The 57,671-nt window shown below is 69.3% G+C and carries 45 protein-coding genes and 1 pseudogene (2 of these 46 running past the window's edge); 19 read left to right on the top strand and 27 right to left on the bottom strand.

Annotated features, from left to right (window positions below; all coding sequences use genetic code 11):
- Window positions 1-32, bottom strand: partial view of a MarR family winged helix-turn-helix transcriptional regulator gene (locus QF030_RS39690; protein ID WP_307167415.1) — the 5' end (the start) only. Its footprint begins 436 nt before the window's first position; 32 of the gene's 468 nt are visible here — the first part of the coding sequence; the start codon lies at window positions 30-32; its stop codon lies beyond the left edge, outside the window.
- Between the two features lie 113 nt (window positions 33-145).
- Here QF030_RS39690 and QF030_RS39685 point away from each other — a divergent pair, with 113 nt between their 5' ends.
- The 3 genes from QF030_RS39685 to QF030_RS39675 all read left to right on the top strand — a co-directional run bounded on the left by QF030_RS39685 (window position 146) and on the right by QF030_RS39675 (window position 3,560).
- On the top strand, window positions 146-799 hold the full coding sequence (locus QF030_RS39685) for a hydrolase (RefSeq protein ID WP_307167414.1): 654 nt from the start codon (window positions 146-148) through the stop codon (window positions 797-799).
- 200 nt (window positions 800-999) lie between these two features.
- The gene (locus tag QF030_RS39680; protein ID WP_307167413.1) at window positions 1,000-2,514 is read left to right on the top strand and encodes a cytochrome ubiquinol oxidase subunit I; all 1,515 of its coding nucleotides are present in this window, start codon (window positions 1,000-1,002) and stop codon (window positions 2,512-2,514) included.
- Window positions 2,511-3,560 carry a cytochrome d ubiquinol oxidase subunit II gene (locus tag QF030_RS39675; RefSeq protein WP_307167412.1) on the top strand — a complete coding sequence of 350 codons (1,050 nt, stop codon included), beginning with the start codon at window positions 2,511-2,513 and terminating at the stop codon, window positions 3,558-3,560. The genes QF030_RS39680 and QF030_RS39675 overlap by 4 nt, the downstream gene beginning before the upstream one ends.
- 311 nt (window positions 3,561-3,871) lie before the next feature.
- Here QF030_RS39675 and QF030_RS39670 read toward each other — a convergent pair whose 3' ends face one another.
- Window positions 3,872-4,864 (bottom strand): helix-turn-helix domain-containing protein, encoded by a 993-nt coding sequence (locus tag QF030_RS39670; protein WP_307167411.1) that lies wholly within the window; start codon window positions 4,862-4,864, stop codon window positions 3,872-3,874.
- Between the two features lie 137 nt (window positions 4,865-5,001).
- Window positions 5,002-8,736, bottom strand: coding sequence for a S8 family serine peptidase (locus QF030_RS39665; protein ID WP_307167410.1), 3,735 nt, complete (start codon window positions 8,734-8,736; stop codon window positions 5,002-5,004).
- A gap of 254 nt (window positions 8,737-8,990) precedes the next feature.
- Here QF030_RS39665 and QF030_RS40810 point away from each other — a divergent pair, with 254 nt between their 5' ends.
- Complete coding sequence (locus QF030_RS40810; RefSeq protein WP_444875797.1) at window positions 8,991-9,203, top strand: DUF7144 family membrane protein; 213 nt, start codon at window positions 8,991-8,993, stop codon at window positions 9,201-9,203.
- A 131-nt stretch (window positions 9,204-9,334) separates the two neighbouring features.
- On the opposite strand, the gene QF030_RS39660 is transcribed toward QF030_RS40810, so the two are convergent.
- Window positions 9,335-9,712, bottom strand: a complete 378-nt coding sequence (locus QF030_RS39660) for a MerR family transcriptional regulator (RefSeq protein ID WP_307167409.1) — start codon at window positions 9,710-9,712, stop codon at window positions 9,335-9,337.
- A 74-nt stretch (window positions 9,713-9,786) separates the two neighbouring features.
- On the opposite strand from QF030_RS39660, the gene QF030_RS39655 reads away from it, so the two are divergent.
- Window positions 9,787-10,515 carry an SDR family oxidoreductase gene (locus QF030_RS39655; protein ID WP_307167408.1) on the top strand — a complete coding sequence of 243 codons (729 nt, stop codon included), beginning with the start codon at window positions 9,787-9,789 and terminating at the stop codon, window positions 10,513-10,515.
- Window positions 10,516-10,832: 317 nt separating this feature from the next.
- On the opposite strand, the gene QF030_RS39650 is transcribed toward QF030_RS39655, so the two are convergent.
- Together QF030_RS39650 and QF030_RS39645 are read right to left on the bottom strand one after the other, a co-directional pair.
- Window positions 10,833-12,467, bottom strand: a complete 1,635-nt coding sequence (locus QF030_RS39650) for a serine hydrolase (RefSeq protein WP_373428875.1) — start codon at window positions 12,465-12,467, stop codon at window positions 10,833-10,835.
- Between the two features lie 134 nt (window positions 12,468-12,601).
- Window positions 12,602-12,676: pseudogene (locus QF030_RS39645) on the bottom strand (transposase family protein); the annotation flags it as partial.
- Window positions 12,677-12,959: 283 nt separating this feature from the next.
- On the opposite strand from QF030_RS39645, the gene QF030_RS39640 reads away from it, so the two are divergent.
- Window positions 12,960-13,166, top strand: a complete 207-nt coding sequence (locus tag QF030_RS39640) for a hypothetical protein (protein ID WP_307167406.1) — start codon at window positions 12,960-12,962, stop codon at window positions 13,164-13,166.
- Between the two features lie 64 nt (window positions 13,167-13,230).
- Here the strand turns inward: QF030_RS39640 and QF030_RS39635 are convergent, their stop codons facing one another.
- The gene (locus QF030_RS39635) at window positions 13,231-13,392 is read right to left on the bottom strand and encodes an NAD(P)-binding protein (protein ID WP_307167405.1); all 162 of its coding nucleotides are present in this window, start codon (window positions 13,390-13,392) and stop codon (window positions 13,231-13,233) included.
- Window positions 13,393-13,583: 191 nt separating this feature from the next.
- Between QF030_RS39635 and QF030_RS39630 the strand changes: the two genes are divergently transcribed.
- The 4 genes from QF030_RS39630 to QF030_RS39615 are packed head-to-tail and all read left to right on the top strand — an operon-like array spanning window position 13,584 to window position 16,703.
- Window positions 13,584-14,156: a hypothetical protein gene (locus tag QF030_RS39630; RefSeq protein WP_307167404.1), complete on the top strand. Its 573-nt coding sequence runs from the start codon at window positions 13,584-13,586 to the stop codon at window positions 14,154-14,156.
- Entirely contained in the window at window positions 14,153-14,833 is a 681-nt protein-coding gene (locus QF030_RS39625; RefSeq protein WP_307167403.1) for a DUF5819 family protein, read from the top strand. The genes QF030_RS39630 and QF030_RS39625 overlap by 4 nt, the downstream gene beginning before the upstream one ends.
- On the top strand, window positions 14,830-15,852 hold the full coding sequence (locus tag QF030_RS39620) for an HTTM domain-containing protein (RefSeq protein WP_307167402.1): 1,023 nt from the start codon (window positions 14,830-14,832) through the stop codon (window positions 15,850-15,852). The genes QF030_RS39625 and QF030_RS39620 overlap by 4 nt, the downstream gene beginning before the upstream one ends.
- A gap of 5 nt (window positions 15,853-15,857) precedes the next feature.
- Entirely contained in the window at window positions 15,858-16,703 is an 846-nt protein-coding gene (locus tag QF030_RS39615) for a serine hydrolase domain-containing protein (RefSeq protein ID WP_307167401.1), read from the top strand.
- A gap of 397 nt (window positions 16,704-17,100) precedes the next feature.
- Here the strand turns inward: QF030_RS39615 and QF030_RS39610 are convergent, their stop codons facing one another.
- Window positions 17,101-17,670: a TetR/AcrR family transcriptional regulator gene (locus QF030_RS39610; RefSeq protein WP_307167400.1), complete on the bottom strand. Its 570-nt coding sequence runs from the start codon at window positions 17,668-17,670 to the stop codon at window positions 17,101-17,103.
- 327 nt (window positions 17,671-17,997) lie between these two features.
- Window positions 17,998-19,497, bottom strand: coding sequence for an MFS transporter (locus tag QF030_RS39605; RefSeq protein WP_307167399.1), 1,500 nt, complete (start codon window positions 19,495-19,497; stop codon window positions 17,998-18,000).
- A 576-nt stretch (window positions 19,498-20,073) separates the two neighbouring features.
- Here QF030_RS39605 and QF030_RS39600 point away from each other — a divergent pair.
- A complete protein-coding gene (locus QF030_RS39600) occupies window positions 20,074-20,952 on the top strand; it encodes an alpha/beta fold hydrolase (RefSeq protein ID WP_307167847.1) in 879 nt (292 codons plus the stop codon).
- 474 nt (window positions 20,953-21,426) lie between these two features.
- Here the strand turns inward: QF030_RS39600 and QF030_RS39595 are convergent, their stop codons facing one another.
- The 11 genes from QF030_RS39595 to QF030_RS39545 all read right to left on the bottom strand — a co-directional run bounded on the left by QF030_RS39595 (window position 21,427) and on the right by QF030_RS39545 (window position 32,417).
- Window positions 21,427-21,594: a hypothetical protein gene (locus QF030_RS39595; RefSeq protein ID WP_307167398.1), complete on the bottom strand. Its 168-nt coding sequence runs from the start codon at window positions 21,592-21,594 to the stop codon at window positions 21,427-21,429.
- Window positions 21,595-22,020: 426 nt separating this feature from the next.
- Window positions 22,021-22,956 (bottom strand): TIGR03564 family F420-dependent LLM class oxidoreductase, encoded by a 936-nt coding sequence (locus QF030_RS39590; protein WP_307167397.1) that lies wholly within the window; start codon window positions 22,954-22,956, stop codon window positions 22,021-22,023.
- Window positions 22,957-23,210: 254 nt separating this feature from the next.
- A complete protein-coding gene (locus QF030_RS39585) occupies window positions 23,211-24,026 on the bottom strand; it encodes a TauD/TfdA dioxygenase family protein (protein WP_307167396.1) in 816 nt (271 codons plus the stop codon).
- Window positions 24,027-24,373: 347 nt separating this feature from the next.
- Complete coding sequence (locus QF030_RS39580; protein WP_307167395.1) at window positions 24,374-25,243, bottom strand: TauD/TfdA dioxygenase family protein; 870 nt, start codon at window positions 25,241-25,243, stop codon at window positions 24,374-24,376.
- Between the two features lie 106 nt (window positions 25,244-25,349).
- Window positions 25,350-26,171 (bottom strand): ABC transporter ATP-binding protein, encoded by an 822-nt coding sequence (locus QF030_RS39575; protein WP_307167394.1) that lies wholly within the window; start codon window positions 26,169-26,171, stop codon window positions 25,350-25,352.
- Window positions 26,158-27,210: a taurine ABC transporter substrate-binding protein gene (locus tag QF030_RS39570; RefSeq protein ID WP_307167393.1), complete on the bottom strand. Its 1,053-nt coding sequence runs from the start codon at window positions 27,208-27,210 to the stop codon at window positions 26,158-26,160. Before QF030_RS39570 ends, QF030_RS39575 begins: the two co-directional genes overlap by 14 nt.
- Window positions 27,211-27,264: 54 nt before the next feature.
- Window positions 27,265-28,137 carry an ABC transporter permease gene (locus tag QF030_RS39565; protein ID WP_307167392.1) on the bottom strand — a complete coding sequence of 291 codons (873 nt, stop codon included), beginning with the start codon at window positions 28,135-28,137 and terminating at the stop codon, window positions 27,265-27,267.
- Window positions 28,138-28,483: 346 nt separating this feature from the next.
- Window positions 28,484-28,606 (bottom strand): hypothetical protein, encoded by a 123-nt coding sequence (locus QF030_RS39560; protein ID WP_307167391.1) that lies wholly within the window; start codon window positions 28,604-28,606, stop codon window positions 28,484-28,486.
- 170 nt (window positions 28,607-28,776) lie between these two features.
- A complete protein-coding gene (locus QF030_RS39555; protein ID WP_307167390.1) occupies window positions 28,777-29,649 on the bottom strand; it encodes an SDR family oxidoreductase in 873 nt (290 codons plus the stop codon).
- 280 nt (window positions 29,650-29,929) lie between these two features.
- Window positions 29,930-31,438, bottom strand: a complete 1,509-nt coding sequence (locus QF030_RS39550; protein ID WP_307167389.1) for a DUF4246 domain-containing protein — start codon at window positions 31,436-31,438, stop codon at window positions 29,930-29,932.
- Window positions 31,439-31,769: 331 nt separating this feature from the next.
- Complete coding sequence (locus QF030_RS39545; RefSeq protein WP_307167388.1) at window positions 31,770-32,417, bottom strand: dihydrofolate reductase family protein; 648 nt, start codon at window positions 32,415-32,417, stop codon at window positions 31,770-31,772.
- A gap of 531 nt (window positions 32,418-32,948) precedes the next feature.
- Between QF030_RS39545 and QF030_RS39540 the strand changes: the two genes are divergently transcribed.
- The gene (locus QF030_RS39540) at window positions 32,949-34,634 is read left to right on the top strand and encodes a ribonuclease J (RefSeq protein ID WP_307167387.1); all 1,686 of its coding nucleotides are present in this window, start codon (window positions 32,949-32,951) and stop codon (window positions 34,632-34,634) included.
- Window positions 34,635-34,770: 136 nt separating this feature from the next.
- On the top strand, window positions 34,771-35,499 hold the full coding sequence (locus QF030_RS39535; protein ID WP_307167386.1) for a spermidine synthase: 729 nt from the start codon (window positions 34,771-34,773) through the stop codon (window positions 35,497-35,499).
- A 294-nt stretch (window positions 35,500-35,793) separates the two neighbouring features.
- Here the strand turns inward: QF030_RS39535 and QF030_RS39530 are convergent, their stop codons facing one another.
- Complete coding sequence (locus tag QF030_RS39530) at window positions 35,794-36,129, bottom strand: hypothetical protein (RefSeq protein ID WP_307167385.1); 336 nt, start codon at window positions 36,127-36,129, stop codon at window positions 35,794-35,796.
- Window positions 36,130-36,226: 97 nt separating this feature from the next.
- Window positions 36,227-36,394, bottom strand: coding sequence for a hypothetical protein (locus tag QF030_RS39525; protein ID WP_307167384.1), 168 nt, complete (start codon window positions 36,392-36,394; stop codon window positions 36,227-36,229).
- A 611-nt stretch (window positions 36,395-37,005) separates the two neighbouring features.
- On the opposite strand from QF030_RS39525, the gene QF030_RS39520 reads away from it, so the two are divergent.
- The 6 genes from QF030_RS39520 (at window position 37,006) to QF030_RS39495 (ending at window position 42,071) form a co-directional block, all read left to right on the top strand.
- Window positions 37,006-37,164, top strand: a complete 159-nt coding sequence (locus QF030_RS39520) for a hypothetical protein (protein ID WP_307167383.1) — start codon at window positions 37,006-37,008, stop codon at window positions 37,162-37,164.
- Window positions 37,161-37,847 carry a hemerythrin domain-containing protein gene (locus QF030_RS39515; RefSeq protein WP_307167382.1) on the top strand — a complete coding sequence of 229 codons (687 nt, stop codon included), beginning with the start codon at window positions 37,161-37,163 and terminating at the stop codon, window positions 37,845-37,847. Before QF030_RS39520 ends, QF030_RS39515 begins: the two co-directional genes overlap by 4 nt.
- Before the next feature lie 19 nt (window positions 37,848-37,866).
- Window positions 37,867-38,331, top strand: a complete 465-nt coding sequence (locus QF030_RS39510; protein ID WP_307167381.1) for an SPW repeat domain-containing protein — start codon at window positions 37,867-37,869, stop codon at window positions 38,329-38,331.
- Between the two features lie 381 nt (window positions 38,332-38,712).
- The gene (ctaD, locus tag QF030_RS39505; protein ID WP_444875796.1) at window positions 38,713-40,425 is read left to right on the top strand and encodes an aa3-type cytochrome oxidase subunit I; all 1,713 of its coding nucleotides are present in this window, start codon (window positions 38,713-38,715) and stop codon (window positions 40,423-40,425) included.
- Window positions 40,422-40,796: a hypothetical protein gene (locus tag QF030_RS39500; protein ID WP_307167379.1), complete on the top strand. Its 375-nt coding sequence runs from the start codon at window positions 40,422-40,424 to the stop codon at window positions 40,794-40,796. Before ctaD ends, QF030_RS39500 begins: the two co-directional genes overlap by 4 nt.
- Window positions 40,797-41,237: 441 nt before the next feature.
- Window positions 41,238-42,071: a PIG-L family deacetylase gene (locus tag QF030_RS39495; RefSeq protein ID WP_307167378.1), complete on the top strand. Its 834-nt coding sequence runs from the start codon at window positions 41,238-41,240 to the stop codon at window positions 42,069-42,071.
- A 230-nt stretch (window positions 42,072-42,301) separates the two neighbouring features.
- Here the strand turns inward: QF030_RS39495 and QF030_RS39490 are convergent, their stop codons facing one another.
- From QF030_RS39490 to QF030_RS39470, 5 genes are all read right to left on the bottom strand, one after another.
- A complete protein-coding gene (locus QF030_RS39490) occupies window positions 42,302-42,676 on the bottom strand; it encodes a hypothetical protein (RefSeq protein WP_307167377.1) in 375 nt (124 codons plus the stop codon).
- 597 nt (window positions 42,677-43,273) lie between these two features.
- Window positions 43,274-44,719, bottom strand: a complete 1,446-nt coding sequence (locus QF030_RS39485; protein WP_307167376.1) for a GMC oxidoreductase — start codon at window positions 44,717-44,719, stop codon at window positions 43,274-43,276.
- Window positions 44,720-44,986: 267 nt separating this feature from the next.
- Complete coding sequence (locus QF030_RS39480; protein WP_307167375.1) at window positions 44,987-47,239, bottom strand: MMPL family transporter; 2,253 nt, start codon at window positions 47,237-47,239, stop codon at window positions 44,987-44,989.
- A complete protein-coding gene (locus QF030_RS39475) occupies window positions 47,236-54,864 on the bottom strand; it encodes a beta-ketoacyl synthase N-terminal-like domain-containing protein (RefSeq protein ID WP_307167374.1) in 7,629 nt (2,542 codons plus the stop codon). The genes QF030_RS39480 and QF030_RS39475 overlap by 4 nt, the downstream gene beginning before the upstream one ends.
- An 87-nt stretch (window positions 54,865-54,951) precedes the next feature.
- A protein-coding gene (locus QF030_RS39470; protein ID WP_307167373.1) for an SDR family NAD(P)-dependent oxidoreductase crosses the window boundary here: on the bottom strand, window positions 54,952-57,671 show its 3' end. 3,193 nt of this gene lie beyond the right edge of the window; only the last 2,720 of its 5,913 coding nucleotides appear in the window; its start codon lies off the right edge, out of view — the gene reads right to left on this strand; the stop codon is at window positions 54,952-54,954.

The raw sequence follows: 57,671 nt of genomic DNA, 5'->3' as shown, positions 1-57,671 counted from the left end.
TCTGGGGTGAGCCAGTGCGGTTTTTCGTTCATGGTGCACCAGCCTAGCCGAGGCTTGATACGTCATGGGTAGTTGACACGTCATAGATAGTTGATGTGTCATGTTCTTCGGCGGGACTTCCCCGCAGACGACGAAGGAGATCCCCATGAGCACGTTCCCCAAGACCGGCCTCGCCGCGCTGCTGACCCCGCAGGAGAGCGTGCTGGTGCTGATCGACCACCAGCCGTTCCAGTTCGCCAACCTGCACAGTCACGAACCCACGATGATCGTCAACAACGTGGTCGGGCTGGCCAAGGCCGCCAGGGCGTTCGACGTCCCCACCATCCTGACGACGGTCATCGAAGAGCGCGGCGGCACCATCCTCCAGCCGCTCCAGGACGTCTTCCCGGACCAGAAGCCGATCAACAGGACCACCATCAACACCTGGGAGGACCCGCGGGTGGTGGACGCGGTGAAGGCCACCGGGCGCAAGAAGCTGATCATCGCCGGCCTGTACACGGAAATCTGCGTGGCCATGCCCGCACTGCAGGCGGCCGGCGAGGGCTTCGACGTCTACGTCGTCACCGACGCCTCCGGCGGCGTCTCCGCCGAAGCCCACGACATGGCCGTGCGCCGCATGGTCCAGGCGGGCATCACCCCGATCACCTGGATGGCCGTCCTCGCCGAGTGGCAGCGTGACTGGGCCCGCGAGGAGTCCGCCGCCGCGATGGGCGCGGCCGTGGCACCGCACGGCGGCGCCAGCTCGGTCGCCCTCGCCTGGGAACTCCAGCTCCTCGCCACCCCCGCCCCCAGCGCGTAAAGCCCACCAACAACGCGGGGCGGCACCACTTCCCGTGGTGCCGCCCCGCCCCGCCCCCGGGCCGATCAGGAAACGGTCGTGCATCCATCCGCATGCTGCACCTCGCTACCGGTACTGGTCCTGCCTCGGGCACCGTCCGCAGCGACGACGATGCCGAGGTCCTGCTGGACCTCAGGCCCGCGCGGTGAAGCGAGGCGCTGGTGGAGTACGCGGCGTTCCTGGCCACGTACAGCGCGCTCCCCGCGTGCCTGACCAAGCAAGGCGACCGTTTGCTTCTCGGCATTTACGGTCAAACTGGGTTGATATTCACCTCAGTGGGCACCTGCCCGGCGGACGGTGGCCTCGCGAGGGAAGGGTGTGAAGGCGTGCTCGAGCTTGTCGTGGCGGACGGGGCGGGAAACCTGCCGTACGCGCGCCACCAGATGGCCCTCACTTTGGGCTGGCACATCATTTTCGCCTGTTTCGGCATCGCGTTCCCCGCGATCGTGGTGTTCACCGAATGGCTGGGCCACAGGAAGGACGACGCGGCACTGACGGGGCTGGCGCACACCTGGGCCAAGGCGATGGGCGTGCTGTTCGCGGCGGGCGCGGTGTCGGGAACGCTGTTGTCGTTCGAGATGGGCATCCTGTGGCCGGGGCTGATGGACCGCTTCGGTGCGGTGTTCGGTTTCCCGTTTGTGCTGGAGGGCTTCGCCTTCTTCGTGGAGGCGATCTTCGTCGGGGTGTACTTGTTCGGGTGGAATCGCCTGTCGCCGCGGGCGCACATGCTCAGCTCACTGCCGATGGTCGTCGCGGGGATCGCGGGCGCGTTCTTCGTGGTCTCCGCGAACGCCTGGATGAACAACCCGACGGGGTTCCGACTGGACGCCGAGGGGGACGTGGTGGACGCCAAGCCGTGGGCAGCCATGTTCGGGCCCTCCACATGGCCGCAGTTCACCCACATGTGGCTGGCCGCCTTCATGGTCACCGGCTTCTTGATCGCCTCGGTGTACGGCGTCGGGATGCTGCGCGGCCGACGCGACCGCCATCACCGGATGGGGCTGCTCATCCCGCTCACCGTCGCCGCGATCATGACACCGGTTCAGATCGGTGTCGGTGACTGGATCGCCAATACCGTCGCCGACAACCAGCCGGCCAAGCTGGCCGCGATGGAAGGCCAGTACAAGACCACTGCGGGGGCCGACCTGTCGCTCGGCGGGCTCTACGTCGACGACGAACTGCGCTACTCCTTGGAGATCCCTCACGGACTGTCGCTGCTGATCCATCATGATCCCGACGGCGTGGTGCCCGGGCTGCAGGAGGTGCCGGCGGACCAGCGGCCCCCGGTCAACGTCGTCCACATCGCGTACAACGCCATGGTCGCCATCGGCACCGCACTGCTCGGACTGGCTGCCTGGTTCGGTCTGGTGTGGTGGCGGCGACGGCGGCTGCCGCGCACCGCCTGGTTCCTGCGTGCCGTGGCCGTGTCCGGGGCCGCGGCCGTGGCGGCGATGGAAGCCGGGTGGGTGACCACCGAAGTCGGCAGGCAGCCGTGGATCGTCTACGGGCTCATGCGTACGAAGGAGGCCGTCAGCCCGGCAGGCGGTCTTGCCTGGGGCCTGGCGGCTGTGATCGTCGTGTACAGCCTGCTGTCCTTCTTCACGGTGGTCGTCCTGCGCAGAATGGCACTCGGCCGTGACACCCTCGCCCCGCAGGAAGAAGAGGTGCCGCGATGACCCTCGCGTACGCGGTGCTGGGTGCGGCGTTCGCCGGCCTGATCGCCTACGCCCTGTTCGGCGGCGCCGACTTCGGCGGCGGCATCTGGGACCTGCTGGCTGGGGACACCGAGCGGGGACGTGCCGTGCGTGAGCGGGTCGAGCGCTCGATCGGCCCGGTGTGGGAAGCGAACCACGTGTGGCTGATCTTCGTGCTGGTGGTGCTGTGGACGGGATTCTCCGGCGGGTTCGCCGCCGCCGTCACGACCCTCTACATCCCGCTCACCCTCGCCGCGTTCGGGATCATCGCCCGCGGTGCGGCCTTCGCCTACCGCAAGAGCGTCGGAACCCTGCAGATGCGCCGCTTCTTCGGGGCGGCGTTCGCGCTGTCCTCCCTCCTCACCCCCTTCTTCTTCGGGGCGGTCGTCGGCGGCGTGGCCTCCGGCCGGGTGCCTCCGCGCATCGCCGGCGGTGACGTGGTGACCAGCTGGGCCAACCCCACCTCGCTCCTCGGCGGCACCCTCGCGGTTCTGGTCTGCGCCTACCTGGCGGCGGTGTTCCTGTGCGGCGACGCCCGCCGCGACGGCGAGGACGAGCTGGCCGAGGCGTTCCGCCGCCGCGCCCTGGCGACCGCCGTGGTCACCGGCGTGGTGGGTCTGGCCGGCATCGCGGTGCTGCGGGCGGACGCGCCCGTGCTGTTCGACGGACTGACCGGCCGCGGCCTGCCCGTGGTGCTGCTGTCGGTCGTCGCCGGGCTGACCGCGCTGGGGCTGCTGCTGGCCCGCCGCTACATCGCCGCGCGGCTCACCTCCGCCCTCGCCGTCACGGCGATCCTGGTGGGCTGGGCAGTGGGGCAGTACCCGTATCTTCTCCTGCCTTCGCTGACGGTCGAACAGGCTGCCACCGGCCGTTCCACCCTGCTGGCCCTGCTTGTCGCCCTGTGTGTGGGCACGGTGATCCTCGTCCCGTCCCTGCTTTTCCTGTACACGCTCTTCCAACGCCCTCCCTACCCGCCCGAACACTTCGGCCGTCCCACCGCTTCGGCGCGCCCGGCCGGACCGGAGTGACCCCACTACGGCTCCATCGGGTTACGCAGACGTCCAAGGTGTCCACCGACCCACTTTGCCGGCGTCCCCGAACGCCGCAGCCACGACCACGTCCGCGCCGGCACCACCACCCTGTTCGCCGCCTGGAGGTCGCCACCGGGAAGGTGATCGGTTCTCTGCACCGCAGGCACCGGGCCGTGATGTTCAAGAAGTCCCTGGCCGAGCCCGACAAGGAAGTCCCCCGGATCTCGACGTGCATCTCATCCTCGACGACCGCGTCACCCACAAGGCGTGCCAGGACGTGGCCGGCGCCGGCCACGTCCTGCCGGCCGTCACAGGGGCTCCGCCCACCCGTTTCGCACCGCGTAAGCGCCGAGCTGCATCCGGGTTCGGACTCCGGCCATGTCCATGAGTTGGCGCAGGCGGCGGTGCAGCGTGCGCGGTGACAGACCGAGTTGTGTCGCGGCCGTCAGGTCCGTCAGGCCTGCCAGGAGCAGCGCGAGGATCCTGCGGTCCAGTTCGGTCGGGCCTTGCGGATCGACCTCGACGGTGGCTTCTGACGCGTCTCTCGTGCCCGACAACTCAAGCGGATGGGCCGTACGCCACACCGTCTCGAACAGCGCGTCCAACGCGTCCAGCAGGCCACTGCGGTGCAGCAGCACGGCACCGGGCTCTCCCGCCGGTGTGACCGCGAGCGGGACCAGGCCGAGGTCGGCGTCGGCCAGCACGAGTTTCATCGGCAGGTCGTCGGCGACCCGCAGTTGCACGCCGTTGCGAAGGGAATCGATCGCGTCGGTGACGATGCCGGGTTCCGCCAGCACGGCCCGGTCCAGTACTGCTCGGAAGCAGACTCCCCGGTCGAGGGCCATGGGCTCGGCCGTGTTCTCGTCGGGAGGCAGGGCGACGAACGGCGCCGTGATGAACGACCGGACCTGCGTGCGGGCCGCGTGCTGCACCTGTAGGAAGCGGTGACGGATGGCGTCGACGCCTGTGACGACCTCGAACAGCTCGTTGATGCTGCTCCCGGTCATCGCCGCCCGGTGTTCCTCCGCGAAGGTCGCCAGTGCGTGCTCGGCCATGCGCAGTCCGTCCCGGCGCTGGCTGATGAGGGAGCCGAGCGCCACGGCCGGTGGCGCGGCCGTGAACAGCTCATCCGCTGACCTGATCACCAGTCCCAACTGGACCAGGCGGGACAAGGCCTTGTCCACGTCGGCTCGCGACACGACGAGAAGATCCGACAGCAGCATCGTGGTGGAGTTCGGCCGTCCGAGCAGCGCCCTGTAGACGTGCTCGTCATCGGGTTCGAGGCCCAGGACATCCAGCATCGGCGACCGGCTCCGTTCCGCTTCCCATAGCGGGGAGAGTATGCGCCATCGCGGCAGCTCATGAATAGTCCCTGCTGGGAGCAGGTGCGAGGGGAAGGGCCCCGGGAAATCCGCTCCCCGGGGCCCGATGGTGCCGTTCATCGCAGGCCGTACGCCCGGACGATCTCGTTCTTGACGCTGAAGCCGCTGTCCGTCTTGGCGTTCGCGCGAAGTGAGACGAAGCCGCCTGGCTTCTTGGCCGTCCTGAACAGACCCGTCCAGTAGCCGTCGGTGCCCTTGGTCAGAGTCACCTTCTGCCAGGTCGCTCCGTCATCGTACGAGACGTCCAGCCGCACGTCGGTAACGCTGCCGGGCACGGTGCCGAGATCCATCGACACCGGCTTGAGGGCGATCTGCTGGTGTGCGTTGGCCTTGACGTCACCGTGCAGGTCGGTCTCCAGCCTGTAGTCCAAGTTCAGCACCGAGAACGGCTCGAAGGATTCCGAGTCGACCGTGTCGGACATGAACGTCCACTCACTGTGGGTGCGCGTCGACAGCCGGAAGACGTCACCGGGTCGCTCCACGTCGAGGACGGCACGGTAGGGCAGGTTGCCCGCCGGTACCTCCACCCACTGCATGTCCCCGCCGACCGGGTTGTCGTGGATCAGCGTGTCGCCCTGGAAGACCTGCAGGTGGGACGGCGTCTCACCCCACGGCAGGAAGCCGCCGAGACGCATCTTGTCGCTCGCGGAGGCCCATGCCTGCACGTTCCAGGTCATGTAGTTCTGCCAGCGGGAGTTGTACACACCGAAGGACTCGCTCTGGGCGGGCCGGGTCGCCGGAGCGAACCAGTTCAGCCGGGTGGTGCTGCCCCGGGTGTACGTGTTGTCGCCCGACACCATCACCCACGGCAGGCCTCCGTCGGTCCCCTGCGCGTGGAACTCCCTCCAGACCTGGCCCGGGGTCACCCACTCGGTGCGGGTGCCCGGGTGCCACTCGAGCTCGGGGAAGTTGAACGACGGGCTGAGGGTGAAGTCGGAACGGTAGCCTTCCGCCAACTTGCGGTCCGTGGCCGAGTAGTAGCGGGCGTCGATCCGGGCGAGGTCGTCCTGGGTCGGCTTGTAGACCAGGGCCCGGTCGGGCACCTGGCCGGGGTAGTCCCGGGTCAGGTCGTAGACGAACGGCGTGCGCTCGGTCTGCTTGACGGTCAGCTTCAGCATGCCGGCCTTGGCCATCGAGATGAGGGCCTTGCCCGCGTCGCGGTGCACCGTGGCGACCGGGATGGTCGACTCGCCGACGTACTCCATCAGAGCGCCGACACCGTCGTTGACCACGATCAGTGCCGTGGCACCGGCCGCGGCAGCGGCCGCGGTGCGGTCCTGGGGCGAGACCTCGTCGCTGCGCTCGACGACAACGACCTTGCCTTTGGCCCGGACCTTCTCGTACTCGGCCGCCGCGCCGCTGCCGGCGTAGACGGCGTTCAGCCTGTCGGTCGCGGTGCCCAGGGCGCTGCCCGCCTGCACCAGCGTCTCGAAGCGGAGCCGCCCGTCCAGCGTGCTCAGGCCGAGTTGCGGCTCATCCTTGCGCCAGCGGGTGATCAGCATGAACTCGCCGTGCTTCATCGGCTCCGTCGGCGCGACGTAGACGTCGTCGTAGGTCGGCGGCAGCACGTACGCGCTGCGGTAGTCCATGGACGGGTCGAGGCCCTTGTAGTGGACGTTGAAGTCGACCTTGCGCTGGCGGTCCTGGGTGCGCTGCGGCGCCTCGGTCTCCAGCAGATGGGCCTTGCTCGCGTCCAGCACCACGTCCGCGGAGCCGCCCTCGAGCACGGTCTCCGGGGCGACCAGCACGGCCACACCCGACCGGTCCGCCTTCTCACCGGCCACGTCGAGGTACGCCGCGACGGTGTACAGGCCTGGGGCCATGCGCAGGGTGGTCGAGCCGTCGACGTAGACCGACCACGGCCAGGAGTCACCGGCCAGGTTGATCGCGACCAACCCGGCCGCGGGCTTGCCGTCGCGGCCGACCAGACTGATGTTCAGGTCGTAGCGCTCCTCCTCCTTGAGCAGCGCAACCGATGTGCGGGTCACCGGCTGTCCCGTGGCCGCGTCCGTCGCGATCACGTAGCCGACGTGCCGACCGACCGAGGCGGTCTGCGGGTCACCGGTCACCGGGACGGCGGCGGTGCCGCCCGCCGGGACGGTCACCGTGGCGGCGCCCAGCGTGAACGGGCCGTCGGCGTCGGTCAGCGCCAGGTCGAGCGTGACCTCGTCGGAGCCCGTGTTGGTGAAGTTCATGTCCTTTGTGACGGGGACGTCGCTCGGCTGGTGCGGCCATGTGTAGTTGCCGAAGAAGAGCGATCCGGGGCCGCGGACCGTGGCGCGCACGGCGGCGGCTACGTCGACGCGACCGGTGCCGACCTCGTACGGCGAGTACCCGTCGGCCAGACCCTTTGCGGTGCTCATCAAGTGTTCCTTGAGCTGCGCGCCGGTCCAGTCCGGGTGCTGCTGAGCCAGGATCGCCGCCGCGCCGACCACGTGCGGGGTGGCCATGGAGGTGCCGCTGATGGTGCGGTAGAGACCCTCACCACCGTCGGTCATCTCCTGCGAGCGGGCCGCGGTGATGGCCACGCCGGGCGCCGCGATGTCCGGCTTCATGCCGCCGGAGCCGGACAGCGGACCGGTACTGGAGAACGACGCGAGCCGGTCCTCCTTGTCCGTGGCGGCCACGGTCAGCGCCGAGGCGGCCGCACCCGGGGAGGAGATGCTCTCCGGGCCGGCGTTCCCGGCGGCTATGACGAACAGTGTGCCGTACTGCGCGGACAGCGCGTCGACCGTCTGCGACATCGGGTCGCTGCCGTCCGTCGGGTACGAGTCGCCGAGGCTCATGTTGACGACGTCCGCGCCGGATTCGGCGGCCCATTGCATGCCGGCCATGACCCAGGAGTCCTGGCCGTAGCCCTCCGCGCCGCCGAGCACCTTGCCGACGAACAGGTCGGCGCCCGGGGCGACGCCCTTGTTGTCGCCTCCGGAAGCCGAGCCGGAACCGACGATCGTTCCGGCGACATGCGAGCCGTGCCCGTTGACGTCGGTGATGGCCTCACCCGGCACGAAGCTGGCCGTGTCGTCGATCAGGCCGGCGAAGTCGGGGTGGTTGACGTCGATGCCGGTGTCGAGCACCGCGACCTTGACACCCTTGCCGTCGTAGCCGGCCGCCCAGGCCTGGGGCGCGCCGATCAGCGGCACGCTCTCCTTCAGGCTGGCCTTGACACGGCCGTCGAGCCACAGCTTCGCCACACCCTCGCCCAGCGCCGCGCTGTCCTGCGGCGCGACGCTGGTCCAGAACGTGCGGGCCTGCCGCTTCTCGGTGCTGAGCGCGGCGCCGCGGATGCTCTTGAGGTCACGGGTCAGCTTGCTGCCCCGGGGGGCCGTCGGCCGGGCGGCCGAGCGGGACTTCGGCTGGGTGTACGTCGCGATCAGCGGCACCGCGGCCGACTTCGCGTCGTCGTAGCCCATCTCGATCAGGCCACTGACGTTGAACAGCCGCCGGTCCAGCTTGTCCGTGGCCAGCAGCGGCGCCGCCTCGTCCGGGATGACGAACAGGTCGCCCTTGATCTGCTGAACTTTCACGCCGCCGACGGCGCTGTCCGGCCGGTCGACCTCGGCGGTCTGCTTGCCGTCGGCCATCGTGGTGACCGTGACGACATCGCCGGTGACCAGGGTGACCTTGTGGGTCGCCGAGGGACGCGCGGTGGCGGTGGGTCTACTTGGAGCGGCTTGTGCGGGCGCGTGCAGAACTGCGAGTCCCGACGCCAGTAGGGGCACCGCGGTGGCAGCCGAGATCAGCCGCCGGCGCCCGCGCCGGAAGGCGGAAGCATGAGAGGGGGAGTACATGCCATGGGTCTATCGATCGGTGAACGCCGTCGTGAAGGCCTCATGGCGGCAAGTCCTCGCCATGGCAGGTGTTTGCCAGCCGTGAACCCCGCGATTTCGGGCGTAAAGGCACCGTACCGAGATGCGAGTCCGCGGCCTGTCCGCTCACGGCCACATGATGCGGTCCACGAGCCCGGTGAACAGGACGCAGGGCAGGCCGCGTGCCGCAGCATTCTGATCGCGCTCGCGGGCGTCACCCCGTTGACCGGTGCCGCATGGGCCAGGGCGTCGGCGTGGAGTCGGCCGGACTCAGCATGACCGCCAACTTCTTGTGGCTCCCCCGCACGCCGTGGTGGGCGGTGTTGTTCATCGCCATCGCGCCCTCGTCACCCGGGGGCTGTGCGTCGTACCCCGGCCGATCGGAGACTGACGGTTGGGACCCGCCGCCGTGGCACACGAAACAGCGACCGGGGAGGCGCCGCAGCTGATGCTCGTCGTCGGCTCGCGGGATCCGGTAAGTCGACATCGGGGCGCCTCTTGAGCCGACCCGATCGTCCGGGCTGGGAGTACCGGGACCCGGAAGCCGTAGATCGCCGGTGCGACGTCCGACCGACCGCGCCTACGGGTGCGTGTCCGTGATCGCGATGACCTCGTCGAGGCGTTCCAGGGCAGCCTGCAAGTCGTCGATCTTGGCCTGGATGCGGTCCCGCTCGGCGCGCAGCATGGCTCGTTGCTCGGCGTCGGTGTGCCCGGCGTCCCAGCACGGAAGGAGTTCCGTGATCCTTCGGCTGGTCAGGCCGGCGGCGAACATCTGCTGGAAGAAACGGATCAGGTGGACGGCATCCTGCCGGTAGAGGCGCTGGCCGGATGGGCTGCGCTCCGCGATGAGCAGCCCCTGCTGCTCGTAGTAGCGCACGGCGCGTACCGAGACGCCGGCGCCCCGCGCCACCTCGCCGATGCGGATCAGCCGCTCCGTCGTGGCCTCTGTGACGGTCATGGTGATTCCTCTCCCCCGGCCCTGATGACCAGCACTTGCCTCTGACGTTAGCGTCAGGTTTTAGCGTACCGGGCATGGACATCAACAACTCAGTCGCCCTTGTCACCGGAGCCAACCGCGGCCTGGGCCGCGCCTTCGCCCAGCGCCTGCTCGAACGGGGCGCCCGCAAGGTCTACGCGACGGCTCGCCGGCCCGAGACCGTGGACCTGCCCGGGGTCGACGTGCTGCCCCTCGACATCGCCGATCCCGCATCCGTGAGGGCCGCAGCCGAGGCCGCCCCGGACGTCTCGCTGCTCATCAACAACGCGGGCATCCAGACGGGGACCGACCTGGTGAACGGTTCGCTGGACGCGGTACGGCAGGAGCTGGAGACCAACGTGTTCGGCCACTTGGGAATGATCCGGGAGTTCGCGCCGGCGCTCGCCAGGAACGGCGGGGGCGCGATCGTCAGCGTCCTGTCCGCCATGTCGTGGTTCGGGGGCAAGGGCGCCAATGCCTACCACCTCACCAAGGCCGCCGCCTGGGCCATGACCAACGGCGTCCGCCTGGAACTCGCCGATCAGGGCACTCTCGTGACAGCGGTGCACCTCGGCCTGGCCGACACCGACATGGCCGCGGGCTGGCCCGTGGCCAAGATCGCGCCGTCGGACCTGGCCGACGCCGCGCTCGACGGTGTCGAGGCGGGCTCCGCCGAGGTCCTCGCCGACCAGTGGAGTCGGGACGTCAAGTCCCGGCTGCCGCTGACACCGGAGGAATTCAACGACGCGATGGACCGCGCCCTGGCGGCGCTGACGGCGGCATGACAGGCCCCTCGGTCCGCACTGACTTCGGCCGGTTGCTTCCGAGCCCAGTCAATTGATACCCGCGAAGTTGTGGCTCTTCCTGTTGTGGCCTCGCGTCGGCGGCAGTGGCAGTCGCGGGCGCGGGCCTGGTGTCGACGACGCCGTACGGCCTTGGCGATGGTCTTCCAGCCGACGCCCGCAAGGAGGCACATGTGACGTCCGGCCTGAGAGGCTCTCGCGCCAGAGCGGCGTTCCAGGTCGGACGTGACAGCCCGCAGACGCGGCTGGGGCGGATGCCGACAACGCGACCTCCTGCGCACGTCCGTTCGACCCGCGGGCTAGTCCTTCCTCGTGAACGTGCCGAGACCGCTCGTGTCGAGGTCCTCGACCCGAACCTTGGCGGCGCGTCCGCTGGAGTCGGCGGTAAAGGTCACGCCGGACAGGCCGACGGCCATTTCGCCGGTGGTGCGGTAGCTGAAGGTGTCACCGTCGTAGTGGGCCAAGACGAACCGTTGCTTTTTGGGCCCGAGTTGCATGGTGAGTTCGTTCCCCTGGGCGCTGACGGTCATCGGGCCGTAGTACTCATTGGCGTACGTTCCGGTGTAGGCGCTGTTCGCCTTGGCCGGTGCGGGCGAGGCCGGGGGCTTGCTGTAGTCGACCTGTGAGCGTTCCCCCTGCAGAGCCTGCTGGAAGATCGGCCCGAGGAACTTCAGCCAGTCGACGGTCGGCCCGCCGGTCTGCGCGGTGTCGAGGAACGTGGTGGAGATCGCCTCGGGCACGCCGATGGGCTCGCCGTTGGTCAGGACGACGATGCCGAGCTTCTCCGAGGGCAACAAGGCGACGTTGGTGGCCGCTCCCAGCGCGAAGCCGCCGGAGTGGCCGAGCTTCAGCCTGCCCTGGTCGTCGTAGCTCACGTTCCAGCCGAGCCCGTAGAACCCGGTCCTGCCCGCGGGCGAGTGCGGCGGCTCGGAGACCATGTGCGGCACGTGAGTCTGCTCCAGAGCGTCGGCGTCGACGACCTGGCGCCCCTCGAACTTTCCGTTCCCCAGTTGCAGACGCAGCCACTTCGTCATGTCCCGGACCGTCGAGCTGGCCCCGCCCGCCGGGCTCTGGGCGTCCGGGTCGCGCACATACGCGGCGCGCCAGGTACCCCCGGTCTTCACGTGCAGGGCGGCCTTGTTGCCCGCCTTCTCGTAGTCGGCGAACGAAGAGCTGCTGGAGTCCATCCCCAGCGGCCGGTACACCTTGTCGGCGGACAGCTTCTCCCAGTTGGTCCCCGCCGCTCGCGCGGTGGCGACCGCGGCTTCGGTCAGCCCGAAGTTGGTGTACGCGTAGTGGGCACGGAAAGGGGCCAGCGGTTCGTAGCGCAGGTGGTCCAGGATGTACGAGCGGTCGTAGCCGAGGTTCTCCAGGAGGTCACCGGCGTGGTCGGGCAGTCCGCTGCGGTGCGAGAAGAGGTCGGCCAGCGTGACATGGCGGCTGACCCACGGGTCCTTCAGCGCGAAGCCGGGGGTGTACTTGACGACCGGGTCGTCCCAGCCGACGGTCTTCTCGCCCGCGGCTGCGGCGACCACGGTGGAGGCCAGGGGCTTCGAGACCGAGGCGAGCTGGAAGACCGTGTCCGCTCCGACCCGGTCCTTCGTGCCCACCTTCCGCAGTCCGAACCCCTTCAGGTACATCACCTTGTCGTCGTACACCACACCCACGGCCACTCCGGGCACACCGGTGCGCTGCATGGCGTCCCGTACGACGTCGTCGAGCCGGCTCACCGCGGTCTCGACCTTGGTCCGGGTGAGCTGTGCCGGTGGCTGGGCGGGTGGGACGGTGGGCAGTGGCGACGTCCCGACGGCCGCGCGGCCCGCGACGGAGGTGTCGGCATCGGCCGCGGTACAGCCGACGGCCAAAGCCGCTACCAGGCTCAGTGCCGCGGCGGAGCGAAGTGAGCGCGGGCAAGCGCTGTCGAGTCGGGACATGTCTTCCATAGGAGGCCCTCCCCCGGCGCCTGTCGCGCCCTGGCAGGCCGTTCGGGGGATCAGGCATGCGCCTCCACCCCCGCCCGAACACACCCGCCCCTCTCCACCAGCCCGGCCGGACCCCGCACAGTGAGCGCACGCGCGGCGAGCAGGTGGAGGACCGCGCTGGTGTAGGCGTGGGCGGTGGACTCGCTGATCCCGAATCCGGCGGTCCGAACGGAGTCGGCCTTGCACCGACCGACTTGATGACCGGGGTTCGGCCGTCTCGGGCGCGCACTGCGTTCGTCGTTCGACGCGGCGCGGGCGGGGATACGGCTTCATCTGCTCGCAGGCCGGGGATCCCGTCCGGTCTGCGCGGCCTTGCTTGCGATGGCACCGCGTCTGCGTGCGACGGGATTCGGCCAGCTGCTCATCTGCCGTGCGCAGAACCATTGTTACCGATGCGTAGAGTAGAGCGGTTGTGTGAAGGCCGTTCGAGGAAGGGAGCATGGGGTGCGTCGGTTGCTTGGCGTGACGGTGGTGTTGGCGGGGATGGCTCTCGCCTTCTGGTTGGTCCTGGGGCCTTCGTCCGACTGGGAGGGTGCCGCGAGGTTCATGCACTTCGCCCTCCTGCTGTTCTGCTTCCTGGTGATCGGCGGCGGGGTGCGGCTGGTCTTCCCCGACAAGTCCGAGGACGACGCGGCGGAGACCGTGGGGTGAGCAGCGCTCCGCGCGGGAGTGTCGCGTGCGTACGGCTCACCGCGTCCGATGTCCGGAGCCGTGCTCACGCCCAACTCGCTGGGGCGTCGCCGTTGGAGAGGTGGGCATGAGGGACTCCGTCCGCAGCCCCGGCGCCGCTGGTTTCACGGGCCTCGTACAGCGCGACTTCGCGTCCGGCCCGTCCGAGAGCGACCGCTGCCGCACAGCCGTTGGGGCCGGTTCCCACCACTGTCGCGTCCTGGTTCGATACGCCCTCCGTGAGCGTCAGGGCCGAACGGCACCATTTCACCGTTCAACGGGTTTCCGTCATTCGTTGACCGATAACGGTCCCCAAGGAACCGAACGGCGGGGGAACGACTCAGGGGTGAAAGGCGCGAACATCGCGCTGTGATGATCACCACATGGTCACTCCTTGAGATGGCCGAGATGATCTCCCTAAGATCATCAGGAATCGCGGCGGGCATGAGGGCTCTCCTTGCAGATGCAAGCAGGCATACGGGGCGCACGTCGTGGAAATTCTCCGTCTCCGTCGGAAAACCTGGTTCGTCCACGGGGGCGAGCGGTCGAGAATGTCTGACCAACATTTTCTGGCCCGCCGTCGTCTTCACCCCGGGCGATCAGACACAAAGAGGGGAAAAAATGAAGAAGAAGAATGCCGCAGTCGTCTTCGGCGTGGCCGTCGCGGGCACGCTCCTGACGGTGTCGATGCAGGGTTCGGCTCAGGCCTCCGCGCCGCAGCAGGCTGACGCGAGCCTGAGCACCCAGGCTGCCGGCGAGGGCGCTCCGGTGACCCCGCAGGCCGCCGCCGGCGCACGGGCTGCCGCAGCTGCCGGCCGGGCCGCTGCTCGCGCCTCCGTGCACGCACGGGCCGCTGCCGGATCCGTCGCACACCAGGCGTCCGAGGTGGCCAACAACTTCAGCCTGTTCAGCGCGCCTGCAAAGGTGTCCGCCGACGGCGCCTCCGCTGCGGCGACCGCTTTCGACAGGTGATCGCGCGCCATCGGCGCATCCAGAGGGCGGCACTGTTGGCTGGTGCCGCCCTCCTGGGCGCCCATTTCTTTCTTGCGGCGTTCTCCCAAGCGCCCCTCAGCCCCGCAAAAATCAAGCTGCACGGACTCATCAGCGGCTACCTGGAGCCGTATTTCACACAGAACTGGAGCCTCTTCGCTCCGAATCCAACAAAGGACGACGAGGGGATAATAGCTCGCGCAAAGTGTTCCGACGGTTCCGTCACGGATTTCTACGATGTGACCGGGCCCTTGATCAAGGAGACCCAGGAAGACCGATTCTTCCCCTCCCGCACGGTGCGCCTCGTAAGCAACGGGATAAATCAGCTGAACGATTCGGACGACCTGTTGCTGCGGCTCCGCCAGAATGAGGAAGAGAAGAAAAGGAAGAACTCCACAGCGAAAGACGGAAAGCCTAAGGACGTCATTCCTCTGACCCCCTACGAAAAGAGTCAGCGCGAAGACGCCGAGCGATCTCTGTCCCGCTTCTCGCTGACCCGGATGCACGACGTCTGCCCCGGCGGAACGGGACCGACCGCTGTCCAGGCGCGCATGTACATCAAGACGTTGCCTCCCTGGTCGCAGCGGAAGAATCCCGAGGCGAAGAGCAAAGTGGACCTCTACGACCTGCCGTGGAAGAAGGCGGTGGACCTTCGATGAGAATCAAGGAAGCGATCGACGCCGCCGCCGGCCGCCCCGTCGCCGCGCTGGGCGTGTCCGGGACCCGCGCACTGCTGGGCTTCGTCGGCCTCATGTACTACGTGAGCCACTACAGCGACCGCGGCTACCTGTTCGGCCCGGGAGCCGACTCGGTCCTGCCGCACCACCTCTTCGTCGAAGAGATCAAGGAGAAGGGAAGCTTCAGCCTCTACGCATGGAGCACCTCCCACGCCTGGTTCGAGGTGGTCTTCCACCTGGGGCTGTTCGCCGCTCTGGCCGTCACTTTCGGTGTGGGGGGCAGGGTGGTCCTCGCGGCGCACGGAGTCCTCCTCTGGTCGCTCTACGAGCGGCAGTCGGCATTTCTGGACGGCGGGGACAACCTCGCTCAGCTCGTCATCCCGATGCTGCTGCTGACCGACTGCTACCGGCACTTGTCTTTCTCGAGCGGACTCGCCCACCGCGTCACGGGACGACTCCCCGAAGGCCTGCGCTGCCTCCGCGTCCCCCTGCACAATCTCGGCGTGGCTGCGATCGCCGTGCAGATGTGCCTCGTATACGTGGTGAGCGGTCTGTACAAGGTGCAGGGAGAGGTGTGGCAGGACGGCACTGCGCTCTTCTACATCATGCGCGTTCCCGAGTTCGAGCTGCCGGGCTGGTCCAGCCTGGTCTACAACAGCGACGTACTCGTCTTCCTCGGCACGTACAGCACCACCTTGTTCCTCGTCTACTTCCCGATGGGGATCCTGGTGGCGAGGCTGCGCCCGTGGACGGCGGCGGCGTCCATCGCGTTCCATGTGTCCATCGGCGTCTTCATGGGACTCACCGCGTTCGCCCTGACGATGATCGCCTGCGACCTGATCTTCCTCTCGTCGGCCCTGGCCCGTGCGCGTCAGACGGCACGCACCATCACAACGCGCTGGGCGCCGAAGCGACCCGGAGGCGTCCGGACCGCCACCGAGCGGAGCACGCCGGAAAACGACCGCGCAGCCGATGCCCCCGTTCCCCAGACAGCGAGCTGACAGCCATGCGCACCGTCCCCGCCTGCGTCCTCGGCAGCGCCGACGAGAAGCCGATCGTCACCGGCGCACACGACCCCGACAAATACGTGGAGGTGGGGTCCTTCACCAAAGTCATCACCGGAACCATCCTCCAACAACTCGCCGCGCGAGGGGTGCTGGCCCCTGAAGACCCCGTCGAGCGATGGCTCGGCGCCCCGCCGGGAACCGGGGTCACCCTGCGTCATCTGGCGGAGCACACCTCAGGCCTGCCCCGGCTGCCCCCCGGCACGGCCCGCCGCGACCCGTACCGGAAGTTCACCGACGACCGGCTGCGCGAGCTGCTCGCCCGCCTCGACCTGCTCGCCGTCGCCCCCGCGGGACAACGCGAGGAGTACTCCAACCTCGGCTATGCCGTGCTCGGCGCGGCGCTGGTAGCGGCGACCGGGCAGGCCTACGAGGAACTCGTCGCCGAACTCGTGTTGTCACCGCTCGGCCTGCCGCCGCATGCCATGAGCGCCACACCGCCGCAGCACAGTCGGCTGCTGCCGACCGGGTGGCTCGGCCGCACGGTGAAACCGTGGACCATGACCGGCGCAGTCCTGCCCGCCGGCGGTCTGTGGGCGACTCCCCGCACGCTGGCACGCGTGCTGACGGGTCTCGTGCTCGAGCGTTCGCTTGGAGACCCGGGGCTCGGATGGCAACGCACCGGGCCGCTGCCCGTGCTCTGGCACAACGGAGCTACGCGCACGGCATCCGTCTTCGCCGGCGCCGTCCCGGACGGGCGCTGGACGGTGGTACACCGCCTGAGCGGCGCCTCCGACGAAACCGATCGCGCAGGCTTGGACTACCTGCGCACAGCACGAGCGCAGTGAAAGGAGCGAAGCCGCCTTCGGTCCGGGCGTCGCACCCCCGGCGCAGCAGGCACAGCCGCGCCCCGGTCCGCCATCGACGGGCGGGGGCGCGGCCGTGCTCGACACCGTGCTCGGCGATGCACGCTGACACGACCCGTTCCAGGTGGTCACGGTGGTACGCCGACCCGGTGCGGCCGACGGCCAGGCCCGCGACCTGCCGTTGGACCCTGTCGAACCGCTTCTCACCATTCGCCACGAGCAGGTGGGCCCCATTCGTCCCCGACGCGGCAGCTGCGACGCCTGAGGCGTTGGGCGTGGGTCCTGCTCAACGGGGGGTGTCATCCATGCCGACTTCCTTCCGATCGGCCGGGAGGTACCACGCGTCGCTCACCTCGAGCTCGCTCGAAAGGGCGAGGCGTCAGCGTAGCTCTGCCGCATCGAGCAGGGTCGCCACGGTGGGCGCGATGAGTCCTGTCAATGTGTCGGCGCCGATCCCCGCGCGGGCGCTGGCGCCGTCGAAGACGAGGCTCAGCTGCCGGGCCAGCAGATCGGGATCGCCCGCGCCACCCTCTTCGGCCTCGCCGCGGAAGAAGGCTGTCAGGTTCCCCTTGATCCGGCGTGCCACCTGGCTGGCAGGGTGGCTCTGGTCCTTCAGCTCGATCTGCACAGCCAGGTACCGGCAGCCCCGGAACTCGGGCGCGCCCGCCTGCAGTTCCACCTGCTCGAAGACGTGCAGGATCCGCTCGCGGGGTGAACGGCCGTCGTCCGCCGCGGGCAGGAGCCCAGCCACGAAGGCAGCAGCGCGTTCCTCCAGACTCGCCGCCAGCAGTTCGTCCTTGGTCTCGAACAGCTGGTACATGGAACGCTTCGACACCCCCGCCGCCTTGCACAGGGCGTCGACGCCGATGCCGACGCCGTCTCGGTAGGTGAGCCTGGCCGCCGCCTCCAGCAGCCGCTCCCGGGAACTTGGCTTCGCCTGGGTGGTCATATGGCGAGGTTAACGCGATTCCAACGAAATGGAAACCGATCGGTTTACAACGCCATGCCGGGGCGTTCTTCTACGCGCTTACAGCTGGGCGGGGCACTGGGTAAGGTTCCGCCACGCCGTGGCGGCGGTCTCCACGGCCCCGCCTCAAGACACGCGGTGAGGGTCGCACAGCCGTCACTCCGAACCTGAAGGTGCTGTCAGGAGTGGCCGTCGCTCCGTGATGCCCTGTCTGCCTCAGTCGATCTTGAGGACATCGATCACCGCAGGCAGCAGTCCAGTTCGCGCGTCCATTCGTTGCGATCGACCGGGCGCTCGGCTGATTCGGGCTCAGTGGGCGATCACGGGCTCGCCCTCTGACGGCGCCAGAGCCGCGTTCGGTATCAGGAGCGCCGTGAGCACCGCACCGACCACGAAGAACCCGGCGCCCCACATCAGGGTCGCCGTGTAACCCTCGACACCGGCCTGCGCCGCGGTGAGCGCGCCGGGCTTGTGCGAGGACAGGTAGTCGGTCGCGGCGGACGAGGCGACGGTGGTCAGCAGCGCCGTGCTGATCGAGCCACCCACCTGCTGGCCGGTGTTGATCAGCGCCGAGGCGACGCCCGCGTCCTCGTGGCGCACGCCCGCGGTAGCACCCTGGAACGCGGTGGTCATCACCCCACCGAGGCCGAGGCCCAGCAAGACGAGACCGGGCATGATGTCCGCGACGTAGCCGCTGTCCAGCTCGAGCTGTGTCAGCAGGGCCATACCGGCTGCGGCGACCAGGAAACTGGCGCTGACCACCATCTTCGGGCCGACCTTGGGCAGCAGCAGCGAAGGCGCTGTGGTGGATGCCGCAACAATGCCCGCGACCATCGGCAGGAACGCCAGACCGGTCTTGATCGGCGAGTAGCCGATGCCGGCCTCCAGGTAGTAGGTCAGGAACAGGAAGATCGAGAACATTCCCATGCCTATGACGAACACCGCCAGGAACGAACCGCCGCGGGTCCGGTCCAGCACGAGCCGCAGAGGCAGCAGCGGATGCGCGACCCTGGCCTCCAGCCACACGAATCCCGCGAGCAGTACCACGCCGACGATCATGGAGCCGAGGGTCACCGGGTCGGTCCAGCTGGTGGATTCGACGTGCGCGAACCCGTAGACGATGGCGAACAGCGCGGCGCTCACCACGACGGTGCCCGGGATGTCGAGTTTGGGACGCTCGGTGATCGCAGGCTTGGCCAGCAGCAGCACCGCGCCGGCCAGCGCGACCGCCGCGAAGACGACGTTCACGTACATCACCCAGCGCCACGACGCCCATTCGGTGAGCATGCCGCCGAGGAGCAGCCCGACCGCGCCGCCCGCACCGGCCAGCGCACTGAAGATGCCGAAGGCCTTCGCCCTTTCGGACGGGTGGGTGAAGGTCACGCTGAGCAGCGAGAGCGCCGCGGGCGCGAGCAGCGCGGCGAAGAGGCCCTGGGCCACGCGTGCCGTGACGAGGATCTCGAAGCTGGTGGCCGCGCCGCCGAGGACTGATGCGCCCGCGAAACCGATCAGGCCGGTCACGAAGGTGGTACGTCGGCCGAACAGGTCACCGAGCCGACCACCGAGCAGCAGCAGGCTGCCGAACGCCAGGGCATAGCCCGTGATGACCCACTGCCGGCTGCCGTCACTGAAACCGAGGTCATGTTGCGCCGCGGGCAGCGCGATGTTCACGACGGTCGCGTCGAGCGTGACCATGAGCTGCGCCGTACCCAGCACGACGAGCACCCACCAGCGCACGGCGTGCGAGCCGCGGCGGCCCGAGTCGGTTTTCCCCGAGGCCGGCGCCCCACGGTCGAAGGTGGTACCCACTTTTCCCCTTTATTACTGGCCAAGGCCCCGAAGGCCGACCGGAAACCGATCTGTTTCCCAATAGAGAAACAGATCGGTTTCCATCGCGCAAGCAGCCCGGCTGCAGCCCCCGCTCATGAGCCCCCGAGTCATGAGCGCCCGGGCAATGCAGACACCCGAGCCGGGCGGCGACGCCGTCTCGACGCGCGACCGGCCCACCGCACGACCGCCTTCCGAGCAGGAAAGCGCCCGAGGCCGACCGACGGTCCGGGGCGGCCCGGATCCGACCTTGCGTACGGAAACCGATCGGTTTACTCTCATGAAACCGATCGGTTTTCTAGTCGTCGAGGCACGGCGGCCGCCCAGGCGGACGATGTCACCGCACTGATCAACAATGCCGGCGCACCGGTGAGCGCGATCTTCCTCGACTCGCCGCCGCTGACACACGCAGGGAGTTCGAGACCAGCTCCTACGGAGCGCCGCCGGTCACCCGCGCGCACCGTCAGCAGATCGTCCGCCCCACCGGACGGCACCTGAGTCACCTTTCCGTAGCGCACAGACAAGGAGTCAGCGGTGGACCTGCAAGGAGTCGGCAAGATGCCCAAGCAGGCGACCCGTCCCACTGTTCACATCCCCGGGACCACCAGCCACACGATCGCCCCGCGCTCAGGGCGTCACCACCGCGAGGGGGCACTGCGCTACCTCAGGGCAGGCACCGGTGCTCCCCTGGTCCTGCTGCACACCGTGCGCACGCAGGCCGAGCACTTCCGCTCCCTCATCCCTTTGATCTCGGACCGGTACACCGTGTACGCCCTCGATCTGCCGGGGATGGGCTACTCCGAGATCGTGCCCGGCGCGTCGTACGACGAGCCCGCGATGCGCGCCGGCGTCGAACGGCTCCTCACCGAACTCGACCTGCACGACGTCACGCTGGTCGGGGAGTCCATGGGTGCGGTGCTCGCCCTGACCGCCGCGGCCGATCAGCCGGACAGGGTACGGCGCGTCGTCGCAGTGAACACGTACGACTTCCGCGGCGGAATCGCCCGGTCCGGCCTCCTCGCCCGGGTAGTGGTCGGCGGTGTTCTCGCTCCGGGAGTGGGCCCGGTGGTCGCCGGGGTGGAGCCCAGGGCGGCCCTCCGCAGGATTCTGCAGGGCGGACTGGGTGACAAGAACGCACTGCGGGCGGACTACGTGGACGAACTTCTCCAGGTGGGCGGCCGTCCCGGCTACCCGACTGTCGCCCGAGCGGTGTACCAGAGCCTTCCCAGCCTCATTGCGGCCCGCTCGCGCTACCCCGACGTCAAGGCCCCCATCCACCTCGTCTACGGAGAGAAGGACTGGTCCCGGCCCTCGGATCGGGACGCCAACAGGAATCTGCTGCCTGCCGCCGATTTCACGCAGGTACCGGGAGCTGGTCATTTCATCGCGCTGGAGAAGCCGGAGGTAGTGGCAGACCTGTTGAACGAACTGGCGTGACAGCCCAACCGGCCCTGCGGGCGGCGACAGGCACAGCGGCTTCGAGTCCAGCGCGAGCTCCCGGAGCGGCTGGTCCAGCGTGCTGGTGCTGGTCTGCACGTTCCCCGTGGTGGTCGGTGCTTTCCTGACCGCGGCACGGCCCGTGTTGCGGAGCCTGTACCTGCGACGCGCCCTGCGCTCGCTCGGCGCGGTGGCGGCCATCATGGCGTCCATGGGGACTTCGGCGCTGGCGTTCACGCCGGAGCCGGCGGCATTCCGGGACATCATCGGGCTGCCCGGGAAGATTGCTCTCGGCGTGCTCTGCCTGTGGTCGGTCGTCTTCGCCCCGCTGACGGCCGGAAACGGCTCGGCTCGCTTCCTTCGCCATCCTCATCGTCACCATCAGAGCGCTTCTGGGGCTGTTGGGCCGAGGAGGAATTCCCGGCCCAACAGCGGTCTACTCAAGCTTTCTCACGTGTCACCCAGACCGCCGGCTCAGCCGCCGAGGACACCGGTGGGCAGAATCGAGGACGGGGAACCGATGAGGGCACTGCCGTCGAGGATGTTCGACAGGATGCCGGTGGCTTGTCCCAGCAGGCCGGTAAGGGAGTCTCCGGAAGCGGCGGAGGGAGCCGGTGCGGCAGCCGCTTGGGCACTGGCCACGCCTGGAACGAGGATTGCCGCTGTGAGCGCGACGACTGCTGTCGTGCGTGCCACGGTCCGCCGAGCAGTCATAGGAACGGTCATCTGTCCTCCATGTCGGTGCAGGTGTCGGGCGGTTACGCCCACCGTGATCAACTCGGCAACTGCCCCGAAGGTCACTCCGGAAAGGGAGACCCTCAGACACTGGCCCGCGTCACGCTCGAGGACGTACTGCGGGACGTACTCGCGGCACCTCGCGGGTCCTGCCCGTGGCCGGACGGTCCGGCCGCCCGCGCGGTCGCCCCGACTCACTCCTCGGGGTCACCGGCGGAAGCAGTCCGGTCTCGCCGCCGGGCGCGTCCTCCATCCTCCCGAACGGTGCGGGGCTTACCCGGCCATGGCGGTGGCCCGGTGCCCACCGCCATGGACACCGGGCCTGCCTGCGCCTCAGCCGTTCGATTCGCCCGCCAGCTCGCCGAGCAGCTTCCAGGTGCGGCGTCGGTCGGCCTCCCCGCCAAGGTCTGTCGCGGTGAACACCACTTCCGTCGCCCCGGCCTCGCGGTAGCGGCGCACCTCGGCGGCGACGGTCTCTTCGTCACCGATCACGGCCAGGTCGGCGGCCCGGGTGGCGCCGGACAGCCCGATGACACGCTGGTAGGAAGGGAACTGTTCGTAGAACGCGAGAGCCTCGGTCGCGGTCTCCCGCACAGCCTCGACATCGGCGGTGACCACGCCGGGCACGAAGGCCACGATCCGCGGTGCGGGCCGGCCGGCCGCCTCGGCCGCCGCGGTGACGGCCGGGACGATGTGGTCGGCGAGGGCGCGTGGGCCGGCCAGCAACGGAAGGATGCCGTCCGCGAGTTCTCCGGAGACGCGCAGTGCTTGCGGTCCCATGGCGGCGGCCAACAGCGGCACCGGCGGTTCGGCGCCCGGCACCGCCGCCGGGAGCGGTGTGGTGGCGGTGAGCAGTTCTCCGTGGAAGTCGGCACTGCCCGTTTCCAGCAGTTGGCGCAGTGCCGTGAGGAACTCCCGGAACAGGGCGACGGGACGCTCGTACGGGATGCCGAAACCCGCCTCGGTCAGCTGCTTGGTGCCGAGCGCGAGTCCGAGATGATAGCGGCCGGCGGTGGCCGCCTGGGCGGTCTGGGCCTGGCTGTTGACCAGCAGCGGATGGCGGCCGAAGACCGGCAGCGCGGCGGTCCCGACCTGCAGCCCGGGCGCCTCGCGGCCTACGATCGCCGCCAGCGAAGGAGAGTCGTACCCGAAGGTCTGCCCGAACCAGGTCGAGTGCAGCCCGGCCTCCTGGGCCTCCCTTGCAAGCTGCACCCATTCATCGATTCGGGTGTGCTGAGCGTTCGAGCTGAGCGTTACTCCGATAGTCATGGTGGGAAAACGGCCATGCTCGTCAGCGGCATTCCGGCCCGTCTGTGACAAGTTCGTGACGTCCACGCAGCCGGACCCCCCGGGGGGGGCCGCCGCCTCTCCTTTGCCGACGGCGGTCGTGGAGCATGGCGGAAGGCGGCTGTTCGTCAAAACGGCGCCATCTGAGCCGTGGACGTGGACACGCGCTCCACCGGTTCGTCCAGCACTGTGCGCCTGCGGCGAACGGACAGCAGGCGCACAGCGCTTCACCGACGTCACACAGCGGGCTGCCGCACCGGCTCCACCCCGATGACCTTGCGGTAGACTCGGGCGCCGTCGCCGTAGTCGTCCACGGCGTAGTGCCAGGTTGCCCGGTTGTCCCAGAGCACGAAGTCGCCGGCGTTCCAGCCGAAGCGGATCGTGTAGTCGGGCGAGGAGGCGTGCCTGAGAAGGTGTTCGAGCAGTACCTTCCCCTCCGCCGCCGTGACACCCGTGAGACCACGCGCCGCGGTGCTGATGAACAACCCCTTCCTGCCTGTCTCGGGATGTTCCAGCACGACCGGGTGCTCTACGGTCTCCTCGACCTCGACACGTTTGCTGCCCTGGGCGTAGTTCTGCGCGTTGGCGTCGTAGACCGCGTTGACCGACGCGAGCAGCTTCTTGAACGGCTCGGACAGGTCGTCGTAGGCCGCCTGGAGATCGGCCCACAGGGTATGGCCGCCCAGCTCGGGGACGACCTCGTAGGTGAGGGACTCGATGGCGAAGACCGGCTGCCGCCACAGCCCGCCGATGTGCCAGGTGCTGGCCTTGCCGGTCTGCTGGACGTTGTACGGGTAGACCAGCGGATGGGCGGGGTCCTTCACCGCGGTCGGGTGGTCGAAGGGCTCCGCGAAGATGCGGATGGCCTCGACGTGTTGATCGGGTGTCAGGTGCTGACCGCGGAACACCAGCACCTTGTGCTCCCGGAACGCGTGGCGCAGGTCCTCGGCGGTCCGGTCGTCGACACCGGCCGTCAGATCGATACCGGTCACCTCCGCACCGAACCGCGGACCGGCCCGCCGTATCTCGTAGCTCGCGACAGTGGTGGTCATGGCTTCCCCTCTCCGTGTTGCCCTACAGGAATGACGCGCGGGGGTCGCCTCACACCGGACGGGTGAGGACGACGTCAGGAGCGCCGACAGGTGGACGTGTCGACGCGTGCCAGATCCACATACAACCTGCGGTACAGCACCGGAGTTCTCACACGACCATGTCTACCAGTCGGTTGCGGGTTGGATCGTTGCAAGCGCATGAATTCCGTCGAGCCACCGGCAGGAGGTGAGGCAGCCCGGTGCGAAGCGCATCGGAAGCCCCTCAGCACGGTGCGTACGGATACGACCGCGAGGGACCTGAACCGGCCCGAGCAGCCCCCGATTCCCAAGGTCCCGTGCCCCTGGGGCTACGGGCCGACGGGAGTGTCGCCGCGGAGGGTGATGCGGTGCATGACGCGGTGCTGGTCCGCGTAGTCGCGGTTGGCGTAGTGGGCCGTGCTGCGGTTGTCCCACAGGGCGACGTCCCCCGGCTGCCAGCGATGACGGACGACGTGTTCGGGCTTGGTGAGGTGGGCGTAGAGGATGTCGAGGATGCCCCGGCTCTCGTGCTCGGAGACGCCGACGATGTGGGAGGTGAAGCCCGGGTTCACAAAGAGGCCCTTGCGGCCGCTCTCCGGGTGCACCCGCACCACCGGATGCTCCACAGGGGTCAGGTCGGCGAACACCTCGCCCTCCCACAGATTGCCGCGGCCCTTCCTGCGCTGCGCCAGGTAGTAGCCGAACTCGCGACTGCCGTCGTGGACGGCGGTGAGCGTGTCGAGATACGTCCGCAGGCCCGGCGAAAGCGACTCGTAGGCGAGCTGACTGTCGGCCCAGTTCGTGTCGCCGCCGGTGGGAGGCAGCACCACGGCCCGCAGGACGGAGATCGCCGGCGGCCGTCGTACGAATGTCACGTCCGTGTGCCACACGTCGGCGAATCCGTTGTCCTGACTGTCCAGGGAGTACACCTCGGGAGCCACGTCGCCGGAGTCGTGAATCGGGTGCCCGACGGTGACCTCGCCCAGACGTCTGCCGAACTCGATCTGCGCGGCGTCGTCGAGGCCGTCCTGGCCGCGGACGAAGAGCACCTTGTAGTGCACGAGTGCTTCGCGGAGCGCGAGGACCTGGTCGTCGTCGAGGCGGCCGAGGTCGAGGCCACGGATCTCCGCGCCGAAGTGCGGGCCGAGTTCGGTGATCGGCAGCTGTGCCACCGCGGGCCGCACGCTGAGGATGCTCACCTGGTGTCCTTCCTGAGGAGGGGGCCTTGGGCCGTGATGCAGGTCTGTGTACCGGTGTGGGCGCAGGTTGGGTGTGGGTGTGGGGCCGGTCGCGCCCGTGCGGCGGTCAAGCCGCGGCGGCCGTCTTCACGGCGTGGGCGACCTGCACGCGCAGCTCGTTGAACTCGCGGGACTCCCGCACCTCTTCGGCATCGATGTCGCCGCGTGGCAGATTGATCGGCAGATCCAGTGCGACGGTCCCGGGACTCCTGGTCAGTACGACGATGCGCGTGCCCAGGAACACCGCCTCGTCCGCCGAGTGCGTCACGAAGACGGTGGTCCGCCCGGTCTGCGCGGTCACGCGCCGGACGTCCTCCTGGAGCCGTTCCCGGGTCAGCGCGTCCAACGCCGCGAACGGTTCGTCGAGCAGGAACAGCGGATGCTCGGCTGCCAGCGCCCGGGCGATGGCGACGCGTTGCTGCTGGCCGCCGGAGATCTCCCAGACGCGTCGCTTCTCTGTGCCTTCGAGTCCGACCCGCGCCAGCAATTCCGCACGGCGTTCGGGCCATTGGGCGCGGTCGATGCCCGCGTACCGCAGCGCCAGGTCGATGTTGCCCCGCACGGTCCGCCACGGGAACAGCCGCGGCGTCTGGAAGACCACACCCGCCGCCTCGCCGGGCCGCGGCAAGGTGCCGGAGACCCGCACCGAGCCATGGGTGGGTTGCTCGAATCCTGCGATCAGCCGCAACAGGGTGCTCTTCCCGCAGCCGGAGGCGCCCACCAGGACGAGGAACTCACCGGCGGGCACGGTCAGATCGACGGGTCCCACAGCGGTGACGGTCTCGCCGCCCCGGCCGTACTGGTGGGTGACGTGGTCGAGCCGGACGGACCCGGCGTGCCGGGTGTCGTCCGTGCTGTCGACAGTCGTGGTGGCCTCACTTGAGGACATCGGGCAGCCCCTTGAGATAGAACGCCTTGCGGACGACGTCCTCGGACGGTGCGGCGTCGATCTGCTTCTGGTCGGCCAGGAATCCGGCGGTGTCGGTGACGTAGGTCAGCAACTTGCCCGGGGTGCCGTCGGTGCCGAGCCAGTCGGCGGAGGTGACCTCTTCCGGGGTGAGGAACACCCCTTGGGCGAGCTGCGCCTGGGCGTCCGCGGCCTTGATGCCGAGTTCGGCCGCGACGGCCTCGACCGATCCCTCGGGGTCGGACTTGAGCAGCCGAAGGGCCTCGGCCTGCACCTTCCGCCAGGCGTCGATCGCCTGTGGGTCCTTGGCGATCAGTTCGTCCGACACGACGGCCAGATCCAGGGTCGGCTTGCCGGCGGCGCCGATCTCCTTGCTGCTGGTGAGCTGGGTGCCGGTCTTGCGCAGTTCGTCGAGGGTGGGCAGCCAGACGTAGGCGGCGTCGATGTCCCCGCGCTCCCATGCGGCGAGGATCGGTTGCGGCTGGAGATCGATGAGCTTGACGTCGGAGGACTTCAGACCCGCCTTCTCCAGCGCCGCCAGCAGGCTGTAGTGCGAGGTGGAGGCGAACGGCGTGGCGATCGTCCTGCCCTTGAGTCCGGCGACGTCGGTGATGCCGGTGTCCTTGCGCGCCAAGAGCGCCTCGTTCTCGCCGGCCACGTCGAGGATCCACGCGACCTTGTACGGGATCGGCGAGGCTCCGGACACTCCCCGGGCGAAGGGACTCGACCCCAGGGCCGCGATGTCCAGGGACTTGCCGATGAAGGCCTGGTTGACGCTGGCACCGGAGTCGAACTTGATCCACGTGATCTTGTGGTCCGGCAGGGCCTTCTCCAGCAGCTTGTTGTGCTTCACGATCAAGTCGCCGCTGGGGAAGGCGAAGTAGCCGATGCGAAGCCGTTTGGAGCCGCCGGACGCTGCCTCGCTGTCCGAGGAGCAGCCGGTGACGGCCGCGGAGACTGCGGCGAGGGCGCCGGCGAGCAGCAGGCGCCGGGACGGGCCTTGAGGAGCCGAACGAGACATGGCGAAGCCGTTTCTGTGCAGGAAGGGGACAGGTGTGCGTCGAGGTTGCGGCTGTTACGCGCGTCCACGCCACGGAACGGCGACACGTTCCAGCCGTAGCAGCAGACCGTCGATGATCAGGCCGGAGACGCCGATGGCGATGATGCCGACGAGCACGACCGGGGTGTTGTTGTAGTTCGCGGCGTCCTTGACCATGCCTCCGATGCCGGGCAGCCCGTTGACCAACTCGGCGGCGACGAGGGAGGAGTAGGCCACGCCGACGGCCAGGCGGATGCCGGTGAGCGTCTCCGGCAGAGCGGACGGGGCGACGACGTCCCTGACGACGTCCCAGCGCGATGCGCCGAGCGCGCGGGCCGCCTCGATCAGACTCTTCGGTACGGCGGCCACGGCCGTGGTGGTGGACACCGCCACCGGCGGAAAGGCCGCCACGGCGAGCAGCGTGACCTTGGGCTCCTCGTTGATGCCCAGCCAGATGATGAGGAGCGAGAAGTACGCCAGCGGCGGCAGCGTCCGCAGGAAGGTGATCCAGGGCTCGAACAACGACCGTACCCAGCCGACGGTGCCCATCAGCAGCCCGAAGACGACTCCGGCGGCGATGCCCATACCGGCCCCGAGCGCGATGCGCCGCAGGCTGATGCCCAGATGTTCGATGAGGGTGGTGCCGTTGTAGCCGCGGGTGCCGTCGTGCGTCGTGGACACGTCGATGAACGCGTCCCACACCTTGGACGGCGGCGGCACCAGGGTCTCGCTCCAGGTTCCGCTCGCCGCCAGCAGCTGCCACAGGAGCAGAAACAGCAGGAGTGAGCCGAGCGGCAGAGCGACATGACGCACGCGTGCCGCGACGCGGGGACGACGCGAAGCCGGCGCCTTGCCGGGTACGGGGAGGGAGACGGGATCAGTCGGTGAGAGACGTGGGGTCGTGGACATGGGGCGGCCTCCAACGGGCGCCGGAACATGAGCGGTTGACGTCAGCCACCACGTTCGGACGGCCTCGCACGAGCGCGATTCGGTGCGGAACTGGGGCGGGGAGAACACACCCGCGCCACGTGGGGAGGGTGCAGAGCCTCACGGAGGGGGAGAGCCCGCCGACCGGAGGGAGGGAGCGTCAGGGACGCGTGCTCAACGACAACACGCAGCCGGGCGTCGGCACAGGTCGATGACCAGGCGTCGCACCAAGGGCTCGTGAATCATGGGCATCTTTTTACAGCAGCCTGCGGCCTCCACCAATAGGCGTCCACGTTCTGGAACACCCGGCGCGATCCGCGTCCTGGGGTCAGGTCCGAACAGCCCGCGACGTCGCGAGTTCTCCGCCCAGGGTGGTGCCGGTGTGGTCGGCGGCTGCCGTCTTCCGCCGGCGCAGTGCGCGCAGCAGTCCGCCGACCACGAAGGCGTGCATCACCGGTCGGCGCGACGCCGCGGAACCGGCGTTACCAGCGCCAGGCCGACCGCTGTCTCGCCTCCGTAAGCCCGGCAGCGGCCCTCACGGCCTACCGCCGACTCGACAGACATCGAATGGCCGCGGCACCTCGACGCACTCAGGTGCCGGTGTCGGCCTTTCACCGCTGGTCAGGGCAGTGGCGTCCCGCCGGTGGCGTTCAGGATCTCTGCCGTGATGTAGCTCGCCTGCGGTGACGCCAGGAAGACATAGGCGGGGGCCATCTCGGCCGGCTGAGCCGGTCGGCCGATGGGGGCCTGCTTGCCGAACTCGGTGGTGTCCGGCATCGTCGCCGGGATCAGCGGAGTCCACACCGGGCCGGGGGCCACGGCGTTGACCCGGATACCGTCGCCGATCGTCATCTGCGCGAGTCCCTGGGTGAACGTGACGATGGCTCCCTTGGTCATCGCGTAGTCCAGCAGATGCGGGCTGGGTTTGTACGCCTGCACGGAGGTGGAGTTGATGATGCAGCCGCCCGACGGCATGTGCGGCAGCGACATCTTGCTCAACCAGAACATGCCGTACAGGTTCGTCCGCACGACACGGTCGAACTGCTCGGTCGAGATGGCCTGAATGCCGTCAGGCTGCGACATCTGGTAAGCGGCGTTGTTGACGAGGATGTCGATACGGCCGAACTCGGCGACCGCTCGCTCCACGAGCCGGCGGCACTGCTCCTCCTCGCGGATGTCGCAGGGCACCGCGATGGCTGTACGTCCCGCTTCCTCGACCAGGGCGGCGGTCTCCCGGGCGTCCTTCTCCTCCTCGGGCAGGTGGGTGAACAGTACGTCGGCGCCCTCACGGGCGTATGCGAGCGCGACGGCCCGTCCGATGCCGGAGTCGCCCCCTGTCACCACCGCTTTGCGGTCGCGGAGAATTCCGGTGCCTTCGTACGAGGTCTCACCGTGGTCGGGAGGCGGGTCCATCGGGCCCGTCCAGCCCGGGTGCTGCTGGTCCTGCCCCGGGAACTCGGGACGTGGATGCTTCTGCGTGGGGTCCTCGGTCACGAACACCTACCTCTTCTGTCTTGTACGCGAGGCAACGGGCGTGACCGCCCGTTGCCTGGACCGGCCGGCAGTGCGGCGTGGATCCACAGTCGCGTTGCCCATCCTCGCGGCTCTATGCACGCCTCAGGGGACCCGCTTCGACAGGCCACCGCCGGCGTGAGCGCAGCACCGGACCGTACGGCACGGACACCGGCCGGTCGCCGAGGCGCGCAGCCCCGCACCGCCGGACGGCCCAGCGTCCACACCCGTCTGACCTGCGCGTGTGGGGAACAGAAGGAGTTCAGTGCTCGCAGAGGGAGAATTCTCGTTCGTAGAGCTGATCGTTGTGCTCGTCGACGAAGAATTTGCGTTCCTGCATGAGTTGGTCGCGGTGTTCCTTGGCCTGTTCAAGCGTCATGGTCGAGGTGTCGGACCATGGTTGTTGCGGTGGCACATCGGATGTCGAGACGATCTTTTCCGACGGATCTACCAGGAAGAACGCGAGAATCTTGCGATGCCCCGGGCGAGCCGGGTCCGTGAGGCGGAATGAACCGACGCGGTGTTGCAGGATGTTCGGGAACGCCAGGCAGCGGCCCGCTGGGGTCGATGCCGATCCCAGCATCTGGTTCAGCGCGTCTTCGTCTTCCAGGCCGTAGACCTCACGCAGACCGTTGTCGTCGTTCTGTTCGTAGTTCGGGTCGTCGAGTGCCGCCCGGAAGCTCAGCCGGCTTTCGGTGATGTTCTCGCTGTCCCAGTAGTAAATGCAGGTCGAAACGATCCGCTCGTTCATCATCCCCTCGACATGCCAGGAACCGCCGGGGTACTCAGGCTTGTCCGGTGTGAGATGAATAGTGGCGAGCTTGACGATGACCTGGAGACGGCGGCCGCGCAGATCGACTCGGGCGGATTCACCGGGCGACTCCGGCGGGGTGAAGGCCGGGGCGTCCGGGACGACCGGACTCCGGTTCTCCCACCAGTCGTCCTGGGCCTCTTCCCATGCACGGAGCGCTTCCGCGTGGGCCCCGTCGTCACTGTAGGAGGACTTTTCCGGATACTCCGGCTCCGAGTCGTACCACCCGAATGGATCGGCCTCGATCCGCAGAGGCCGCGGATGACGCAGATCGGTGAGCACGTTCTCCAGCAGCGGGCGCACGCACGCGAACAGGTCCGGCAGGACGGAGGCCAGTTCGCGATGAGCTTCGGGGTGGACGTTGTTGACGTACGAACGGAAGGTGACATCGCCGTCGTCACTGACGTCGACGTCCGTGGGCAGCCACTGGAATTTCTCCGAGAATTCATACCTCGAGTAACGGTCCGTCGGGTTCTGCCAAGCCTCCTCGGGCGCAACGCTCACCCCTCTCACCAGGCAGAACAGTGAGGGATGGACCAGATCCAGTACCTGGCCACCGGATCCGGGATGCCAGTCCTTCTCGGCTTCGGGGACCTGTTCCAATACCCGGACCGCCTCTCGCAGCCGGGATCTGAGCTTGTCGTCGACCAGGAGGTCCGACTGCCACACCCCGTCGACCGCGGACACCTCGATGCCGGTTCGTCCGTCCCGCAGTTCGGCGTAATGGAGGAGTTCGGCGAGCACGTAACGAACCTGTGCTTCGGTGAGGCCCTGGGCGACCGCTTCCTGCGTCCACCTGGCGACGATGTCGGCATCTCTCATCTTGTCGAACCATCCCGGCTTCGCCCGAATGTGTGAGCTGCACTGCATCATCTGAAGTTCCCGCAGTGTTCTGGGTGTTGCGAACGATATGGAACGGGAAGCACGGAAGGGCAGCGGGAAGGCAGACAGGCCGGTCAATCTCTTGGTCCTCACGGTCGGTGTGCGGTGGCGGGCAGGATACTTCAGCAGACTGACAGCGCGGCCGTCGTCCGAGCCTGCGCCGGTCCGACGTCCAGGGCATCGACGACGTCTTCGCGTCGTGTCGGTTCACTCTCATCCGAAGCCGAGGCTGCGCGCGGGAGAGACAAGGCCCAACCGGGGAAGCGCGATGCCACCGAGCCGTTCCCGCGTCGCCGAGGTCAGGTGCCCGTTCGGCGCGGCGAGCTGACCCACCGGGGCTCCCGCCCGGTGGGTCTGCTCGGAACCGATGTCGAACGGCCGTGCTGAGGTTTCCGCGTGGTCCGCCTTGTCACTTGCGCCAGAAGAGGTGATGCGTCACGCCGCTCGGGCTGGGCACGACCTCCATGTGGAACCGGTTCAGCAGTTCTTCGGGCGAGTCCCAGAGGCGTAGTCCGAATTCGAGCTTCACCGGTGAGACGGCCACGTGCATGGTGTCGACGAGGTCGGCGTCGAGGAACTCCCGGATGGTGGTCACGCCGCCGCCGAGCCGGACGTCCTTGCCCTGCGCGGCCTCCCGCGCCTGCGCGAGAACGGCGGCGGGGTCGCCGTCCACGAAATGGAACGTGGTGTCGGAGAGCGTGAACGATGGACGCTTGTGGTGGGTCATGACGAACACCGGCGTATGAAAGGGCGGCTCGTCACCCCACCAGCCGCGCCACTCGTCGTCGCGCCACGGGCCGCGCTGGGGCCCGAACTTGTTGCGGCCCATGATCTCGGCGCCGATGTTGTGGCTGAAGTCCCGGGTGAAGTAGTCGTCGATGCCCCGGCTTCCCCCGGCCTCGGTGCGGTTGGGCCAGCTCGCCGTGGCGCCGGCCCAGGCGAAGAGCTTTCCCGGATCGATGTGGTGGCCGAAGGGCCGCTCGAGACTCTGGTCCTCGCCGGCGGCGATGCCGTCGCTCGAGATGGTGAAGTTCTGCACGCGCAGCAGCTGATCCATGTGTTCCCTCATCAGGTCCTGTCGCCTCCCCGTGTGGCGATGCGTCCTACATCAGGATGTCGAACGGGACCTGGCTGGATCGACAGCGACGCCTGAGTTCTTTCAAAGTGTGCCCCGCGTGACCGTCCACCTGCGTCGTCCTGCGCCATCGCGCACACCGCGCGACGCCGACCGAATCGTTCGCGGTTCGACCAACGGATGCGTCTTCCTCATCGAGGACCACTGCGCCGCCGACTTTCGGTGGTTCCCGCGGCTCGGGCTGCCGGACCGCCTGCCGACGGACGGCACGCGGTAGCCCGGTGCGGACCCTCGCGCTGCCCGGTGGCGCGCGTGTCGCGGTGGCGTGCGTGCCGGTGGCGTGCGGTCGCGGTGGCGCGGATGACCGGGGCGCGTCGCGCGGCATCGTCCACGTTCTGTGCTCCTGTAGCGTGTGCTTCCGTGCGAGGCGTGGACCGTCGGGACATTCCGGTCGAACCGGCTGGTCGGGCAGCCAGTGGATCAACTCGGCAGCCTCTCCGGTAACGTCGGAATATGAGTCATCCGCATCCTGAACTGAAAGCCGCCCCTCCCCTGCCCGAAGGAGGGCTGAGGGTCGTCGCCCTGGGCGGCCTCGGTGAGATCGGCCGCAACATGACCGTCTTCGAGCACGCCGGCAAGCTGCTCATCGTCGACTGCGGCGTGCTGTTCCCCGAAGAGACCCAGCCCGGCGTGGACGTGATCCTGCCGGACTTCACCTCCATCCGTGATCGCCTGGACGACATCGTGGCCGTGGTGCTCACCCACGGCCACGAGGACCACATCGGTGGCGTGCCGTATCTGCTGCGTGAGCGCTCCGACATTCCGGTCGTGGGCTCGAAGCTGACACTGGCGTTCCTGGAGGCCAAGCTCAAAGAGCACGGAATCCGGCCGCGCGCGGTGCGGGTACGTGAAGGCGACCGTCGCGGTTTCGGCCCCTTCAACTGCGAATTCGTGGCGGTCAACCACTCCATCCCGGACAGTCTCGCGGTCGCGATCCGCACCCCGGCCGGGCTGGTGCTGCACACCGGTGACTTCAAGATGGACCAATTCCCGCTGGACGATCGCATCACCGACCTGCGCGCCTTCGCCCGCCTCGGTGAGGAAGGCGTCGATCTCTTCCTCACCGACTCCACCAACGCCGAGGTCCCTGGTTTCACCACCTCCGAACGCGACCTGAACCCGGCGATCGAACAGGTGATGCGCACCGCCCCCCGCCGGGTGATCGTCTCCAGTTTCGCCAGCCATGTGCACCGCATCCAGCAGGTCCTGGACGCCGCGCACCAGCACGGCCGCAAGGTCGCCTTCGTGGGCCGCTCCATGGTCCGCAACATGGGCATCGCCCGCGATCTGGGGTATCTGAAGGTCCCCAGCGGCCTGGTCGTGAGCACCAAGGAACTGGAGAAGCTGGCGGACCACAAGATCACCCTGGTGTGCACCGGATCCCAGGGCGAGCCGATGGCCGCACTGTCACGGATGGCCACCCGGGACCACATGATCCGCATCGGCAAGGGCGACACCGTCCTGCTCGCCAGCTCCCTCATCCCCGGCAACGAGAACGCCATCTACCGGGTGATCAACGGGCTGACCAGGTGGGGCGCCCACGTCGTCCACAAGGGCAACGCCAAGGTGCACGTCTCCGGGCACGCCAGCGCCGGTGAACTCGTGTACTGCTACAACATCGTCAAGCCGCGCAACGTCATGCCCGTCCACGGCGAATGGCGCCACCTGCGGGCCAACGCCGACCTGGCCATCCGTACGGGGGTCGATCCGGAGCGGGTGGTCATCGCCGAGGACGGCGTCGTCGTCGACCTCGTGGACGGACGTGCGTCGATCACCGGCAAGGTGCCCGCGGGCAACGTCTACGTGGACGGCATGGAGGTCGGCGGCGCCACCGAGGCGTCCCTGAAGGACCGCGTCACCCTCGCGGAGGAAGGCGTGGTCACCGTGGTGGCCATCGTCGATGCCGACACGGGCGCCCTTGCCGAGACACCCGACTTCCTGGCCCGCGGCTTCGTGCACGACGACACCACCTTCGAATCGGTCATCCCTGTCATCGAGAAGACTCTGGCGACCGCAGCCCGGGAAGGCGTCGGCGACGCACACCAGCTGGAGCAGCTCATCGCCCGTGCCGTCGCGAACTGGGCCTTCCGTACCCACCGCCGCAGGCCGCTCATCATCCCCGTGATCATCGACGCCTGACCGGAGCGGCCCCTCCCTTCCCCTGCCCTGCCCACCGGCAGGGCGGGGACGGTTCGGCGCCTGCATCCCACACCGGCGGGGGAACGACGTTCCAGGCACCGATTTCCGGTACGACGGTGCCCAGAAAGGAAAACGGATGAGCGCGCGTTTCGAGGAGATCGACTGGCGCCCGACAGCGATGGGCGACATCAGCCTGCGCCGCCGACGCGACCCGGCGTCGGACACCGATGTGTACGAGGTGAAGCTCGGCGACGAGTTCTTGATGTCCAGCCTCTTCACAGCCGGGGAGATCGCGCTCGCGGAACTCGGACTGGCGAAACTGTCCCGCACCGAGATGGACATCGCCGTCGGCGGACTCGGACTCGGTTACACCGCCGGGGCTGTGCTGGACGACCCCCGGGTGCGTTCGCTGACGGTGATCGAAACGCTCGCCGAAGTCATCGACTGGCATCAACGGGGCCTGGTCCCTCTCGGCGCCCGGCTGACTTCGGACGCCCGGTGCCGCCTGGTTCAAGGCGACTTCTTCGCGCTGGCGGCCGATCCGCGCGGTCTGGACCCGGGAGAGCCGGGCCGCCGCTTCCACGCCGTTCTGCTGGATGTCGACCATTCGCCGCGCCATGTGCTCCACCCGCGCCACGCGGCGCTCTACCAGCCTGCCGGGCTCCGTGCTCTCGCCGGGCACCTCCACCCCGGCGGGGTCTTCGCCCTGTGGTCGAACGACCCGCCGGACAAGCAGTTCGCCTCCGCACTCGCAGAGGTTTTCCCGCAATCAGCGGCCCACGTGGTCGACTTCGACAACCCGCTGCAAGGCGGCACCTCGACCAACACCGTCTACGTTGCCGGCACCGAACCCGGCCCCGCGTAGCCGCACAGTGCGCCCGGACCCGGGTCTGTCATCGCCATCGCCATCGACGGCTCCGTGCAGGTAGTCGTGGTCGGACTGACCAGGATTCCTTACGACGAGGTCCCCACCGTCTCAGAGCGCGGCCGCAGCTCGGGCCGCAACCCAACCGTCGGCCGCCGTCCGACAGGCCGTCCTGCGCCCGCATGGGCGCGTCGACGCCGCCCGCCTCACGCGTGTCGAGGGCCGTCCCGCTGTTCGTTCAGCAGGACGGCCCTCGACGCGCCTTGGCCCGGCCCAGGACACTCAGTCCTGGTCTCAGTCCTGGTCGGTGCCGGTACCGACCTCTCCGCCGCCGATCGTGTCCGCGTACGCGGCCGGGTCCAGCGTGCCCTCACGGTCGGGGTTGATTCCCGCGCTCCCGCCCGCCTGACCGCCCCCGGTGCTGCCGTAGCCGCCCGGCACGCCCGGTGTGACGTCGGCGTCGGCTTCCTCCCGGGTGATGTGGCGGGTGGCCCGGACGTTCGCGCGGCGCTCCGGGTACGGGTAGCTGAACGGCTGGGCTTGCGCGCGTTCCTCCTCGGCCTTCCGGGCCTCCTGCGCGGCCTGCTCCGCCTGCCGCTCGGGGTGAGAGTTCCCCTTGTGGTTCGTCATGGTCAGTCCTGCCTCTGAGCTGTCGGGGTGTGCGGCCGACCACAGGGCGCCTCGGTCGGGCGTCCGCTGCGCCATGCCGCCGCCGGTTCCGCGCCGGTCACTTCTCCTCGAAGTCCTCCGGGGTCACTCCCGCCTCCTCGAACGCTTCCTTGACCGTCCGACCGGTGCCGACCGTACCGGGCGTGTCGGTCTCGACGGCCTCCTTGTCGGTGAGGACGTCATCCGTCGACGCGGTCTTCGGCCGGTTCTCCTCGGGAACAGTCATGACGACTCCTTTCACGTTGGGGGGTCGAGCAGCCCGTCTCACGGCTGTCGGCCTTTCGAGCAGCCGGCGAGGGACAGGGGCCCACCGACCGACTAGCCTCACCCGCACGCCGTAAACACCCGCTCGTGGTAGCGCCGCCCCACCGGCGTCGGACAGCCGCCGCGCGAGGCCTCCGTAAGCGACATGGGCGTCGACCACCCACAGCGCCGATCCGGTGACCACCCCGGCGAGCAGGGCCGCAGTCGGCCGCACCGCTCCCGCGCGGCCGGGTGGTGGGGTGGAGGCGGTACCCGGCGTGGCAGCACCCGTACGCCGGCATCGCAGCCGATGTCCCGCTTCCGAGCCTTGTCCCACATCCGAGCCCTCTGACGGCGACGCGGCGCGGCGACCCCGCCGGTGGCGAGACCAGGAAGCGCGCCGGGTTTCCGGCGGCGCCCGCGTACCCGTACCGGCACTTCTCTCCGCAATCCCGAAGGACAGGAGCGACCGCGGCCCGACGGAGAACTCAAAGCCCTGGGCGGGCACCGCTGCCCGCGTGCAATTCAGTGGACGGCGGGAGCGTGGAAAACCGGCGCAGGGGGACTCGGCATGCACCCGCGAGAGGAGCCGATATGTCCAGCCCACACGACGACGAACTGTCCCACCCGCTGGAGCAGGTCACCGGCGAGAAGGACGTACCTCCGGAGGAAGAAGAGGCTTCGGCTCAGCAGGAGGAGTCGGACGCCGGTGACGTGGAGCAAGGCGCGCCTTCGGGAGACGGATCGGGATGACGGTATCGATCACCGGGCAGGATGCTGCTGTGCTCGGGGGGCAGGGCAGCATCCTGTTGCGTCAGCGCCGGGACCACGCCGACCTCGACGCGATGATGAACCGCTACCTCCGCGGCCAGGGCACGACCAGGGAACTGGACGATCTGTGGCAGGACATCGTGCAACTGGTCTTCAGCCACGCCTTCGCCGAGGAGACCGTCCTGTGGCCCCTGCTGCGCCGCGTCTGTGCCGACGGCGAAGCCCTCACGGCGCGCGTGGAGCAGGAACACCAGGCCATCAACGAACTCGTCGCGCGGATCGAGCACTCACCGCAGGATGACCGTCGTGACGAGTGGATCCGGCAGGCGTTCGCGCTGATCTCGCAGGACATCCGCGACGAGGAGGACGAACTCCTGCCCTGCCTGCGCGACACGCAAAGCGACCGGCAACTGCAACGCATCGGCGCCGCCTGGGAAGCGGTACGGGCCACCGCGCCCACCCACCCTCACCCCCGCGTGTCGCGACGCCCTCCCGGCAACGCGCTGAGCGGCCTCCCGCTCAGCGCCTTCGACCGGGTACGCGACCTCCTGCCCGCCACCGGTGCGGCCGGGCGCCGCGCCGCTCTCCTCGTCGGGGGCGTCGCCGCAGCCGCAGCCGCGCTCGTCCTGGCACGGATGGCTGCCCGGCGGCGGCCTGACCGCTGAGATCACCAGGAGCCCTGCGATGACACAGAACACCTCCTTCTACGCTTCCATCCAGTCCTCACCGCCCGACCCGATCGCGCTGCAGAAGGCCGTGCGTCAGGAGATCATCACCCTGCTGCTCGCGCTGTTCTCCATCGCGTTGATGGTCGCGCCCTGGATCGTGGGTGAAGCCGACACAGCCAAGGACGCCCATCGAAACGAGCTCGGTGTCGCCATCGTCGTCTTCTTGATCGCCATCACCCGCTTCATGCGATACCCCGGCGCCCGCTCCGATCTCCTCGTGCTGGTGGCCGGCGCCTGGCTGGCCGCGTCGCCCTACGTGCTGAGCCTGCAGAAAACCGCTGTTTTCGACGGCGCCCAGATCGTCGACATGGTGATCGGCGGCATCTACGTACTCCTGGCCCTCCTCTCGCTTCTGCTGTTGAAGCGGACCGAAGGGCACCGCGATCACAACGCGCAGGCGACGACCAGAGACCGCGGCTGAGCGACCTGGTACGGGCGTCACCGCCGGGGCGGGCGGGCCAGCGACCTGTGCGGGCGGCGGCGTCTCCGGGGGCAGAGCGGACAGCCGCGAAGGCGACGGCGCGGCAGGCAAGGCATGAGGCCACATGTGGTGGCCCACCGGCAGCCTCGGAGGACCTTGCCGGACGCCGCCTGACGCCGCGTGTTCGAACCTTGCCCGATGCCGCGTGTTCCGTTCGTCGGACAACCCGTCCGTCGGCGGGCTTGCGCACGCGAGGTGTACGCCTGCGGCATCTGGTTACACAGGATGCGCTCCGTACCTCACAGCGCGTCAGCGTGCGATGCCCGTGAGTTTACGGAACCTTGATACCTGAATGCCGCACTTCCACGGATAAGGGACTCGATGACTGCTGAAACCGCACCGGTCACGTTGGTGCCGGTCAAAGGGAGGCGCAGCAGGGGCCGAATGATCGTCTCCTGGCTGACCACGACCGACCACAAGAAGATCGGTCACCTCTACCTGATGACCTCGTTCGCCTTCTTCCTGGTCGGCGGGGCGCTGGCGATGGCGATCCGGGCGGAGCTGGCCAGGCCCGGACTGCAGTTCCTGTCACAGGAGCAGTACAACCAGTCGTTCACGATGCACGGCACGATCATGCTGCTGCTGTTCGCGACGCCGACGTTCGCCGGTTTCGCCAACGCGATCATGCCGCTGCAGATCGGCTCCCCCGACGTCGCCTTCCCCCGGCTGAACATGTTCTCGTACTGGCTGTTCGCCTTCGGCGGCCTGATCGTGCTGAGCAGCTTCCTCACTCCGCAGGGCGCCGCCGACTTCGGCTGGACCGCCTACACGCCCCTCAGCGGCGGTGAGCGCACCGCCTATCTCGGCGGTGATCTGTGGATCATGGGCCTGGCGCTGGCCGGCTTCGGCACCATCCTCGGCGCGGTCAACTTCATCACCACGATCATCTGCATGCGCGCCCCCGGCATGACCATGTTCCGGATGCCGATCTTCACCTGGAACGTCCTGCTCACCTCGGTGCTGGTACTGCTGGCTTTCCCGGTGCTGGCGGCCGCCCTGTTCGCCCTGGAGGCGGACCGGAAATTCGGGGCGCACATCTTCGACCCGGAGAACGGCGGGGCGGTCCTGTGGCAGCACCTGTTCTGGTTCTTCGGACACCCCGAGGTCTACATCCTCGCGCTGCCCTTCTTCGGCGTGATCACCGAGATCATTCCGGTGTTCTCCCGTAAGCCGATCTTCGGCTACATGGGGCTGGTCGGCGCCACCATCAGCATCACCGGCCTGTCCGTGACCGTGTGGGCGCACCACATGTTCGCCACCGGTGCCGTGCTGTTGCCGTTCTTCTCCTTCATGAGCTTCCTCATCGCCGTGCCGACCGGCGTGAAGTTCTTCAACTGGATCGGGACGATGTGGAAGGGCTCGATCTCCTTCGAGCCACCCATGCTCTGGGCGGCCGGCTTCCTCGTGACGTTCCTCTTCGGCGGCCTGACCGGCGTCCTGCTCGCCTCGCCGCCGATGGATTTCCACGTCACCGACAGCTACTTCGTCGTGGCCCACTTCCACTACGTACTGTTCGGCACGATCGTGTTCGCGATGTTCGGCGGATTCAGCTTCTGGTGGCCGAAGATGACCGGCACCATGCTCGACCACCGCCTGGAGAAGATCCACTTCTGGACCCTCTTCGTCGGCTTCCACATGACCTTCCTCGTCCAGCACTGGCTCGGCGCCGAGGGCATGCCGCGCCGCTACGCCGACTACCTGGCCGCCGACGGCTTCACCGCCCTCAACACGTTCTCCTCCATCGGCGCCTTCCTGCTGGGGCTGTCCACCCTTCCCTTCCTCTACAACGTGTGGAAGACCGCCAAATTCGGACAGCGGGTCGAGGTCGACGACCCCTGGGGTTACGGCCGCTCCCTGGAATGGGCCACCTCCTGTCCCCCGCCCCGCCACAACTTCGTCACCCTGCCCCGCATCCGCTCCGAATCCCCCGCCTTCGACCTCCATCACCCGGACCTCGCCGAAATCGAGCAACAGGAGAACGACGGCAGGCGTGACGCCGTCGACGCCACCGACCGCAAAGGCGACCCGACGTGATCTCCGACCGGTCCCCCGGCCCGGTGGACCGGACGGGGGCCAGGCTGGCCAACGAGGTGGAGGGCTATCTCCTCCTCCAGGCCGAGCGGGACCAGGCGCAGCACGAAGCCCGGACGCTGTGTTCCCGGATGCCCTGGCTCACGACGGCACAGGCCGAGGACCTGGCACGCCACTACATCGAGCAGCGCCTCGGGCTGACCAGGCAGGCCCTGCAGATCACCGCTGACCGAGCCCACCGGCTGCGCGCGGAATACGAGGCGCGCTACGCCGATCTGCGCCACACCCTGCTGAAGCGGCACGCCGCATGCGCGACCCTGCTGCTCGCCGCCGCCAGTACGGCAGGCACAACCACTTACCTTCTCAACCGGTAGGCCCCCTCAGCGGCCTCGTTGATCCGTCCGTGGCCGGCAACGGTGTGGATGGACACCTTCTCGAGGAAGCCGTGCCCGTGGTCCGCATCTCCGAGCGGCCGCGGGCCCCTCGCCTCATCGGCCATCGGCAGTCCACGGGCCGCGCCGGGATGTTTGCCGTGTCCCCCTTACCGGCGAGCCAGGCGCTCCCGCGGAGGCCGAGGTCCAGGGGGCTTCCGGTGGGGTGGCGGGAACAGCCGGTCCGGTCGGCATTGTTGCACCGGCTGAAGACCGACCGGCGCAGTGCGGGCAGGGAACACAGGACGAAGAGGCCGTCCCGCACAACCCGGGGCCCTCGGCTCCGCGGTACGCCCGGTCATCCGCTATCCGCTATCGAGGGGCGACGGCTCATCCGCCCGCTGCGGACTCGGACCGACGCCTTTCGCACAGGAGGACTGTTTTATGAATGACCGGCCCTTGACGCTCATGGCGGTACACGCCCACCCCGACGATGAGGCCACCGGAACGGGAGGTGTCCTCGCCCGGTACGCGGCGGAGGGCATTCGCACGGTTCTTGTGACGTGTACCGATGGTGGGTGCGGTGACGGACCGGGGGGTGTCAAGCCGGGTGATCCAGGACACGATCCGGCGGCCGTCGCCTCGACGAGGCGTCAGGAACTCAAGGCGAGCTGCGAAGTCCTGAAGATCAGTCATCTGGAGATGCTGGACTACGCCGACTCCGGGATGATGGGCTGGCCCACCAATGACGCCCCCGGATCCTTCTGGCAGACACCCGTGGAGAAGGGCGCTGCCCGACTTGCCGAACTCATGCGGCATTACCAGCCCGATGTGGTCGTCACCTATGACGAGAACGGCTTCTATGGCCACCCCGACCACATCCAGGCCAACCGCATCACGATGGCGGCGCTGACGATGACGGCGCTGACGCCGAAGGTGTACTGGACGACGGCGCCCCGCTCGATGATGCAGCGGTTCGGGGAGATCATGCGGGAGTTCGGTGCGCCCGGGCAGGAGCCCGATCCCGCTGAGGCCGCCGCGATGGCCGAGATCGGGCTTCCCGACGAGGAGATCACCACCTGGGTGGACACCACCGCGTTCGGCGGCCAGAAGTTCGATGCGCTGGCCGCCCACGCCAGCCAGGGAGAGAACATCTTCTTCCTCATGATGGGCCGGGAGAGGTTCACCGACTTGATGGGCGTCGAGACCTTCGTACGTGTCCAGGACACCACCGGCGCGGCCCTGCCCGAGAACGACCTCTTCGCCGGACTGCGCTGACACAGCCGCCCGCCGGAGGCCGAGGCACCTCAATCTCCTCGGGCTCCCCGAATGACGGACACACGGGCGGCGCGTGGCCTTGTCAGGCCCGCGCCGCCCTCTCATGCGCGGATGCGCGTAGGGGATGAGGCGCTCACTCACCCTCACGGTGTGCAGCGTCAGCGACGAACCCCGCTGTGGTGACGGCCGGCCGTCGCGGCTGAGGAGCAGCCGTCGGCAAGGCGGCGAACTCAGCGCGCGGCGATCCAGCGCCGGACGGCCTCGTTGACGGTGTCGTCGAGGGCACTCAACACCTCCACGGCGTGCAGGTCTCCTGGCGCGGGCGCGACTCCCGTTCGGATGAGTGCCGCGTGCAGTTCCAGACGGCGCCGGTCGGCCGGAGCCATCGCCAGGGGCATCCGCCGGCTCGGGCCGGGAGCAGGCCACGGCGCCTCCTCCTCGGCCACCGCCCGCGCCTGGGGTGGCACGCGCCAGTCCTCGTCCCCCCACTGCTCCCCCGTCTCCGCCCCGCTCAGAGTCGTATGCGCGTCGAAACCGCAGCGGTAAGGGTCCAGGACCAGCTCGGGCAACGTCACGGCGGTCGGCGAGTACTCCCACTCCTGCATGCAACCTCCAGCATTCGGCGTTCGCTTGGTGTCCAGGAGGCCGTTTGCCCGCTCGCCAGTTGCAGGACCGGCGACCAACCACCCGAACGCCCCCAAACCCATCTCGTCACACCACTACGCCACCCGGCAGAACCCCCAGGTCCTCCCGCCGTCACGCGCGAGGGTCCGGTACCCCGGACCTGCTACGCCAGAGGTCGGTGATGTCTGCCGACTCCCGCGCCCGCCGCGCCACACCCTGTTCGTGGCGTCCCTACGTGTGCAGAGCCGATGCCGGTCGTCCGGGAGTGTCGCCCTCGCGCAACGGATAGCGTTCGAGTGCGACGAAGCCGTGCTCGGCGAAACGCAGCCCATCCCGTGGACGTACTGCCCGTCCTAAGCAACGCGTCGTCGTTCACGCTTGGATTCGAAGGCCGGGCATCGGCCCAGGAACCCGGTGCAGGCCACAGTGGGTCAACCACGATCGGTGTGTCGGCAAGTGCGGGTCAGAGGTGGGCCACGTCGCGGTGGTCGCCACCTTGTGCCGGGGTGGTTGGCGGACAACGGCCGTCACGTCGGCGTGTCTTGGGCCACCACCGTCCGCAGCCGCCGGGCGAGACCTCAACCACCTGCGGCGATGATCCGGGACATCGCCCTCTCCGCCAGGGCAGTGATGGTGAGTGAAGGGTTGGCGCCACCGACGTTTCCCGGGATGAGTGAGCCGTCGACGACGTAAAGTCCCGGGTTGCCCTTGACCCGTCCTTCCAGGTCGGTCGCCCTGCCGATGACGCATCCGCCCAGGGGATGCGCGGTCAGCGTGCGGGAGTTGTTGAGCGTGACGGGGAGGCTGCCGGGATTGGCCTCCACGACGCGAGAGCCGTACGCGAGGGTGGCCCGGGCCCCGGCTGCGGACTTCTCCCGGGTCCAGTCGGACAGCACCACCTGGCCGGACTCCGGTTGGAAACGGAACGTTCCACGGTGGTCGGTATCGACGGTCATGGCAAGGGTGACCGTGGCGGGAGCAGCCGCATAGCCGGGCAGGACCCAGCTCTCGGTGAGCAGCGGCAGCTCGAACTCGTGGTGGAGGAAGGCGCCGGAAGCGCTGGGTGAGCCTTGGCAGGGGCCGATGGGGCTCAGGGGCTGCGAGCGGAGATTGAACTGATCGCCGTTGTCGCCGAATCCGCTCCCCACGCTGTCGGGCAGGTCCGGAAGCTCGCCCCGTTCGCGGGCAGCGACGAGCAGACGATTGGTGTTCAGTGTGCCCGCGGCGACGAACAGCAGATCACAGGAGAACTCGGTGGTGCCGAGAATCGCGCCGTTCAGACCGAGTCGACGGACCACGACGCGATAGCGGCCGTGGGCGCCGCGGCTGATGGACCGCACCTCGTGCAACGGCCGCAGCTGCACATGTCCGGTGGCGAGTGCGGCCGGCAGGTAGTTGCGCGTGAGCGACTTCTTGGCGCCGTTTCCGCAGCCGAAATCCGAGTCGCCGACGGTGGCCGACAGCGCTGCCCGGCCGGAGAGTTCGTCCCGGACGACATTCCAGTCGAAGGCCGAGTCGAGAGGGAAGCAGGGCATGTGCGCCTTGCCCATCTGGCGGTCCCACAGACGCGAATGGGTGAAGGGGGCCGAGTTGTACACGTCCCGCGGCATCCGGTCGGCTCCCAGCATGGCGCGGACTTTGGGGAACCAGGTCTGCGTGAATTCCTCGTATGCCAGCCCGGAGGGATACAGCGCCTCGAAGTAGCGCCTGGGCGGGGCCAGGGTGACTCCGGTGTAGACCACAGATCCTCCGCCGACTGCCGCCCCGCAGGCGATGTCCAGATGCCGTTCCCGCGAGACCTCCATCACCCCCGGGGTGCGAGCGATGGGCACAGGGAGCATGGCCGGCCAACACGCGGTGTCGCGGAACCAGAACATCGTGTCCGTGATGCCGTGGGCCGAACCGAAGACGGGTCTGTCCGGGGCTGTGGGCCATTCCCGGCCGCGTTCGAGCACGACGGTGTCCACACCGGCCTGGCCGAGACGCAGGGCGGCGACCGAGCCACCGAATCCCGAACCGATCACGACAGCGCGAAACCGCGTTCGTGATGCCTGCGACGCCGCCGCACGACCCCCGAGATGGGCCCAACTCGCGGCGCTGAGTCCGGCCAGCGTGCCTCGGGCCGCCAACCCGAGGACGGTTCGACGGCGAAACGTGGACATGGCGCACTCCTGTGGTCGAGGACAGACGGCTGTGCGGTGTGGGCGCCCGCCTCCCGGGCACACGCGACGTCCGCCGGCCCGACGACGCACAGTGGCGGGGGAAGTGCTCGGCTTCTGGGAGAGCGGCGTTCAGGCCGCTGCTTTCGATTCGGCCTCGGTGAAGCCGACTTTGGCGTGCACGTGACGCAGGGGCCCCGGGCACCACCAGTTCGCCCTCCCCGCCATCTTCATGATCGCCGGAACCAGGAGCATCCTCACCAGCGTCGCGTCCAGGACGACCGCGAGAGTGAGCCCCACGCCCAGGAGCTTCAGCGGAGTGAGGTGGGAGGTGGCCATCGCCGCCATGGTGATGGCGATGACCAGGGCCGCGGCAGTGAACAGCCGGCCGGTCTCCTCGAGACCGACGGCCACGGCGGTGGTGGTGTCGCCCGTACGGCGGTGCTCCTCCATGATCCTGGACAGCAGGAACATCTCGTAGTCCATCGAGACTCCGAAGGTGACACAGAACATGAGGACGGGCAGGAGCGTGTCCGTGGTGCCGGTGACCACGAAGTCGCCGACCAGCCACCGCAGATGACCCTCCTGGAACAGGTAGACGACGGCTCCGAACGTGGCGGTGAGACTGAGCATGTTGAGTACCACGGCCTTCACCGGGACGAGGACACTGCCGGTGAAAAGGAACAGCAGGGTGAAGATGACGAGCACGATGATCGCGGCGGCCCGTCCGAGCCGGTCACCGACGACGGCTCGGGTGTCCACGAGTGCCGCCGCGTCCCCACCCACGAGGGCGGGTACCGGGGCGGACAACGCCCGCAGCGCGCCGACGAGCCGACCGCCTTCGGCGGAGTAGGGCTCAGCGTCGGTGACGACCGAGAGCCAACTGCCGCTGAGACCGGAGAAACGGGCGGACATCGGCGTGGGTGGCGCCTGCCGCACTCCTGCGGTGTAGGAACCCGTCACGGTGTCCACCCTGAGCACATGCGGCGTCAGTGACACCCTCCGGGCGTAGTCGGCCAGATCCGGCGACGACGCATTCGTCAGGCCGGGCAGCACGATGCTCGCCATGTCCGTCGCCTGCGTGTCGAAGTCGTCGCGCATCACGTCGGTGGCCCGGTGCACGGGTGACGAAGCGGACAGCGCGCGGTCGTCCGAGAGGCCGAACTCGACGCGCTGGAAGGGACTGGCGAGACACAGCAGCGCCGGAACCACCAGGACGACGGTGACGAGAGGACGGCGCATGACGGTCCGGGCGGTGCGGTAGAAGAAGCCACGTCCGCGCCAGGTGCCGGCACTGTCGGCGGCTGCTCCGGCCGACGATGCCGCGCCGCGCCGGTGGCCGACCCGGTGACCGGCGACGAGCAGGCACACCGGCAGGACGAGCACGGCGGTCAGTCCGGCCAGGGCCGCCACACTCATCCCCGCGTAGGCCAGCGAGCGCAGGAAGTGCAGCGGGAAGACCAGCAGCGCCGCCATCGACAGCGTGACCGTCAATGCGGAGAAGAAGACGGTCCGGCCCGCGGTGCGCAGGCTGACGAGAACGGCCTGCCCGACGTCGCGTCCGGCTGCCAGTTCCTCTCGATGGCGGGTGATGAGGAACAGGCCGTAGTCGATGGCGAGCGCGAAGCCCAGCGCCGTGGTGAGGTTGACCGCGAAGACGGACACCTGTGTGAACTCGGTGAGAACGCGCAGCAGTGCCAGCGTGCCCACCACAGCGATGCCGCCGGCGAAGAGCGCGAGCAGAGCGCTCAGGACATTGCCGAAGATCAGGACGAGGATCAGCAGGACGAGCGGGGCGGCAATCAGTTCCGCTCGTACGAGGTCCTGCTGACTCTGCGCCTCGAGTTCTCGGTTGGCCACCGCGCGGCCGGCGACGGACGTCGTCAGCGGCCCCGTGCTGCCCGTGACGGCACGGCGGATGCTCTCAGCGGTGCGCGTCGCTTCGCGTTCCCCGCCGAGGAGTCGAAGGCTGACGAGCGCGGTCCGGCGGTCCCGGGACACCAGTGAGGGGTCGCGCCGCGGCCAGTACGAGTCGAGGTGCTGAACACGTGAGTCGGTACGAAGGCGTTCCGTCAGACGTTGGCCGGCGGCTGCCGCCCGCGGCTCGTCGACGGACCGGGGCGCGCGAACGAGGAGAACCAGGTCGGGGCTGCCGGAGTGGAAGTGCTCCCGCAGCACCGCGTCCGCCCGTGCGGACTCCGCGTCGGCAGGAGTCCATCCGCCACCGGTGAGCCGGCCGAACACACCGAGGCCGGCAAAGGCCAGACCGACCGTCACGAGTACGGTCAGCGCGAGAAACGCGTACCGCCACCGGGACCCCAGGTGCACCAGCCGCTCGGCGCCCTTGGGTCGCCTGGCGCCGAGGCCCTCGCGGCCCGAGGTCATCGCTCACCCCCGCAGCGCACAGTCACCCTGTCGCCGGTGCGGACGACCTCGACGGGGTGTTCGTTCCCGGAGGCGGTGCGGGCGGACCGCAGGTCCTCGCTCACCTCGATGTCGCACGGGTGCACTCCGGTCAGCCGGCCGACGTGGTCCTTGACGGCGACAGCCTCCAGATGGTCCCGCCCCCGGGAGCCGGGCGGCAGGCCCATGGCGTACGCGACTGTCCCCCTGAGCCAGTCCACTTCGTCGACCTCGTCCGCGAGGAGTTCCGTCACCCCGTCGACGCTTCTGCACAGACCCACCCCCGCCGTGGCGCGACGGCGGACGAGGAAGTCCCGGCGTTCGACGAGCGAGGCGCGGGAGAGCGGGCCCACGGGCAGCAGGACGTTGATCAGCCGCAGCGCGGCGGCGACCCGCCCGTCCACGCACAGCTGGATGTCGACCGCCGACATGGGGCCGGGGCTCGCCTCCTCGGTGACGAACCCGCCGAAGCGGGCCTCGATCTCGGTCTCGCCCGTCTCCGGCAGAGCTTCGAACAGCTCCAGCGAGACCAGGCGGAAGGGATAGCCGACGACGTCGTCACCGATCTGCGAAGACCACCGCCAGAGGCTGCCGGACGGGATCACCTGGAGGAGCGCGTCCAGGAGTCCCTGATGCAGGCATCCTCTCGGCACCGTGCCTCGGGCTACCTCGGCCACACCGGAGGACCCGGTCGCTCCGATGGCCAGCGAGGTCAGGTACTGGAACGCCGGCCCGTGGAACAGTTCGGCCGACGCGTACGGGTCCGGCTGCGCCACGGCGTCCGGCATCGGGGCGAACCGTTCGGGACGGTGCTCCGGCCAGGCGCCCACCAGCACGGTGCCCCTGGCCACTTCCTCGAACCGGGACAGCGCGGGCGTCGCCGCCTCGCGCCACATGAGCAGCCTGACTTCGAGTCCCGCCTCCGCCGGTGCCACCTCCGTCCGCAACCGGACGGGCCCGGCGAGCGGAATCCAGCGCCGGAGCTGAACGTCACGCACGGCGACCACTTTCTGGCCGGCGTGGTCCGCCGCGGCCTGAGCGAGCCGGTCGACGACCGACATCATCGGCAGCGCGGGGATCGTCCAGGTCGGGCAGTGGTCACCCGTCCACGTCTCGACCGCAGGATCGAGCGTCTCCTCCGTCGCCTCCGCGCCGGACGGGCCGTGCCCGGGTACGACCCGGACGCCGAGTCCGCGGGCGTGGTAGAGGCACATGTCGTCCCCCCACAGCCGGGCCTCGGCGATCGCGTGGCGCCCACGGGAATCCTCGGCGACCTCCAGGATCTCCAGATCGATCCTGATGAGGCGGTTATCGGGGGTGATCTGCCCGCGGTACTTCCAGATCACCTCGTGATCGAGCATGACGGGTTCGAACCGGGGATACGGCACGTCATCGGTGAGCCCCCGCTCGATCAGATAGAACTGGAGCAACTGGCACATGGCCTCGATCCCCAGTGAGCCCGGCTGGACCGGATCCTGGAAGAAGTGGGCCTTGAAGAACCACTCCCCCGCATCGACGTCCTTCTCCGACCGCAGCCGCCCCAGTCCCGCGCTGCCGCCGTCCGGCCAGTAACCGGTGATCCGGTCGAGCATCAGCAGCATCGGGCCGGGCAGCCTGGGCGTACCGGCGAAGTAGCGGGCGGGACTCGTCGTGAGATCGACCGTGCGCGCGCAGGGCTCCTCCAGCGCGGCCCGATCGGTCTCCGACACGGGCAGTCCGATCTGATGATCGAAGGCCGAGGGCGGGAAGAACCCGAACACCGTGGACAGGGTGAAGACGTCTTGGCCGTCGGCGGAGCACCGGACCGCGAACGACACGATGATCATCTCGCCGGTCCGTGAGATCGTGGTCAGTTCCGCTTCGGTACGCACGATCCGGGTCTTCGGCGTGACCTCGCCGGTGATCGTTCCCGTCCCGTCGAGGTTGCGGAAGAGCAGGTCGATGTCGGCCGTCAGAGGGCAGCCGACGTAGGCGGCGAGCCATCCGCACGGCTGCAACGCGATCTCCATGAGCACGGCGAACGGCATCACCTGGTCGCCGTTCTGCTCGAAGTACCACACTTCGTCGGGCACGTCGTACTCGGCGACCACCCGGCTCCCCTGGCGCATGCCGCGCTGCGGCCCGTCCACGGAGACGACGCGGGTCATGAAGTGGTAGGGCGGCCCGGGCAGCCGCGCGATCCTGCGCGTGCCGTCGAAGAGACGGGCAGCGCTGCCGAACGCCTCACTCGGTCGTCCCCACGCGCACGACAGCAATGCCGCGTAGTCGAAGGCGAACCCTTCATATTCCACCACCGCCTTGGACTCGCGATGACCGACGAGTCCGCCGAGTGAGGCGAGCGGCACCGGAGTTCCGCTGGTCTGCTCCCTGTGGCCGCCGAGCTGCCGCCAGTGCGACAGGGGCCAGTCCGGCACCAACCGGAGGGCGACGTTGTGGGCGTGGAACGCCTTGACCCCGTCGACGGTGCCCAGGATGTCGGCGTACAGGGTCGGCTCCGGGCCGGCTGAGACGCCGTGCACGAACACCTCGTACACGACCCGCTCGCTGGCCGGGGTGACCTGCCCACGGCACTGGACGGTGTAGCTCCGCTCGGTGGCCGGCTCGAAGCGCCACCCGTCCCTGGCCACGGTGAAGCCGAGGGCTGCCAGGTGGAAGGCCATCGCCTGCAGGCCCGCCTGGAGCATCAGGGTTCCCGGCATGCACGGGTCGTGGTCGAAGTGGCCCTCGAAGAACCAGTCGTCCGGTGAGACGGGTGTCTCGGCACGGAGATAGCCGCGCCCCCACGGGCCACCCGCCGGGTCGAACTCGGTGACCTCGTGCAGAAGCAGCAGGCGGCCTTCGTCCAACCGGGGTGAGCGCACATGTGACCTGGTGATGTCCCACCCGGCGCCGAAGCAGTCCGCCGGACGGCCGCCGGCGAAGGCCAGCACCTGTTCGGCGGTGAAGGACGGCCGCGTGCAGCGCACCGCCGGCGGGTCGAGCGGGACGTCCGCGGCCGGTGGGGAGTCGGCGGGATCCCAGCGCACGCCGTCGCTGTGGTCGAGCTCGGCCTTCGTGAAGAAGCCCGCTTGTCCGTCGCGGACGCTCAGCCGCAGTTCGCCGTCGGCGTAGCAGTCGTAGTGGAAGAAGAAGAGGCGGACGCCGCCGTGTTCGGCGTGCCGGTCGATGTGGATCTCGTATCGCAGCGTCTCTCCCGCCCGGGGCCGGCTGCCATGGTGGGTCAGTTCGCAGCCGAGCAGCCGGTAGGCCCGTTCGCCACGGTTGAGCAGGTCGATTCCGAGCCAGCTGATCAGCAGCAGGTCCGCCTGGCCCGCCTCGATCACCAGGCCGGCCGGCATGCGGCCGGTGGAGTCGAGGTACCAGCTGTCGAGGCGGACGTCGGTCTCGGTCCGGATCGTGCCGGTCGCGTGTTCCGGCCCGAGGTCGGCCAGGGCCGCCGGGACGGCGTCGATGCCGGTGACCCGGTCGGTGAGCAGCATCGGCGGTCCGGGCATCCTGGTCTGCACCTCGTACCCGTCCTGCGCGGCGAACTTGGGACCGAACAGGGTCGAGACCGGGTGTGAGGCGAGGTGTTCCAGCTGGAGCCGGTCGAACACCGGTTCTGGCAGGGGGCTGAGCCGCCCCTTGTCGACGGGAGCGGGCAAAGGGACGGGGGGCAAAGGAACGGCGGGCGGAGGCACGATCGGTGTCGGCGGCGAGGGCGCGGCCCCCGCCGCCGCGTGGACGAGTGCGGCGCTGAGCTGGGCCCTGGCTCGCAGGAACCTCTGGTGCACCTGGACGTGTCGGGCGAGCACGTCCTGGTGCAGCTCGGTCACGCGGTGGATCTGCCGGGCGACGAGCGTACGCGCGTCCGTCACCTGCGGCTCGGTGCCGACCGCGGTGGCGACGAGGTCGGCGGCGACAGGTCCGGCGGCCGGTCGGGTCGGGACCGGTGCCAGGCGAGGGGCCCTCGGCATGGTCACCGCGGGTTGCTCGAGCGACGGCAAGGTGATCTCCCAGTGGGCGGGAACGGTGAGGGCGGGGACGTCCTCGGTCCCTGCCGGTGCTGCGGCTCGCAGGTGCCCGAAGAGTGCTTCGGCGCGTACGGGTACGCCGGCGGCGACGAGTTCGGCCACGGCGAGAGTCAGCTGCCGCAGCCCCCTGTCCTGGGCGTCGAGTGCGACGGCCACGTGCTCGCGAGGGCCGAGGATCCGCTTGATCCACCCGGTGCACAGGCTGCGCGGCCCGTGCTCGACGAAGACGCGGACTCCGTCGGCCCATGCCTGTTCGACGGTCCCCGCGAAGTCGATCGTGCCCAGGCCCTGCGCCGTCACGGCGTCGGCGGCACGCGCGGCCGTCGGGGTGTACCAGCGCGTGGTGGCACCGCTGTAGAACCGCACCCCGGGCACGGCGCTGGTGGGACGGTGATGGAGGTTCCACCAGCGGTCGCGGACCTCGGACAGTTCGGGAGCGTGGGCGGCCAGGTCGTATGCGATCGGCATGGCACAGGCGGTGCCGAGACGCGCCATGACGGCTGCGCACGCCTGTGATTCGCCGCCGACCACGCACACGTCGGGGGCGTTGACCGCCATCAGATGGACGGCGCGTTCGTCCGCCAGTGCCGCGTGAACCCGCTCAAGAGGCGCCGTGACCAGGTAGCTCGACCAGCGATCACCATCGACGCCGAGGCGTTCCCAGGCACGGCGCACCCCTCGCAGTTCGCCGGTGAGTTCACTGGTGAACAGGCCGCTGTCCCAGGTGTCCTGGTACAGGGCCGCGACGTCCCTCCACGCTCCGAGGGCGACCAGGGCGGCCGACTCTCCGGAAGAGTAGCCGATGGCGGCGTCCGGCCGCAGGCCGAGCAGCTTCTGACTCAACTCCACGTGTACGGCGGCCAGTTGGGCGGCTCCCCAGATCTGGTCGAGTACCGTCGGCGCGGAAACGGCCGTCGGCCGCCTGACGGCGTTTCCGTACGTGGCCGCGACCGCGTCGCCGAGTGAGGGAAGGGCCAGCAGGACCTCACGGCCCATGCCCGGGTAGGCGGCCGACCCGTTGGTGAACACGAAGGCGACCTCGCCCGGCACCGGCGCATCGCGATACGCCGCACCAGGTGGCTTGACCCCGCCCTCGGCGAGCCAGCGGCGCACGGCATCCCGGTGCGCTCGGGGATCGCCGTCCGACACGAGGACCAGCCTGGCGGGTCCTTCGCGGGACTCGGTGCCCGCCTCCAGCGCGGCAAGGACCGTTTGCCGGTCGACGCCGGAGTACACGTGCAGTCGTGGCGCCGGTCCGTCCGCCCACGGCTCGGTGTCGGCAGCCCTCACGGGCACCCGCACCGGAGGTCCGTCCAGCGGCGACATGACGACGTGCGCGGTACGCAGACCCGGATGGGCGTCGGCGGGACCTCCCCTCCGCGGGAGCGCGCGGTGCCGCAGAGCGGTCACCGCGGCCGCGACCGCCAGCAGCCCCTGGGCGGCGTGGGCGCGGCCGAAGAGGTCGGCCGGGTCGAATCCGGCGTCGAGGCCGTTCCCGAGGACCACGTCCGGCCCGTCGGCGGGTTCCTCGTCGAGGAGGGCGAGAACGGTGTCGCCATCCCTGCGGGCGTCGGCGAGACGTTTCAGTACGACCACGACAGCGGCGTCCCCGGTGACGGTCTCCCGTCCGAGCTCGCGCAGGGCTGCCTGGTGGACCGCCTCGCAGGAGAGGTCGACGGCGCCGACCAGCGCCGCGTCGACCTCCATGGCTCTGATCGCACGCGCCGCGAGGCCGAGGGCGACCAGACCGGAGGCCTCCCCGGCGGACACGGTGTAGCCGGGTCCGGCGAGATCGAGCTGGGTGTTGATCCGGTTGGCCACGAGGTTCGGCAACGTGCCGACGACCCGCTCCGCATCCATCGGCGCCGAGAAGGCGTCACGGACGCGCTCGACCAGGTCCGGGCCGATCGCCTTCCCGGCTTCCTCCAGCCAGGAAGGGGCTCGCCAGCGCGCGCCGGCACGGGAGTTCTGCGTGTCCGCCTCCGTCCCGACGACCACCATGGTGCGCTCACGCGGCAGGCGGATGTTCCGCACCGCTTCCCTTGCGGCTTCGAGCATCAGGATCTGCTGGGGCAGTGCCTGCTGGACCGCCAGCGGCGGCATGCGCAGACCCGGCAGGGCCACCTCGATCTTCGAGGCCGGCCCGCTCCGCCGGCCGTTGAGCACCGCACGGCAGAAGTCCTGTGTGTCGGCTCCTTCGCCGACGCGGGCGCCGAGCGCCACGATCGCAAGCGGCGTACCCGGTGGGCGCGGGATGCCGGGAACCGCCACTGTGGCGCCGTCCGTACCGTCCCAGGCGTCGACGATCAGGTGGGCGTTGGTGCCGCCGAACCCGAAGGCGCTCACCGCCGCCCGGCGACGCCCGGACCACGGCTCGGACTCGCTGAGCACTCGCAGCGGTGTGCCGTGCAGTTCGGTCAGCGAGTCCTCTGCGCCGAGCGTGGCGGGACGGACGCCCGCCCGCATCGCACCGAGCACCTTGAGCAGTCCTCCGGCTCCGGCCGAGGCCAGCAGGTGACCGACGTTGGATTTCACCGAGCCGATGGGTACGTCGGCACTGTCCGCGAAAACCCGTGCCATACCCCGGACTTCCACCACGTCTCCGACCGGAGTCCCCGTCGCGTGGCATTCGACGAGGGAGACGGTCCGCGGTGCGACGCCCGCCATGGCGTAAGCCAGACGCATCGCACGCTCCTGCCCCTCCTGGGCGGGGCTCAGCAGGCCCCTGCCGCGCCCGTCGTTGGACAGCCCGATCCCCCGGATGACTCCGAGTACCGGCGAACGCTGTGCGAGCGCGTCACGCAGGCGCATCAGCGCGACGAACCCGGCGCCCTCGCCGGCGAGCAGTCCGTCGGCCTCCCGGTGGAAGGGCCGACTGCGGCTGGTGCGGCTCACTGCGGACAGGCTGCAGAACCCCACGTGCAGAAGCAGGTTGTCGGCCCGGTTGACCCCGCCGGCGACCATGACGTCCGCCGTCCCGTCGTGCAGGCGGTCACAGGCCAGCTTGATCGCATACAGGGAGGAGGCGCAGGCCGCGTCGAGCGCGAAGGCGCCCGCGCCGAGGCCGAGCGCTCTGGCCGCGAACTGCGCTGGAAGCCCCGCGGAGAAGCGGTTGCGCGCGTCGGGCCTGGCCCGCCCCATGGCGGACAGCAGCGACGGTGCCCGCTCGGACAGCCATACGTGCTCGGCGAAGACGGAACCCGCACTCGTCGGATAGGACAGGTTGCCCAGCACCAGTCCCGCGCGGGCCGACGCCCCGTCGTGTCCGGCCTCCCGCAGCGCCTGCCTGGCGCCGTACAGAACCCAGTGGAACAGCGGGTCCAGACCGAGGATCTCCTCGGGGGCGACGCGGAACCCGGTGGGATCGAAGACCGACTCGAAGTCCCGTACGTAGCCGCCGACATCGGTCCACGTACGGTCGAGGTGGTCGTCGACGGTGCCCGTCGCCCATCTGTGCGGCAACCGCCACCGACCGTCCGGGACCGGGGCCAGGCTGCACCGGCGTGCGGCGATGTTGTCCCAGAACGCGTCGGGGTCGAGGGCGTCGGGGAACACGCACCCCCGGCCGACGACGGCGATCGGTTCGAATACCATTCCGGTCTCATTTCACGACGAACACGGACGCGCGTGTGGCTGTCACGGATGCGGAGTGATGCGGTGCGCCGACTCGGTGATGCCGGTTCAGGAGGGGCGTCGTACGAGTTCCACGCCGAGCAGCTCCACCCTGGGCAGTCCGTCGGGGTCGACGAGGGCCGTATCGCAGCGCGCTCCCGTGTCGTGCACCTTCCTGGCCCGCACCACGCACCGCACGGCGCCCTCGATGGGACCGCTCCGGTGTACCCGGCACTCCGCGACGGCCATCGGCAGGGTCGCGTCACCGAACGCGTTCTCGGCCCACAGCAACGCGAGTTGCAGTGCACCGTCCACGGTGGCCGGGTCGAGTTGCCAGTGGTCACCGTCCCAGCCGAGTTCGCTCACGCCGGTCACCGTGGCCTCGGCTCCGTCCGCGCCGATTGTGTGGACCGAGCGGATGGACCGGAATCGCGGGCCGTGGAAGAGCACCCGGCCGTCGTAGATCTCGGTGCGGGCGGGCGCGGTGAGGCCCTGGGGTGTGTCCCACCCCGTGGACTGCGGAGCGTCCGTCTCGAACTCCAGGTGGGTCCGGAAGTGCGGCAGGCCGTCCTCCCCGATCAGTTCGGCCTCCAGGACCGAGGGCGCTTCGGCCAGCCCGCCGCGACCGCGCAAGGTGAGCCGGTGGCCGGGGCCGTCGAGGTGCGGCAGAGCGACTTTGCTGAAGACGCGGACATCCCGCAGCACCAGGTGGCGGCCGTTCGGCCGCCAGGCCGTGGCAGCGCCGGCGAACCATTCCAGGGCCAGTGCCACGGGCAGCACCGGGACACCGGCGATGTCGTGGTCGGCGAGATGGGGGTGTGTGTGAGCGTCGATCCGCACCTGCGCCGGGGCCGGTCCGGTGACGGTCATGGAGTTCAGGTCGTCACCGGCGGCGATGACCACGGTGGTGTCGGCGCCCGGAGCGCCCAGTTCGGCGGTGAAGGCCGCGGCGCCCTGCGCCAGGGAGATGAGCGGGACCCCGGAGCGGCCGAAGTGGGCGGCCAGCTCGGGGGTGACCATTCCACCCTGCCACGGGCCCCAGGCGATGGACCGCACCAGACAGTCGGGGCGACGGGCTCGTTCGGCGCGGGCCACGTGGTTGAGCACCTCGTTGGCGATGGCGTAGTCGCTCTGCCCGGCGTTGCCGAAGACGGCGGCCACCGAGGAGAACAGGACGATCGAGTCGAGCGGATCGCTCTCGGTCGCCGCGAGCAGCGCGCGCAGTCCGCCCACCTTGGTCGTCAGGACCTGGTCGTACTGCTCGTCGGTCTTGTCGGCGATCAGCTTGTCCGCGAGCACTCCGGCACCGTGCACGATGCCGGTGATCGGCCCCCAGTCCCGGCGGACCTCCTCCAGGACGTCGTGCAGGGCCTTGCCGTCCCGGACGTCCACCGGCACGTACCTGACCCGGGAACCGGCGCTCTCCAGTGCCGCAAGCGTGGTCCGGACCTCACGGGCCGCCAGGATGCTGCGGGCCTGGGCGCCGATCGCGGCCGGAGCCACCGTTCCGGAGTGCTCGGCGAGGGCGCGGGTGAGTGCGGCCTCGTCCGTCGCCGCCGCCAGTCCCGGCGGTTCGTCGGCCGGTTCGGTGCGGCCGAGCAACACGATCCGGGGCCGGTGGGTCCTGGCGAGGTCCAGCAGTGCGGCCGCGGTCACTCCCCGGGCTCCACCGGTGGCCACGACCACCGAGTCCGGTCCGATGCCCGCCGTGGGCCCGGGTTTCACAGGCGCCGGGACCGCGCTGAGCGTCATGCGGGTGCCGTCCGCGCGCAGGCCCACCTCCGTCGCGGGACCGCCGCGAAGCAGTTCCTTAACGATCGCTTCGGCGACGCCGACGGCGTCGCGGTCTCCGCGCTCGCAGTCGATCGCCTTGACCGACGCGGAGGGCCACTCCTTGGCCGCGGTCCTGGCCAGCGCGGCGATTCCTCCCAGCCACGCCCGCTCGGGCCGACGACCGCCGAGTCCGAAGTCACCGCCGGTGTCCTGCACAGTGACGAGGACCCCGCCCCGGTCGGCGAAGTCCGACGCGACCGACCGCGCCGTTCGGAAGGCATCCCGCTGCAGCTCCAGCGCTTCCTCGGGTGAACTGAGCGGCGCGAGTCCGCCGAGGTGCACGACCGCCCGGCAGCCCGCGGGAACGGTGGACACGGCGGTGGCCTGGAAACCGTGGTCGACCAGTTTGGCCGCCACCAGTTCGGCGGTTCCGCAGCCGTCCTCGGTCACCGCGATCGGCTCGTCCCCCAGACCGGACAGGGTCAGTCCGGGTGCCGGGGTGTCGAACGCCCGCAGGACGAGCCTGCCGAGGTCCGTCCGCCCGGCGGGCTCGTGCCGAGGTGCGGACGTCTCGTGATCGGTGCCGGGCCTTGCGGCCGGAACGGAGGCGGCGGGAGCGCCACCGGTGACGGCGGCGGTGAACGCTTCGACGATCTGCCGCAGGGTGCGGAGCTTCAAGAGCTCTCCCACGTCCCCGCCGGGATGGTCGCCCACCCGCTCCCTCATGGCGGACAGGATCTCCACCCGCTTGATCGAATCCACCCCGAGATCCGACTCGAGTTCCATGTCCACGTTCAGCATTCCCACCGGATACCCGGTCCGGTCCGCCACCACGGACAGCAGCAGTTCCTCGAAACCCGCGGCGGACACATCCTGGGGCACGCCCGGAGCGGGCGGAGCCAGGACCGGCGGAGGTTCCGGAAGAACGACGGGAGAGGCGGCTGTCGGCGTCACCGAGGGCACGACGAGCGCGGCAGCACCGGAGCCCTCGGGAGCCGAGGGCAGCACTGTCGGCA

Origin of the sequence: Streptomyces rishiriensis (assembly GCF_030815485.1) — a bacterium.
Lineage (GTDB): Bacteria > Actinomycetota > Actinomycetes > Streptomycetales > Streptomycetaceae > Streptomyces > Streptomyces rishiriensis_A.
Note: the sequence above shows the minus strand (reverse complement) of the source record. Positions and strands in the feature narration are given on the sequence as shown.

Bases quoted from the DNA above. Each gene is read 5' to 3' on its own strand.
- QF030_RS39530 (WP_307167385.1), bottom strand. From the start codon at position 36,129: ATGACGAACCACAAGGGGAACTCTCACCCCGAGCGGCAGGCGGAGCAG.
- QF030_RS39575 (WP_307167394.1), bottom strand. From the start codon at position 26,171: ATGTCCTCAAGTGAGGCCACCACGACTGTCGACAGCACGGACGACACC.
- QF030_RS39515 (WP_307167382.1), top strand. From the start codon at position 37,161: ATGACGGTATCGATCACCGGGCAGGATGCTGCTGTGCTCGGGGGGCAG.
- QF030_RS39570 (WP_307167393.1), bottom strand. From the start codon at position 27,210: ATGTCTCGTTCGGCTCCTCAAGGCCCGTCCCGGCGCCTGCTGCTCGCC.
- QF030_RS40810 (WP_444875797.1), top strand. From the start codon at position 8,991: ATGGGCCAGGGCGTCGGCGTGGAGTCGGCCGGACTCAGCATGACCGCC.
- QF030_RS39585 (WP_307167396.1), bottom strand. From the start codon at position 24,026: ATGACCACCACTGTCGCGAGCTACGAGATACGGCGGGCCGGTCCGCGG.
- QF030_RS39670 (WP_307167411.1), bottom strand. From the start codon at position 4,864: ATGCTGGATGTCCTGGGCCTCGAACCCGATGACGAGCACGTCTACAGG.
- QF030_RS39525 (WP_307167384.1), bottom strand. From the start codon at position 36,394: ATGACTGTTCCCGAGGAGAACCGGCCGAAGACCGCGTCGACGGATGAC.
- QF030_RS39620 (WP_307167402.1), top strand. From the start codon at position 14,830: ATGAGAATCAAGGAAGCGATCGACGCCGCCGCCGGCCGCCCCGTCGCC.
- QF030_RS39630 (WP_307167404.1), top strand. From the start codon at position 13,584: ATGGCCGAGATGATCTCCCTAAGATCATCAGGAATCGCGGCGGGCATG.
- QF030_RS39560 (WP_307167391.1), bottom strand. From the start codon at position 28,606: ATGCACGCCTTCGTGGTCGGCGGACTGCTGCGCGCACTGCGCCGGCGG.
- QF030_RS39600 (WP_307167847.1), top strand. From the start codon at position 20,074: ATGCCCAAGCAGGCGACCCGTCCCACTGTTCACATCCCCGGGACCACC.
- QF030_RS39480 (WP_307167375.1), bottom strand. From the start codon at position 47,239: ATGACCTCGGGCCGCGAGGGCCTCGGCGCCAGGCGACCCAAGGGCGCC.
- QF030_RS39535 (WP_307167386.1), top strand. From the start codon at position 34,771: ATGAGCGCGCGTTTCGAGGAGATCGACTGGCGCCCGACAGCGATGGGC.
- QF030_RS39490 (WP_307167377.1), bottom strand. From the start codon at position 42,676: ATGCAGGAGTGGGAGTACTCGCCGACCGCCGTGACGTTGCCCGAGCTG.
- QF030_RS39590 (WP_307167397.1), bottom strand. From the start codon at position 22,956: ATGACTATCGGAGTAACGCTCAGCTCGAACGCTCAGCACACCCGAATC.
- QF030_RS39660 (WP_307167409.1), bottom strand. From the start codon at position 9,712: ATGACCGTCACAGAGGCCACGACGGAGCGGCTGATCCGCATCGGCGAG.
- QF030_RS39495 (WP_307167378.1), top strand. From the start codon at position 41,238: ATGAATGACCGGCCCTTGACGCTCATGGCGGTACACGCCCACCCCGAC.
- QF030_RS39685 (WP_307167414.1), top strand. From the start codon at position 146: ATGAGCACGTTCCCCAAGACCGGCCTCGCCGCGCTGCTGACCCCGCAG.
- ctaD (WP_444875796.1), top strand. From the start codon at position 38,713: ATGACTGCTGAAACCGCACCGGTCACGTTGGTGCCGGTCAAAGGGAGG.
- QF030_RS39510 (WP_307167381.1), top strand. From the start codon at position 37,867: ATGACACAGAACACCTCCTTCTACGCTTCCATCCAGTCCTCACCGCCC.
- QF030_RS39650 (WP_373428875.1), bottom strand. From the start codon at position 12,467: ATGTCCCGACTCGACAGCGCTTGCCCGCGCTCACTTCGCTCCGCCGCG.
- QF030_RS39655 (WP_307167408.1), top strand. From the start codon at position 9,787: ATGGACATCAACAACTCAGTCGCCCTTGTCACCGGAGCCAACCGCGGC.
- QF030_RS39545 (WP_307167388.1), bottom strand. From the start codon at position 32,417: ATGGATCAGCTGCTGCGCGTGCAGAACTTCACCATCTCGAGCGACGGC.
- QF030_RS39615 (WP_307167401.1), top strand. From the start codon at position 15,858: ATGCGCACCGTCCCCGCCTGCGTCCTCGGCAGCGCCGACGAGAAGCCG.
- QF030_RS39540 (WP_307167387.1), top strand. From the start codon at position 32,949: ATGAGTCATCCGCATCCTGAACTGAAAGCCGCCCCTCCCCTGCCCGAA.
- QF030_RS39675 (WP_307167412.1), top strand. From the start codon at position 2,511: ATGACCCTCGCGTACGCGGTGCTGGGTGCGGCGTTCGCCGGCCTGATC.
- QF030_RS39610 (WP_307167400.1), bottom strand. From the start codon at position 17,670: ATGACCACCCAGGCGAAGCCAAGTTCCCGGGAGCGGCTGCTGGAGGCG.
- QF030_RS39520 (WP_307167383.1), top strand. From the start codon at position 37,006: ATGTCCAGCCCACACGACGACGAACTGTCCCACCCGCTGGAGCAGGTC.
- QF030_RS39565 (WP_307167392.1), bottom strand. From the start codon at position 28,137: ATGTCCACGACCCCACGTCTCTCACCGACTGATCCCGTCTCCCTCCCC.
- QF030_RS39475 (WP_307167374.1), bottom strand. From the start codon at position 54,864: ATGGTATTCGAACCGATCGCCGTCGTCGGCCGGGGGTGCGTGTTCCCC.
- QF030_RS39665 (WP_307167410.1), bottom strand. From the start codon at position 8,736: ATGTACTCCCCCTCTCATGCTTCCGCCTTCCGGCGCGGGCGCCGGCGG.